Origin of the sequence: Eubacterium sp. BIOML-A2 (genome assembly GCF_009680135.1) — a bacterium.
Taxonomy (GTDB): domain Bacteria; phylum Bacillota; class Clostridia; order Lachnospirales; family Lachnospiraceae; genus Faecalicatena; species Faecalicatena contortus_B.
The window spans coordinates 1-50,107 of the sequence record NZ_WKZK01000034.1; the positions used below are offsets into that span (position 1 = coordinate 1).

Consider the following 50,107-nt stretch of genomic DNA (forward strand, 5'->3'; position numbering starts at 1 on the left):
TCTTTCATACTGATTTTAGTATATCAGATTCATTAAAATCTGTCCGAAAAAGTGTCTTAATTTATGAGACCATTATAACAAAGGCCCTGCAGTACTTTTATCCAGCTGGCACAGTGCTGCAAAAGTACTGCAGGATCTCTGTTGCATGATCCTATACATCATCATTCAAAGTGTAATCTTAAACCGGTTTTTCCCCTCCTCATAAGCATACTCGATCGTTCCGCTCAGCTTGCCCACAATCTTCCTGGCTATGGCAAGCCCCAGCCCGGTTCCGCCTTTGGATATTCTTGCTTTATCCCCGCGCACAAACGGATCAAACAGAATCGGGCGGATATCTTCTGCAACCGCCTCCCCGTCATCCTGTACAATAATCTCCGCTCTTCCCCCTGATTCCCTGACGGTGATCCAGGCTCCCTGCCCGGTCCGGTTGTATTTTCCAATATTACTTAGAAGATTTTCAATGACTCTGGTAAACTCTTTTCTGTCAACAGCCGCCGTAATTGGAGTCTCCGGGATCTCAATATGCATCTCAATTCCCTTGTCTTCCAGCTCTTCATAGTATTCGGCGCATGCTGAGCGCACCAGCTCGCAGAGGTCTGTCTGTTCCGGCTCCAGCTCATATTCCGGGTTGTCCAGCTTCAGCAGCAGGAACATTTCATTGACAAGCACATCCACCCTGGCCGCCTTTTTGTCTATAATCCGATAGCATTCCTTCAAGTCTTCCGCCTTTACCAGCCCTTCCTCCAGCGCATTTGCATAACTTTTAATCGTAGAGACAGGGGTTTTGATGTCATGGGACAATTCCAGCAGCATACGGTTTTTCTTTTCTTCGCTGATCCGTTTTTCCCGCTTCTCCTCTTCCAGGCGTTCCGTCATGATGTTAAAACTATCACGTATCTCCTCGAACTCACGCTGTGCACGAAAATCCAGCCGCACCTGATCCACACCGTTTTTAATCACCTGCTCCATTCCACCGGTGATCTCCCTCAATGGCCTGCGTATCTTTCTGGATAGATAACGGCTCATCAGAAAGCAATTGCCGGCAAAGAACAGTACAAACAATAAAAGAAACCCGACGGTCAGCTTCCTGCCCTGTTGGCTGCTCCCTGCATTATAATTATAAGTCATTGACAGCGCCTTCCGGTCTATTTTAATTAAATAATAGAAAGTTTGTCCCCCTTTTTTCACCGTCTTTATAAATCCTCTGTAATCCTTTGCTGAGGCAGTCGTTTCTAGATAATTATCGGTCACCAGATATTCGTAGATCTCTTCCTGGGTATACGACTTTGGTTCATCCAGTTTATCTCCGTATACCTCCAGAACGCGATAGTCTTCATCCAGCTTTTCAATCCAGCCGCCATTTTTTTCAAGTACACTCAGATTCTGGATTTTGCCGCTGCCGTCCACCATATCATAGGGCGCCAGAGTCTCGATACTGCCGCCCCCGATGCCAATCAGTATCCCGAACATGCATACGTTCAGTCCTATTACCAGAAAGACAGCAAAGAGAACATAACTGCCCACCAGCTGCCTGAATACGCTGCCTGACTTTTTTCTCTTTCTCATCACGTCTCCCTCTCCATCTTGTAACCCAGGCCCTTTACTGTCTTAATCTGAGGCGGCTGCCCGCCCGACTGCTCCAGCTTGCCCCTCAGGTTGCTGATATGTACCATAACAGTATTGTCGTCCCCCGCGTAGGAATCCTCCCACACGCTTTCAAAAATCTGCTGTTTTGTAAAGATCCTTCCCGGCTGTCCCATGAACAGCTTTAAAATCTTAAACTCCGTGGATGTCAGCTCTACTGCCCTGCCGTCCAGCTCCACTGTCCCTTCCTCTTCGCTGAGCAGCAGTCCCCTGAGACGGAGCACTTCCCTGGCCTGCTTTGTTTCTTCACGGTAGTCATAATTTCTTCTGAGCTGCGCTTTGATACGTGCCACAACCTCCAGAGGATTAAAAGGTTTTGTGATGTAATCATCCGCCCCCAGTTCCAGTCCCAGGATCTTATCATAATCCTCACTCTTCGCAGTCAGCATTATCGCCGGAATCCGGCTGGTCTCCCTGATCTTTCTGAGAACCGCATATCCGTCCAGCCCTGGCATCATAATATCCAGAAGTACAAGGTGTACTTCCTCCCTCCGGAAGATTTCCATTGCCTCGATCCCGTCCTTCGCCTTTCTGATCCCGATATGTTCTCTGTCCAGATATAGTTCCAGTACATCCAGAAGCTCTGCCTCATCGTCCGCCGCCAGAATTGTATACATTATCCATTCCTCCCATTTCGCTGTGAATCCGGTATTCCTATGTAAAATAGCATACCCAAAGGGCACCCCGTAACTCATGCCCTTTGGGTATAACATATTACTCCGATTTTACGTGACCGCGCTATTCCCGGATTATACTGCCGTTCCTGTTTTTGGAACAAAACATGTCGACATATCTGCTTTTTCCAGTGTCAGCAACTGCACCTTTTTCTCGATCCCGCCTGCATAACCCGTCAAACTTCCGTTGGTTCCGACTACTCTGTGGCAGGGTATTATCAAAGAAATGGCATTGTGCCCAACGGCGCCTCCGACTGCCTGTGCCGACATTTTATCGAGGCCTTTTTGCTTTGCAATCCTGTCCGCGATCCCGCCGTAGGTCATCGTCTGCCCGTAGGGAATGGTAAGCAGAATTTCCCATACTGCTTTGCGGAAGGGCGTGGTTTGCATCAATAACGGCGGTGTAAAATCCGGCTCTTTTCCGCTGAAATAAATGTCCAGCCAGCGTTTTGCTTCATCAAAAACAGCCAGCTCCTTTTCTTCACAGTTTTCTGGAAGTGTAACACCAAAATATTTCTGCCCGTCAAACCAAAGACCTGTTATCGCTGTTCCGCTGCTTGAAATCGTAATGCCCCCCAATGGGGAATTATAATGATATACGTAAATCATTGCATTACACCTCCAAATAAGTTCTTCTGCTTTTTTCTGAACCATATAAAACAACATGCAAAAAATGCAATTCCCCAAACCGTTGCGATCGGCGTGGCTAATCCTACATATGTCAGTGATGAACCCGGCAGCCTTGACATAAAAAGAGAGACAGGAATCCGAATGCACAGAGCTGAGATGATTCCCTGGAACATGACAGGCTTTGACACCCCATTTCCATTAAAGTATCCGATGCTGCTGAACAATACACAGGTCAGGATACATTCAGGGCAGTATCCTTTCAGATAAGCGGCGCTCTGCGCAATAACTTCCTGATCACCGGAAAATATGGAAGAAATAAGCTCTCCGCCAAAAAAGCTGAATAAAAACATAAAAACTCCCACTATACCGCCGCCAAGCATAGCCGTATAGAATCCCTTGAATGCGCGTTTATGTTTGCCTGCACCAACATTTTGTGCAACGAATGCGGACACACTTTGCATAACAGAAACAGGAACCAGCAGCATAAAGGAAACCAACTTCTGTGCAACTCCATAGCCTGCTGATGGCATCAGCCCCATACCATTAATAATAGAATTAATCACCAGAAACGAAATCTGTACCGTTGTCTCCTGCAAAGCAATGGGGACTCCAACCCGCAGAATTTTCCTCAGCTCCGTTTCGGATACCCTCAGCTGCTGTTTTGAAAAAATAATGCCCAGATTCTTCCGTCTTAAAACCGCTAATGATATGATTACCGATACCAACTGTGCAAGAACCGTTGCCAGTGCGGCTCCGACAACATCCATATGTAAGACTCCCACAAAAAATAAATCTCCGATAATATTTACCACGCATGCTATCCCAACAAATAGAAACGGCAGATTCGCATTTCCAACACCTCTGAGGATACTGCTAATGACATTATAAGCAATAATAACAATAATACCACCCGAACAAATCTGAATATATTGAATTGTCTTCTCCACTGATTCTGCCGGCACCTGAAGGATATGCACGATATTTTCCGCAAATACTTCCAGCAGTATGGTCACTATGATACCGAGTGCCCCAAACATAATAATGGTTGTGCCGACCGTATCCCCCGCCGCCTTTGGGTTCCTCTCCCCAATATGCTGACCGATAATGACCGTGGAACCCATAGCCAGACTTGTAATGATAAATGTAATCATATTCATAAATACACTGCCTGTGCCTACTGCTGAGATACTTGCCGCATCGCCAAATATTCCGACGATCAGCAAGTCAACCGCTCCATATGCCGCCTGCAGAACCAATGCGCCCAAAACGGGAACCGCAAATTTTATAAGCGCAATTCCCACAGAACCTTCCGTAAATGAAATTTCTTTTTTCCCTTTTGCTTCCATAATTTTAATTCTCCAATCCCGGCATCGTTTTCTGCAGTCTTGTGATAGTCTGGACTGTCTGCTCTACTTGATCTGTTGAAATATCAGCGAGGTTATCTGCCCATTTACCATGAAACTCCAGAACATACTTTTTTACATATTCATCTCCCTTATCGGTCAGTTTCAGTAATATAGTGCGCTTATCCTGTGACTTTGTGAGTTTTCTTATCAGCTCCCTTTCTTCCAGTTCTTTTACCAGCTTGGTAACGCTTGGCAAAGTAATGTTTAATATCCTGCTTATATCACTCACGCAGCATTCTTCCTGCTGAACCTCCAGTTTATAAATCACGTGTAATACGTGGATATGGCGGGGTTTGATCCCCTTTGGGAGTTCAGGAAGAGTTTCAATAATTTTCTTGGCGACGAAACAGCTGTCTAATAGTTTTTCCAACTCTTTTGCAATCATAGGGTTCTCCTCTCCCTAAAATGTTTATTAAAAGTAATTACTAATAGTAATAGTATAGATGTCGTAGAAGTTTGTCAAGTATATCTGTTCTTCTCTATAAGAATTTAAGTCTATTCATAGTCCACCGGTTTTTCTTTGCTTAACAGTATTTGTATTAATAGCATCGCTTCCCTCCTCTCCCCATATTCATTAAACAAAAAAGACACCCTGTATCGCTACAAGGCATCCATGTTCGCTGTTATACCGTTTCATTTCCCGAAGTATTTTTTGATATCTTCCATACGCTCCATCTGCATCACCTGAAAGGGGCATCTTTTATTGCAGTGTCCACAGCCTATGCAGTCTGACGCCGTCTTTTCCAAGGTGAGATAATGTTCTCTTGCCAGAGTGTCTCCCAGCAGCGCCAGGTCATAATATTTATTGATCAACCCGATATCGAGGCCGGCCGGGCAAGGATGGCAATGCCTGCAGTACACACATTTTCCAACCGATTCATCCGGCGCAAGGGAACTGATCACCGAATAATCCCGTTCCTCTTCTGTTGTATTAAAATAAGCCAGTATTTCCTTCAGCTCCCGTTTGTCAGCGGGACCTCCAAGGACTGTCAGGACACCTGGTTTATCAAGTGCATACTGAATACACTGAGCAGTGGTCAGCGCCCGGTGGAAGGGGGATTTTTTTGCATCAAGGAGCTGCCCGGCATTAAATGGTTTCATAACTGAAATGCCAACGCCCTCCTTCTCGCAGCGGCGGTACAGCTTCTGTCTTTCGTCATCGCTTCCAATTGCATAGTCTCCCTGCCCATAGTCATACATTGGATTGATGGAAAACATCAGCATATCAAGAATATTTTTGTCCAACACCCTGTTTGCCAGTTCCGGAGCATGGGTGGAAAGGCCGATATGCTTTACCACTCCCTGCGCCTTTAAATCCGTGATAAACCTAAGCACGCCGTTCCTTTCATAAGTGATCAGGTCCGTCTCTTCATCAATGCAATGGATAAAACCAAAATCAATATGACCTGTTCTCAGATTATCAAGCTGCCAGTCAATGGATTTTTTGACTGTATTCAGATTGGTTGTCCATCCATATTCGCCGGTCACATAATCTGCCCCAAAATGAACTTGCAGCATTGCCTCTTTTCTTCGCCCCTCTAAGGCTTTCCCATACGCAGGAAAGATACTTGCGTGTCCACCGGCCATATCAAAATAATTGATTCCCGCATCCAATGCATACTGCACGGTTTCAATTATATCCTTTTCCGCCTGCTCACCTATCACAGACGCCCCCATACCGATGACACTGATTGGTTCACCGCCATGAGGCAGTTTACGATATTCCATTTATCATCCTCCACCTTTCATTCTTCCCAAGTACGTTCATCATCTTATTAAATAATGGTATATCCGCCATCAACTGCGATGGACTGCCCAATCACAAATGTGGATGCAGAACTGCAAAGCCACAAAACGACATCTGCAACTTCCTCTGCACGACCCAGGCGGCCGATAGGCGCAAGCGCTGCTCCTTCTTCCCTTGAGAAATCACCAGTTTTGACCATCGTTTCAACCATTGGTGTCTCGATAACCCCTGGACAGACCGCATTAATCCGGATGCCCTTTGGCGCATATTCAATAGCAGCACTCTTCGTCATACCCAGAACACCATGTTTCGCTGCATGATATGCCGCACGTCCCGGATTACCAACCAGCCCTCCTAAAGAAGAACAGTTCACAATTGCTCCGCTGCCTTGAATTCTCATTTGCTTCAATTCATATTTCATACAAAGCCAGACTGAGCGAAGGTCAATATTCATGATACGGTCATATTCTTCCTCTTCAAGATCAGCAATATCAGTCATGGGACTGTTTACACCCGCATTATTATAAGCGGCATCTAAGCGGCCGAATGTTTCAACCGCCTTATCTACCATTGCTTTTACCTGCGCTTCATTGCTAACATCACAGGCAACGGCAATTGCCCTGTAATTACGGTCTGCCAAATCCTTTGCCGCTTTCATAACCAGTTCCTCATTCTTATCTGCAAGTACTACAGATGCCCCTGCTTCTGCAAATTTCATTGCGGCCGCAAGACCCATGCCGCCCGCCGCGCCTGTTACTAATGCCGCTTTACCTTCAAATGTAATTTCCACGTTAATAATCTCCTTCTCTGATTACTATATTTCATTTATAGCCAGAACATATTGGCTAACTGTATTAGCGTTTAAAATAAATGTTCTTGACTTTTGGTTATATGCAATATAACATTAAAGTTGAGTTTAAGGTCAAGGTCTATTTTAAAATTTTATTATTTTATTGAAAGCAGGGATACGTTATGAAGAATTATACGATCAAAGACGCCGCTAAAAAGATGAATGTTCCGGCAAGTACCATTCGATACTATGATAAATCCGGTCTTCTTCCATTTATGGAGCGCTCCGAATCAGGGTATCGGCTTTTCACGGAAAAGGATATTGCAACTCTCCGAATCATAGATTGTCTCAAAAAAACAGGAATGCCAATAAAGGAAATCCGGCAGTTTTCTGAATGGCTGCAGGAGGGGGACGCATCATTGCAGCAAAGATATGAAATGTTCCTGGAACGGAAAAGAGCGGTTGAATCACAAATGGCAGAACTGCAGGAAATCATGGATACCATTAAACACAAATGCTGGTACTATGAAACCGCAATTGCCGCAGGAACTGAAAAAATACATTCCATAGATATTCCAAATGACCAACTGGCTTGCGAGACAAAATAAAAATCTCTTGGGAGTATAAAATAAAGTGTGTAAGTTACCGGTAAATTACACACTTTATTTTATACTCCCTATCCGCTCCTGGAAATTCTCATCTGCTTTCCACAGCCCGATCTATCAGTTCATCCAGGCTCAATGTAAAGTCCAACTCCGCCTTCCAGTCCGGATTCAATCTATCCAGGATAAGGCATTTAGCCATCCCGGTGCGGTAGTATTTTCCTCTGCCGCCCTCAAAAGCATCCAGTGTATCCAGATAGCGTTTCTGGTATTCTTTCTCTCCCTTAAGGGCTTTCAGGACATTCCCTTCTACATAGTATGCCGTTCCCTCCGTCAGCTCACACCGCTGTTCTGCAGTAATTGCTTCCGGAGACATATTTTCCCGCCGCTGCCTTTGCAGCTCCTTATATTGCAATATAACTGCTTTCATCTTATCAGTGTCCTTCTCTTCAGCTGCTGCGTTCAAAAGCTGCATTTCCTTTTCCAAGCGCTGCTTCTGCACTTTATTCTGATCCACTTCTTTTACAAAAAGGGCTTCGTCCGAATCACCGGTTTCCTTCCCGCTTTGCTCCAGTTCTTTCTCCATTTCGGCGGGTGACAGGTCCTCCCCCAGAATCTTGTAATGACTGAGCTGCCATGCATGGAATGCCTCGTGCCAGATTGTAGCAATCTGCTCTTTCTCTCCATATCCGCTTCCTGACACCATACCTTCTACGCCTCCCGCCAGGGACAGCAGGCCATTGAACCGCTCCAGCGTGGGAATGATTACTTCATAGTGGTCTCCCACCGGATATGCCGTCCCCGCAAATGTTTCGAGTACCGGGGAACGCTTTTCTATGCTGCCCTTGTAAAATACGTAGTCTGCTTTTCCATCGTACATGGCAACCGGATAATCCTCCAGCCTGAAATTAGAAAAGCCCAGTTTATCTGCCTGTTCCTGTTCTTCCAGTGCTTTGCTGTAAATCTGCTTCTCCTGGATTCCGATTCCCCGGTCTGCCGTAAAAATCCAGCCTGCCAACAGTGCTGTTCCGGCTGCGGCTGCGATCACCTTCTGTACACTGATCCGTTTTTTGCTGATCCTCTTTATGCTATCCTTCTTTGTACTGGTCTTCTCTGTGCTGTCTTTTTTTATACCAGGCATCTCTGTGCCTGCCTTTTTCATATTTTTCTTCATCTCTACGCCTCCTTTCTGCGGAACAGATACAGCAGCAACCCACATACGTAGAGAACCAGAAGACCGCCCAGTATGCTGTGGATCTGAATACTTTTGCCGGAAAGAAACCTTCCCGCCTGTGACTCCACTGCGTACAGATCCGGTATTAGAAACAGGATACCGCGCAGTACCTGCCGTGCCAGGCCGGATACAATTCCTGACAGAGTTTCCAAAACGGGATGCATTGTTCCCGCCAGCATGAACGCTGCGGCAAGCACTCCTGCTGCCATTGAGGGCAAAATCAGGCTGACCGCGCTTGCAAACAGGCTCACGGCCGCCGTGCTGACTGAAAAGAGCAAAAATGCAGGGACACATTTTGCAAGAACCGCATATTCCCCTTTGACTACCGCAAATATCATGACTCCGGCATACAGGATGAATAAAGCGCCCAAGGAACTGATAATGCCTGCAAGGGCAAGCTGCCCGTGATATTTCCACTGGCTGATGCCGCGGATCCAGACCAGATGGCTGGTTTTTCTCTCATATTCATTCGGTATCGTCCGCAGACTAAGCGCAATGGCGATCCCACCGCCGATTACGGAGACCACATTCAGCACTAAGGGCATCATCATACTGAATTCGGTCACCGGCACGCCGTTTATGGACAGTGTCGCCGCTCCGCTCATACACATCATGACTATCAGAATACCGATTACAAGTACAACATAAATATCTTTTCTTCTTATCCGCTCTCTTAAAGCATTTTTCATGATTCCCATCTCTCTGCTCCTCCGATCTTCTCTACAAATATCTCTTCCAGGCTTCTCCTGTCTTTTCCCTTTTCCCATTCATGGAGCAGGCAGCCTTTTTTCATAATAATTCCTCTGTCGCACACACGCTCAATGTCATTGAGGATATGGGAATTGATGATAATTGTTTTCCCCTCTATCTTTAAGCATTGAATCGTATGCATCATCTCAACACGCCCCAGCGCGTCCAGGCCGGCAGAGGGCTCATCCAGGATCAGAAGCTCCGGATCCCCCAGCAGGGCCTGTGCCAGAGCCAGCCGCTGCAGCATCCCTTTGGAATAATCTTTCACCCTCGTCTTGCTTTCTTCCAGCCCCGCCCGCTTGAGCAATTCGGGAATCTGTTTATTCAACTCTGCCTTCGGTATCTTTTGAAGGCCTCCGTAGAATTCCAGCACCTCCCGGCCGTTCAGGAACGGATGAAAATACGGAGTCTCCGGGGAATACCCGATCCGGATCCCCTCCTCTATCTCCACCTTTCCCGCATCCTTTGGGATCAGGTTCAGAATCATTTTTATGGTGGTCGTCTTGCCCGCGCCGTTGCTTCCGAGCAGGGCAAAGACTTCGCCTCTGCGGACAGAAAAACTCAGATTGTTGACTGCACACTGCTTTTGGTATATTTTTTTCAGATTGCTGCATGATAACATGTTCATATGTAACCTCCCTTGTTAAGATACATTCATCTTACGGCGGCACCTTAAAGAGAAGATAAATGCAACCTAAAGTTAACCTTAATGTTGAAGAGGAGAAGCGAATTCAAAGGGAAACCATACTCCCAACTAAACCGTGTTTCATATGTCACAGTCCGGCTATTTTCAGAAAATCCGTACACAAAAAAGAGAACATGCTGATACATACCGCTTTTGGCCCGAATACTGCTTGTTGTATTCGAACCGCATACGGCATCGGAATTTGTTTGGTAAAATAAATTCCGCCCAGCATGTTCTCTTTTTTACTCCAATGGGTTCCCACCCGCACACCCGATTTGCCTTCCGTTTCTTGCACACCCGGAAGATCTGGCCGGTCAGCTGTGCTCTAATAATAGATATCCTTTGATGATTTTGTACGTTTCCTCTTTCAACTTATCATAGTTTACAGAGTCATGGTTATTGAATGCTTTTTCCTGCGCTAATGCCTCAATCAGTATATAAACGAGATAATATTTTTCAGACAAGTTATCTGTTTTAATCTTATGTGCTGCTAATGCTTCCACAACCGCAGCCATAAAAGTATCTTCAAAGTGGCTGAACTTTTCCATGATTTCCTTATCTTCTAACTGCATGTTAGCCAGTTCTATTAAGGCTGTATAGGAACCTTGATAGATTTCAATTAAGACATCAATGCACCGGTCTAAAAATGAGTCAATGCTGAAAGGTTCCACGGAACTGCCAAGTGATTCGAGGAGCTCATTAAAATACTCTCCCTCAAGAAAATCCTTAAAAGCCGCAATAAATATATCTTTTTTATCCTTAAAATAGCTGTATAGAGCGCCGGTAGATATCCCCGCCCTCTGGCAGATATGTGTCGTCGTGGTAGCATAGTAGCCTTGTTCGCAAAACAGTTCAAATCCGGCCTTAATAATCTTGTTCTTTTTCTCTATGGAACGGGTCTGCTGAGGTTTTCTAATATCTGGCATATAATGATTCACCTGCTTTCCGGAATATTATACTATATAAAAAAATCTGCCGCAACTAAAATACGAAGTTTAATTCGTATTTTATTGACACGGTGGCGCCCGATCTGTATAATAAGAATATGAATTATAATTCGCATTTAAAAGGAGCTAACACATGAATGAAAAAGTAAAAGAAAAATTAGCCGAATCTCTTACATCTGACGAAACAGGAATCATCCCATTCCTGCCCTATCTGTTACAGGATTTTTGGGAATTAGGCAGCTCCCCCGAAGAGATGCTGCTTACATTTAAAAATCATATACCCATGAACAGAGACACAAAGGTATTGGATTTGGCCTGCGGTAAGGGCGCGGTCTCCGTCCGGCTCGCAAAAGAGTTAAATATCCACTTTAAAGGAGTCGATATACTGCCGGAGTTTATTGACTATGCAAAATGTAAGGCGCAGGAATATGGTGTCTCTGACTTGTGTAAATTTGAGGTGCAGGATGTTAATATTTCAGTAGAGACTGAAAAAAATTATGACTGTGTAATCTTTGGTGCAGTAGGCAGCATTTTAGGCAGTTTTAAGGAAACGATATCCAAATTGATGTCCACCATTAAAAACGAGGGATTTCTCCTGATTGACGATGCGTATGTTACAGACCAGGCGGCAAACGGGCAGCTGCAGTTTGAAAAGCCGTATCCTACATATGATGAATGGTGTGAGTGTTTTCATGAATTGGGACTGCATATGATTGAATGCAAATCCTGTACAGATCCTGTTTCTGATACTGCGGAAAAAGAAATGAGTTGGATTACATCCCGGGCAAATGATCTCATGATCCATTATCCTGAACATAAGTCCATGTTTGAACGGTATGTCATAAGCCAGAGGAGCGAGTACAATGATTTGGAGGAAAACCTGATAGGTGCGGCATGGCTTCTGCAGAAGAACTAGTACATCGTAAAATAAGTAACTGACTCATAAGCTGAAATAAATTTTTGAGAGTGCTGCTCCACAAACGCAGGCGTAGTGAGCTACGCTGAGGCTCGTGGAGCGGTGCTATCGGAAATTTAGGTCTGCTTATGTGGCAGTTACTTATTTTACGATGTACTAGGCGCTTAGTTCAGCTTCACCGTATTACTTTCGCCGGTGCCGCCGTATGCTTTGTTTTTAAAAATAAAATAGTAAATACTAACGTTCCCACCAGGCATAGAACATTAGAGACCATGCCCCAAGTCAGCCCGAATGTCCCGCAGATCATTCCCATAATCCATGGAAAAACAGTATGCCCCATACTGATACTGACAAAGAAAACAACCGAGACAGTACTTTGGCAGTCCGCGCATTCCTTGTACCCTATGGTCAAAATTAACGGAATGGCCGCTCCTGCGAACAGTCCTGCCGCCGCATATCCAATCATTGCAAAAGCCATCACCGGTATCAATACGCCCGCCAGATGCAGCACAATGGCCAGCGCCAGCCCCACTGCCAGTATATACTCTTCCTTAAACCGGATCGTCAGCCTGGCACAGACCAGTCTTCCTATAACAAGGCAGACCCAGAACAATGAAGAACCCATACTTGCAGAAAATGTCCCGGCATCATATTGATACTGCAGATACAGCGGCACCCATGTGCTGATGCCGCCCTGATGCCCACAGTAAAAGAACATGGCAAATAATAAATATATAATAACCGGCTTTTTTAATATTCCAAAGTCCATACGGTTTTGATTTTGTGTCCCGATTGCCGCCGTTCTCACCGGGGCTTTCCCTTTGAGCAAAAAAACCACCAGCAAGACCACACTCCCGGCTCCGATATATCCATAGATCATCTGCCACTGGGGTAAGACTGTCAGAAGTTTCGCCGCCAGAAGCGGTCCGGCAAAGGATCCCGCGCCGAAGCAACCATGCAGCAGATTTATATAGAATCCTTTCTCTTCATCATGATATGCTGATATCTCCGTGTTTACCGTCAAATCCAGAAATTTGGTTGCTATTCCAATCAGAAGCAGCAATATAAGAAAAACCGTAAGGGTATCTGCCCTGCTTACAGCGAGCATCCCCAGCGCAAATACCGCGTATGTAATTAAAATCCATGTCCTGTTTTGAAAGTATTTCAATACAAAAGCGGATACAATTACCCCGGCTAAACAGCCAGTATTGTATAGAACTGTGAAAATACCGCCTTCCGAGACATCCATTCCAAAATCATTCAGGAAATCTACCATGAACGTGCCCAGAATAGATGTCCCTACCGCATAGGTAAAAAACAATGCATATATCAGTATAAAATATGTCGTATTTTTGTTCTTCATTTCGTTTCCTCCAATATTACTTTCTTAACATAACCGTGACGGTTCAGACAGGTCTGAACTGTTACACAGAATCCTCAAAAGGCTTTTCCAGTCTCTGTGAAAAGCCTTTTGTTTTCAAAATAATAATATCAAAGGTAAAATTACGACTCTATAATAATATTACTAAATTTTGTCAATATATTACTTATTTACTATACAGCACAAATTTTGTTATTTCTTCACTCCGGTGCACAAGCTGTCCGCGTCTGGGGCCGGGGGCCCTGCCTTCCTGGCGGAGGAGAGTTTATCTAACACAAAATAGACATATCCCCGTAAGAATCAGGGCTTGTACGTCCTGATTCTTACGGGGATATTTAACTGTAATGAAAGGGTGGTTTCAAATTTCCTTTAAATAGCAATGTGTCAATTCTATAACCAGATTTTTCATCTTATCCAGTTCTTTACGATTAGCCAAATTAATAACCCCCAGATTAAGACAATAGGAAAAGCATAGTACCACTTCTTCGGTCTGCCATTTTTCCATAGATCCCTGGCTGATTTACGATGATTTTCCATGATATTTTCTGGTATAAAGCTTATAGTAACTGCAACAAGGACAGGTAGTAAAATAATATCATCCAGATATCCTAAAACAGGTATGAAATCCGGAATTAAATCAATTGGTGAAAGAGCATAGGCAACTGTAATTGCAGAAAAAATCTTTGCTGCAATTGGAGTATTCTCGTCTTTTAAGGCCAAGTAAACAGCCGGTATATCCGTCTTAATTTTTTTCGCCCGTTCTTTTAGATTCATCATAATCTCCCTACCTGTATTAGTAATGCTTGTTTTAGGATCACCCGTTGCGATAACCAACTCCGGCTTTCTACTGTTATTACATCGCATGATAGGTCAATATAGGAACGGATAGTACAGATATACCAATAATTCTCCTGACATTTACTGTTATTATACGGCTTTAATTTACAATAAACCTTTTCAGAAACAGATATAGTTCCTTATTTGTCCTGCTGTTTATCCGTTCATCCTCAAGGTACTTTGGAAGTGCCTCCCCCGCAGGGCATTCCCCACAGATGTCTGCACCAATAACACCTCTGTTCACAAGCAGGAGTTCCAGAATCTCTTCCAGCATCCTGACAGACATTCCTCCCTGGCTCCAGTTTGTTCTTGCATAATTTTTCCCCAGTACATCCTTATCAATAGAAATGTACAGGGGGATATGCTCCGGTATCTTTTTCAAAGCCTGTCTTGCTTTATGCTGTTCCAGTTCCTGGAGACTGACACAGAGCAGCCGGCGCCTTCTGGCATCCGGTATTTCTTCGATCGTCCGGCTGTCCGGTCCGATCAGCACAAGCTGCTCCAGATATGGATGCGTGAAAAGCACCTCTCCCGCCCAGCTCCCGCAGCTTGTCAGGTCATGGACCAGAGGAATCTGCATGTCATTGTGATAATCAAACAATATCAGAGAGAACGGAAACTTGATTTTTTCCAGGAAAAGTTTCGTAACATAATGATAATTTCCCGAATCCAGAAAATGAATTCCCGAGGGGCCCCAGGACTTGAGTCTGCACCGGATCTCATCTTCGGCTTCGGGTGTACAGTACATGCTGCATTGCGGGATATCAGAACAGTCTATGTATTGGATGTCCTGCAGTTCTTTCCATGTCATTTCGGAATAGCAATGCGTAAAATCCATAATCAGATTTCTCAACTATCTGTTCTCCTTTCCTCTTGCTTCACCATTTTCCATGTCCCAGGATTTCCATTACAGGCATTTATCATATACTCCTGTTTCATGTTCTCCTCCATAAATCCTAACTTTTCTATATCTGCTGAGTGTTAACTGTTTAATGCTATTTCTACTGCCCGTTTTGCATGGATCACAGTTGTATCAAAAACAGGCAGTGAAGAATCTGCCTGATGTATAAGAAGTCCGATTTCCGTACAACCAAGGATAACGCCATCTGCCCCTTTATCTTTTAAACTATCAATGATCTTTTGGAATTTTTTACGGGATTCCTCCTTGATTTTGCCTATACATAGTTCTTGGAAGATAATATCATTCACAACATCAATATCTTCTACATCCGGAATCACCACATCTATGCCTCTGTCAATCAGCCTTTGCTTGTAAAATTCTTGTGTCATAGTGTATTTTGTTCCCAGCAATCCCACGCTCCGGATTTGACATTTTTCAAGCTCTTCTGCCGTGGCATCCGCTATATGTATGATAGGAATATGTATCATTGATTGGATTTGAGGGGCTACTTTGTGCATCGTATTCGTGCAAATCAGAATGAAGTCTGCCCCGGCAGCCTCTAATCCTTTCGCTGCATTGCCCAGAATATCTCCACTCTTTTCCCAATCACCGTTTGACTGACATTTCTCAATTTCATCAAATTCTACACTATAAAGAATAACCTTTGCAGAATGAAGTCCGCCAAGTCTGTTTTTAACCTCTTTATTTATGATTTGATAATATGGAACTGTACTCTCCCAACTCATTCCGCCAATCAGCCCAATTGTTTTCATTTCCAGACCTCCTCGAATTCTGATTTCCTTCCCGGCAAGCGAGAATTTACTATACTGTCTTACTGTAAACAAAACATTTTAATGGAACTCTGCCTTTCGGCATTTTCAAGATGATTTCTTTCTCTTCCGCTCTTTCAAATCCTCTATGCTCATAAAACTGATATGTGCAGGCATCATCCGTGTAAAGATAAAGCGTTTTCCCCTTTTCCTTTTCTTCCAAAGCATTGAGCAGAGCCGTACCTATACCCTTAATTTTGCAATCCGGGTCTGCAGCAAGAAATAGAATTTCACCATCAGGCGTATTGGATTTCAAATAATGTGCTAACAGTTCTTTTGTGGTATCCTCATAAAGATCAGCACCACCCTTAAAAAAAGTCCTCTGTATCACATCAACAATTTTAATGTAGCTTTTTTGCAGAAAACTCTGGTATTTCTTTTCTTCGCTTTTCATTTCTGCCAATAAAACACCTGCAAATTCACCATCTGCATATGCCGCCAAAATCTGTGTTGCACGATTTATTTCGAGATACCAAAAATATCTGCCATAAGCATTAAGCAGAAATTTATTGTCCAGATACCAATCAAAGTGCATACCCTTAATTGCAAATTGAATTGCTTTTTTATGATCTTTTTTTCGTATATCTTTAATTTCTATTTTCAAAACCATACCTCACTAAATTCTAATTGAATAGAATTGATGAACTAAATCGCAAATTAGCGGTAACGAAAAACGACATTCCCGTTAAAGTTTAAAATAGTAACCTATAATTACAGCCCGGAATCCTGATTATGGATTCCGGGCTTGATTTCTCTGTTTGTGATTGTTATAAGTTATTTGATACGGAGCGGTGGCAAGCCCGCTCAACCTCATCAAAAATAATTTCATCCATTGCTTTTAGTTCTGCGGTATCTTTCATTTGCTGGCGTTTCAGTTCTTTCATCCTTTTTTCAAGATCCCCCATTTTTTCAAACAACAAATCTAATTTTTCACTGTCTGTCATATGAATACCTCCAATAATTTTTTGTAAGAAACTTGCCTTCCTTAACTATCTTTATCGCACATCATTCATACGAATATTTCAAGCTTTTTTAATAACTATTGTATCACTTTTCTCTTTATATTTCCCAAAGATAATTCTCCTGGTATATATTAATATACGATATTCAGACGAATAAAACAATAGTATTCTGGGCGCACCAGAAATATTGGGGTTGATATTGGGCTTCATGGGTTTTCAGAGCCTATTGGCGGTTTTTGTCAACACAACTGTAAATTCGGGAGATTACTAACAGGCATATGATGTGTTTGGCAATTTTTATTTTAAGGAGCTGAAATTCCACCTTTTTTCCATTCCGCTCCTATGTTAAGATAAAGATAACTCAGCCGGCCGGCCCAAAAAGCCTATAAGTATTTCCCGGTATGTCCGTGTCACCACAATACGAGATTAACAGGAGGTTTCAATGTCAACGAAAAAAGTACTTATTATAGGAATCGTTTCCGTGATCTGTGTATGCATCGGAATCTTTTTCATAACCCGCCCACGCAGAGACAAAGATGTGGAGCCGGCCGAAAATGCAGAAAGCCTTCCGGGCGTATACACAGCACAGGAGATTGAAGACGCCAAGCAGATTGTCCGTGACCAATTTACAGAAACGTTCACCGGCTGTACTCTGACCGACCTGTGGTATGACGAAGAAATCAGCCGCAAACAGGCCGATGAATGGGCCGAACAGTATGAAGCCAAAGATGCGCTCGTCCTGCTGTCCAATTTCGATGTGGACGCTTCCGGAGGAGACGGAAGCCTGAATCCCAATTCCACCTACACTGACTGGAACTGGATTCTCGTCCGCAACTCCGATAGCGAAGCATGGACCCTAAAGACATGGGGCTATTGATGTGCCGGCTCATTCTCTGGAAGGTATATTTCCCGGCATTTTGCAATATAGTATATTAATTTTATTTTTTCGAGGCCGCCATGCAGACAGTTTCCCAAAAAACATTGGAAAGTACAATGTACTACCACAATATCCCTGTTTTTATCTACAAGATCCGTTATCCCTTTTTTACAACCACATGCAGCTTGGCTGCCGCCAGGAAGATTAACCAATACTATATCTGTAATTCCCGGGCGGCAGAAAATTACTGCCAAACAGTTCTTTTCCCCCAGGCCGTTGAGAGTGCCCGGTACATTCAAGATGATCATATTCCCTTTAATTCTTACGAGATGGATACCCAGTTCAAAATTACACTGAATCATGATTCTATCGCCAGCCTTTATAACGACCAGTATACCTACATGGGCGGGGCCCACGGCATGACCCGCCGGAACTCAGATACATGGGACTTTACTACCGGTTACCGTATCTGCCTCCGGACGATATATTCCGAAGATTCTTCTTATCCGGAAAACATATTGGAAGAGATTGAGAGGCAGACCGCAGAGCGTTTGGCGTCCTCCCCCTCTTCTTATTTTGATAATTATCCGACTCTTATACGGGAGCATTTTAATCCTCAAAGTTATTTTCTTGAACCGCGCAGTATTGTCATATACTATCAGCAGTATGACATTGCCCCCTATGCCACGGGAATCCCCGAATTCAGGCTTCCTTACCCGGAAAATATTACCTCTTGTATATAGAACATATGTTCTGATACAATTGTTTTAAAGGAGGTAGTATCCATGAATACTGTTATCTACCATATTGATGTAAACAGTGCGTTTCTCTCCTGGGAAGCCGCATACCGTCTTCATCATCTGGGCGGCACCCTGGATCTGCGCACCATTCCTTCCGCGGTTTCCGGGGATGTGGCCGCAAGGCACGGCATTATTCTGGCCAAAAGCACTCCTGCAAAACGCTTCGGCATCCATACCGGGCAGACGGTCCTGGAGGCCCGTCAGAAATGTCCCTCCCTTTATATGGTCCCCCCCAATTATGGACTTTACCAGAAATGTTCCGATGCCTTTATCAAAGTCCTGAACGAATATACGCCCATGGTGGAGCAGTACAGTATTGACGAGGCCTTTATGGATATGAGCAGCACCCTGCACCTCTTTGGAAGTCCTGCCGGAACCGCCATGAGGATCAGAGACCGTATCCGTGAAGAGCTTGGCTTTACCGTAAATATAGGGATTTCCAGCAACAAGCTGCTGGCAAAGATGGCCAGCGGATTTCGTAAGCCTGACCGGGTCCACACCCTTTTTCCGGAGGAAATCCAGGAAAAAATGTGGCCTCTGCCCGTCTCGGATTTATTTTTTGTGGGCAGGGCCACGGCCTCCAAGCTCCTGAAGCTTGGTATCCGAACGATTGGCGAACTTGCGGCAAGCGATCCCGAGCTTCTCTCCTCTCATTTAAAAAAACACGGCAAGGTTATCTGGGCTTTTGCCAATGGAATTGATTTTTCCTCTGTGGAGCCTGACCCTCCGCCGCAGAAGGGTTTCGGCAATTCTACCACCATTGCCTTTGATGTGACGGATGCCGGGATCGCCCACCTGGTACTTCTGGGGCTTGCCGAGACGGTGGGCTCCAGGCTCAGGGAGAATCAGGTACAGGCAGAACTGATGTCTGTGGGAATCAAAAGTTTTGATCTGAGCTATGCCAGCCATCAGATGATTCTGGACAACCCCACTAACATTACCACGGAGCTGTACCGTTCTGCGTGCCGCCTGTTTGACCAGCTCTGGGATGGCAGAACAGCAATCCGGCATCTGGGCATCCATACAGGCAGGCTGCAGGATGGGACGGCCCTTCGGCAAATGAGCCTTTTTGATACGGCGGACTACGCAAAGCTGGAAACATGGGACAGCACCATCGATTCTATCCGGAAGAGATATGGCATGGATACGGTCCGGCGGGCCGCTTTTCTGGACACGCCGATCGACCATCTGGAAGGAGGCATTTCCCGGGAAAAGCGGGATGTAGACTATTCGTGCCTTACTATTTTTTAATACAGGGATCTGTTAAGAGATGAAAAAGCTGATGTGTATCTTACGCTATAAGACAGGAGGTATATAAGTTATGGGTATGGGAATCGGAATTAATGTTCATACACCGGATGCCGGTAAGATCCGGGGACGCCAGGAACCAGTGGCCTGCGGTGTCTGGTATACAAGCACCGGAACCGCCATCCCAAAACTGATCAAATTCCAGGGGGAGGACGGCGAGATCCGCACACTGACAAATCTGCATGTGCTTTCCTTTGAAAAAAAGAATTACTGCGGCATTCCCACCGTAGAATACGAATGTGATGCAGTGGTAGATGCCCGCCGCTATCTCTTCCATCTGCTCTACTATGTAGAGCATCAGAAATGGACGGTGCTCTGGAAGTCCTCCCAGAGCATATGACCCGCCGGGGCCTTTTTTACTATTTCAGTTTTCCACTTGATAAATGCGTGCAAACTCTCTCACATGCCGCTCAAGAACCATAAGCGCTTCCTTTTCTTGCTCCGGCTCCTGGTCGTATTTATTAAGGAGGAAAAAAATGGGGGCATAAAAGTGAAGAGCCATCACTTCCGGATCTGCCTCTCTGAAGATTTTCCTCCTGCACATTTCTTCAAACAGGGCGCTCTGATAGGAGATGCTGGCTTCCATAAAGATCTGGCGGTATACTTTATATATGTCTTTGCTGCGGTACTGCTCTATCGTCAGCATCCTTCTGAACCTGGCAGCGAATTCGTCCTTCAGATAAAACAGAAAGATGCCCCTGCTAAGTGCCTGCAATGCCTCAAGCGACAGACCGCCATACAGTGCAGCGGCTTCTCCCATATCCGATTCACCCGGAAGGCCGAAATCCAGAGAGATCCGCTCCATCCTAAGGGACATCTCCTGTACAATCGTATCAAAAATCTCCTGTTTGCTTTTGTAGTGTTTATACAGAGAACTGTCTTTGATCCCCACTGCATCCGCAATATTCTTCACACTGGTTCCCTGATATCCCTTTTCCGCAAAGAGTGTCAACGCTTCCTCCATAATCCGTTCTTTCGTTGTCATACGTGTCTCCTCTAAATGTGCATGATTTATTCGCATTGCAGCAGCGCCTGTACTTCACTCTCCCGTCCAAACAGTACACAGCCGCCGCTGTGCTCTGCATTCAGCAGCCCACCGGCCTGAAGCCTCGCAAACAGGGGGGAACGAAGTACTTCCCGCAGACTTTTCCCCCGGATATTTGTATCTGAATATGGGGAAAACGGGCACGGTTCTGCCCCTCCGTCCGCGTTGATGTGGAAAAATCCCCTGCCCGCCGCCAGACAGCCGCCCGATGATTTCTCGTCTCCCGGGAAGGATATGTACAGCATGGACGTATTCCGGCTTCGAAGTTCTGCAAGTCTTTTATCCATAAAGGCCCGGTCTGCATCATCCGGCGCCAGCTCCTGCGTCTTCCCGTCAGCGGGAACATATTCCACATAAATCACAGCTTTACACCCGGCCTTTTCGAGTTCTTCTGTGAAATCGCAGGAAGTCACTTCTGCTATATTTTCTTTTGTCACAGTAATGGATGTGCCAAACAGAATTCCCGCTTTTTTCATCCGTTCCATGGAATCTGACAATATTTTATAAACGCCGTCTCCACGCCTCGCATCTGTTCTTCCCCGCTCTCCTTCAATACTGAAGACCGGCACCAGGTTCCTGTGATCGGAAAATAACTGTTCATAGGATGCATCCAGCATGGTCCCGTTTGTAAACACAGGGAATAAAATCCGCTTATGTACTGCCGCCTCTTCCAGAACATCCCGCCTTAATAGAGGTTCCCCTCCTGCCAGCAAAATAAAGCCGATTCCAGTCTCCTCGGCCTGTGAAAAAAGGTTGCCCCACTCTTCCCGGGTCATCTGCCTCTTTGTAATCTCTTCCTCACACAGATGGTTTGCCCGTGCATAACAGCCTTTGCAGTGGAGATTGCACAGACTGGTAATACTTGCTATCAAAAACGGAGGAATATGTTCCCCTCCCGCTTCCGCTCTTTGGCGCAGTTTCCGCGCTGCCCGCGAAGCTGCTGCATACTGCACCATAAATGCACTTTCCTTCGGATTGTCCAGGGAAGCTTTCAGTATCCCCTTTATAATATTTTCTACACCACCGCTTAAATATTCTTCTAATTCAAATGTCTGCATCCTTTCCCTCTTTTCTTTCTGCAAATATCAACCTGCCTTGCACAGTAAACGGACAGGCTAATGACCACTCGCTTTACATTTCCAGTATAGCTAGCGAACATTAGCCTGTCAAGAGCAGATAAAAATTTTTCTTTATTTGCAATACTTAAGGGGGTGTTTGGAAATGAAATTCACAAACTACATATTGAGGCAGATTATAAAGCCGGGCAGCAATATAGCGTATGAATCATTCATTTTCCAGCGCCCCCACAACTAGTTCTTTTTCTGTATCATACTTTCAAACTTCTTTTCCGACAATATCTCGTTTGTTACAAATTCTCCGTCATAGAAAAGACTGAAAGAGGTAAAGGGCGCCGGCGCACTTTGAGCCTGTTCTGCTGTTTCTATTTTTACCGAGCGCCACGGCACCTGATTTTTGAGTGCTGCCGCCTCCAGAATCGGAATATATTTTGCCGTAAACGGACATTGATTTGTATAGTATGCTACATATCCTTTCTCGTCCACATGGGGATTTTTCACATGTTCCATAAATGCCGGTTTGTCCACATTTTCAGTGAATGGCAGATACATCAGTTCATAAAAGGGCTCTGCCGTGTCCACCGTTTCGAATCCCTTATACTTCAAATATCCTGGATCCATCAGAAATGGCCGTTTCTTTGCGGAAGACAGTACAACAAGCCCTTTCTTCCCTTTTTTACGGCTGTCCAGGATACATTCTTCCAGCAGCTGACTGGAATATCCCTGTTCCTTAAACTTACCGGATACCCAGAAGCAGTCAATATACATATATCCCGGCGCTTTGACCGGCACCCAGGCCGACTCCGCAGGAATATATTCTATAAAGCATTTCCCCCGCACATCCCCCTTCAAAAATACCAGACCTTCGTCCAGTCTGTCCCCCAGCCATGCCTTCTTGGAGGCAACCTGGCAGTCCTTATTGTTGGAAATTGCACAGCAGATGTGTTCCTTCTCCAGATTTTCCTTTGTCAATACAATCAATTCCATATATGTTTTCTCTCTTTTCTCCGCCGCATAACCTGCGCAGCGATTATTTTCTTTATTCAGGTTAACATATAAAACATGACATCTGTATGTCATATATAACCCCTGAGAGGTAAAATAACGAAGACATTTCAATATTTTAATTTCAGTGAATTCAGTACTTCAAAATATCTATTGTTCTCTGATCCTTTTCCCCACAGAAGAATTTATCAAGCACTTGCTGAAACACTTCGCACTCCGGTTTTGCCAAAGCAAATAGTGTCATAGATGACTTCAGTTTCAGATGATCCGGCCAGCCCATCACATTAAGCGCATCGTTAGAATCTAAATCCAGCAGAGCCTGTGATATTCCTATCAAATTTCTTCCAAGGATCAAGTCTTCCATATATTCCTTCGCTTCATTCAGGTCTTTGATTGCATAATACTGAGACGCTGTACTATGACCAAGTCCTGCAATCTGCGGGAAAATAAACCACATCCAATGGCTTTTCTTCTGCCCGGCCTGTATCTCCTGCAGAGCAATCTTATAATAGTTCCGCTGTGCGGATAGAAAACGCTCTAATTCATCCTTCATTCTCATTCTCCATTATTGCATCCATATCCCCAAATCTCATAAGCACTATAGGCATGGTCAAAACGATACCCCAGCTTTTCTGCCAATGCGGCAGACCCTTTATTCTGAGCATCCCAGCTGGGATACCAGTCCCGTTCCAGGCATTCTAAAATCAGCTTTGCACCGGCAGCATAAGCGAGACCTTGTCTGCGATATTCCTCCTTTGTATCAATCTCTATTTCGATTCCGCCTATATAGCCTGCATAAGAAGAAGCACCGGAAACAATCTCATCTTCTTTCAAAATCACCACTCCCAGCCCATGGTCCCGGTACTCTGAATATTCTTTATATTGAGATACCAGATCCCGGCTCCATTCGAAAAGACTGCACTGCCTGAAAATGGATTCATCTATCATCTCTATCCGATAATCCGCCGACAGCCCGGCAACTGCTGCTTCTAATGCAGCTTTGTCGAAGATCTCTTTTTCCTTTTTAAAGGCATAGCGCACAACCTTTTTCGCCTTTTCCCCGTAATACTTTTCAATCACTTTGCTCCACTGATCAGTCTGCGGAATCATAATCATAAAGTCTTGTTTGCAGCAATCGGGCTTATATGCGGCTAATTCTTCATCCGGTTTTCCCGCCAGAAAACAAAAATCTCCTAACATAGCCATAACAGAGTTGGGGGCCTCTATATCATCCACATATATGTGCCCCATCACATTCTGCAGGCATGACCAGATAAGCGTCTCATCCCAGCCTGCAAAGAGCGGTTCTGCTTTGTGACGCTGCTGCAACATATATACCTTATTCTGCCGCTCTGCTGCAAACCCGCCCGCAGGACATGCACTAAGGGGTACCCCTGGGGATACCTTTTTACTGGCGTTACATAAATAATCATCTGCTTCTTTTCTTGATGTAAAAATGATGATCTCTTTTTCCTTCCGATATTTATTCAGCAGTTCATATATCTGCGGCAATTGCTTATCCGGGAAATCAATCATCCATTGTTTAAATTCTTCATCAAATTCCGATTCGACCCATGGCATATCCTCACGTTTTTTTCCTATGCGGGATTCTGCACCTGAAAGGCAGATTTCCAGCGGATAATCCATTAGAAAAACGGTGTCGCATGCTTTCAGACGGGCTTCAAGTGTTCTCTGATAATTACCGTCAATAATCCAGCTATCCTTTTTTATAATGTCATTCAACAGCGTATCAAACTCTTCTCTTGTGATATTTGTTTGATCCGGCTTATGCCACAGCATATCCAGGTAATATAGCGGTAATCCTGTCAAATTTCTAAGCCTCCGGGCAAATGTACTTTTTCCTGCACCAGGACTTCCAATAATAATTGCTTTTAACATAATTTTGTCCTTAATAATTGCTATTTTCTTTAAATTTTAAACCATACTTAGTACATCGAAAATTTAGGTTAGTTTAACAGCAAATTAATTATTATTCGAGGTACTAGGATGGTGACTATGGCTTTTCCCGGTGGGTTAGCTGGTAATCTTATTTATTTCAATCTACGCCGCATACGCAAGCGGTGACAAACTCTCTATCATTTAGGTAATCAATGCTACTTTATTTCAATCCACACCGCATACGCAAGCGGTGACGATTTCCGGACAGGAGACGTGTGGATCAAACGAGAATTTCAATCCACACCGCATACGCAAGCGGTGACCAATGATTTCAAAATACGGGATTCCAGGATTGCTATTTCAATCCACACCGCATACGCAAGCGGTGACCGTATCAGGAAGCATCCATCCTGTACGACAATAATTTCAATCCACACCGCATACGCAAGCGGTGACATGACCTGAAAGCAAAAGATGATGAGTATGCGAGATTTCAATCCACACCGCATACGCAAGCGGTGACAAAAGTTTCATTATCATTAAGATAAACATTTTGAATTTCAATCCACACCGCATACGCAAGCGGTGACTTCCCGTAAGCGATGGAGTTTCGATTTTATTCTATTTCAATCCACACCGCATACGCAAGCGGTGACTTGTCAAAACCACGTACCAATGCCTCTGCATTCTATTTCAATCCACACCGCATACGCAAGCGGTGACCCATTTACTTACGCTTCTGCTTGTCTTTTTCTTATTTCAATCCACACCGCATACGCAAGCGGTGACGAGTGGTCATGTTTTTGTTGCGGAAAAGAAGAATATTTCAATCCACACCGCATACGCAAGCGGTGACGATCGCAGATACAATATAAATTAACATTTAGGAGATTTCAATCCACACCGCATACGCAAGCGGTGACGCGATAATGATTTTACCAACGATGAGAGGTTACGAATTTCAATCCACACCGCATACGCAAGCGGTGACTGCATCTGGGCTAGTACCTAACATGTATTTTTGCGATTTCAATCCACACCGCATACGCAAGCGGTGACAGGATACAGGGACTGAGAGCTTTACAGAAAAAGAATTTCAATCCACACCGCATACGCAAGCGGTGGCAAATAGTGGGTTAAACTGACATTTAGTAAAGGAGATTTCAATCCACACCGCATACGCAAGCGGTGACGTGCGAGGGTTTCCCAGAAACGGCAGAACGGATAGATTTCAATCCACACCGCATACGCAAGCGGTGACGCATTCCCACATCGTATTCACAATGAGGGCATGTATTTCAATCCACACCGCATACGCAAGCGGTGACGTCCAGAGATATGACAGTATCAATGTTTGCGCTGATTTCAATCCACACCGCATACGCAAGCGGTGACGGACGCACAGCACCCTGAGTCCGTAAGTCTGGTAATTTCAATCCACACCGCATACGCAAGCGGTGACCAATTGCATCACCTTCTGGCACAATCGCTTATGATTTCAATCCACACCGCATACGCAAGCGGTGACGGCAGTGCATTCTTATCGGGACTACAAATTCTGAGATTTCAATCCACACCGCATACGCAAGCGGTGACAATCTCTTCCATTTTTACGTTCAGATATCGTTTATTTCAATCCACACCGCATACGCAAGCGGTGACAAGATTTGTTCCGTTAACTTCAGCAAAAGTAATTATTTCAATCCACACCGCATACGCAAGCGGTGACAGCAAAAATAAACAAATTTGATTTACTTCAAGATCATAATAATATACATTTCCCACAAAATCAATTGATTCATCTCATTAAATTTCTATTTTTTCCGTCTATATCTCCTTCCCCTCCTTATTTTTAAGGTGCGAATCTCCCGGGAAATTCCTGTCCGCTACCGATTCGCACTTTATTGTTTTTACACTTACTGCATTTCTCCTACGCCATACCCCAATGCTGTTTTAGCCCCTAATCCATATATTTCCACCATACATTTTACTGCTTCATCTATCCGTGTTTTTTCCTGTTTCCACAATTTTGTATTCTGACAGGCGATATGCAATTTAAATGTAACATCTTTTATACATATAAATGTAATGGGCACTACCTTTTGATTATCAGTCGGTGCAGCCTGCCGCTCGTAATAGTCTTTATAATGCGGACTTTGTGCATCTAAAGATATAGAAAAACTCTGGGGATAGGCATCAAAGAAAATCAATTTTTCGCCTTCTTCAAACAGCTGATACTCCACGCTCCCTGTATTATTTTCATCTTTCCTTTCAAAAAGTTCATTCCAACAGCTCCGTAACGCCCCCTTTATTGTACTGGCAGGTAAATATGGCACGCCATACAGTGGGTGCAGTTTCATCAATACATGGTCAGAATAAGCCGAATTCCCGCCTTCACCTAAAATCATTTTACTCGGGATGTGAAAACAATACTCCTCTTTTTCACTAAAAGCCCCTGCCATCTCCTTATTTCGCTCTAAAAGCTGCTTTAAGAATATTTCCATTTTCCTTCCGTAAAGTATTTCTGAAGAAAGCGTATGTTCATATTGGTTTTTTATGATTTCCGCTAAAAATGGGCTTTCCTTATACGAAGGCTTTCCTTTAATATATTTTTTTGTTTGGATACGAAATCGATTCTGTAAAAGATAAAGATTTACTTGGGTTACTTCCTTTTTATTCATCTGACATATGAAATCTACAGAGTCATTGGGCAGATAGCCCAAACGTTGTGTCACTTTTTCATTCTGACTATTTTGCCCCAGCCTGGCTGGCTGATAAATCTCTTTCATCTCAATCATTTTTCCCCTTCCTCCGGCTGTGCATGGCTTACTTCTCTGCTTTAATCATACCTTCTGCAAACCGCTTGATCCATAAGCACAGATGCATAATCTCGTCTGTATAGATCCGATATCCAGTGCTATCGAGTTTTGTAATCCGCTCCATCAAATCGAGGGGAAGCTTTGGATTTTCTGACTTTTGGGCTTGCTCCTCCTGCTGGTGCTCTAACGTTCTCCATGTCCAGCATTCTATTTCCTTATAAAGTATGTCATGAACATTCTTGACATCTTTTTCATTTTTCTTATCTTTCTTGTTTTGATCATTCTTTTTTGCATATAAAAACGCGATTGCATTACCCAAACCATTTACCTGGAGCATTGATGGAAAAGCTCTTGCCAAACTTCGAAATTCAGAATTATTAATGCCTGCTTTCCGCACCATTTCATAAGCCTCTTTGGACATTTCGTCATGGATTGCTCCCATCATTCCTCCTCCTTCCAAAAGCATTTTTTCACAAAACCTTTTCCTAATGAACTGTCTCCTCCGACTTGAAATATATCCTGGTTAAACTGATTTAGAAATTCTTCTCTAACCTCTTTTGGGGTCAGCTGTTTATTGAATTCACCGTCCGTATTCGCTCTTTTCTGAGGCTGGTTCGATTTTCCAAAAAAGAAGAGGCTGTACATTATAGTTTCCGGCGGCAGATATTCCTCCGTAAAAAGCGCATTACTTTGGGTAGTGCCTGTATCCGAATCTATTTTTATTCTGGTTGCCACCTCTGTGGAATGCTTGACAAAGTGGACAAAATCATTATCCTGCACCAGCACAGTATGACTGATAAATTGTTTCCAGTCCATTCCCATATCCTTCAGATGCGAGGATATCATCTCCAGCAGTTTTCCAAACGTCTTATTCTCTTCAGCTCTGTAAGTATAATCTTCCAGCATAATCTGCAGCTCAGCTGTATCTTTTTTCACTTCGTAAAAATTGCCTTTCCTCTTAGCTATTTCCAAGTTCTTTCGATCAGCATAATAGACGCTTCCTTCTTCCGGCTCCCACTTTTGATCCGTTCCGCCATAACCCACATGTATGCCGTTCTTTAATACACATTTCGAAACAATCTCATAATCTTTCAAAAAACGCTTCATTGCATAAGGGCAGGTTATCCATGCAAAAATTCCAAGAGCAGACTTGACCGGAAAGAATAAGAGCCTTGCATCGGTGATAGACACGGCGGATGCATAGTCCCCTTTGTCAGGATCTCCTAAAAGCATGTTTACGCCTGCATACACAGTGCCTTTCTTATTTAAGCCTTCTGAAGAACTCACGGCATTTCGAATACTGCCTTTTAAAGTAGACGCTTCTATTTTGGGAAATCCTGTATGTATCTCCCGCTGAAGCGGCAAATCTACATAACTTAATTCTGTCCCGCTTCCAACATGAGTTGGCGTAAGTGTCTGCATCATCATTAACGTAGATGTCTCTTTATCCATGAATTATTTCCTCCTGTTCTTTCCGCAGTTTTCCCACCAGGGCATATCCAAACCCTCTGTCACAATAACGGTATTTTTTATATTTCGGATATTCAAACCCTTTGCTTTCTCTATAATCGCTCATACATTTTCCATGGAACAGTTTTACTGCATCTGCAAAGGTGCCGGACAGCAATTCAAAATAATAGACACTTCCCGCCGGTACTGCAAATCGCATTTCCCTCGGATGATATCTGTCCTCTTCTTTATCAAACCCAAAACCGCCGCAGGGAATGTACCTTCCAACACAGGCCGCTAACAGCCTGACTTTTACCTGACGTTCCTTAAAGGTAAACATCCCCTCTAACCGATTCTCATCCACCCAGCCGGGAAGCCATCCCTTTTCAAAAATTGCAGGTGTTGCAAGATATATCTTAAAATACTTTGCATCCTCCTGCTTTACCTTTATCTGCAGGCTGCATGGACCTTCCTTGACAAAAGCCAGCTTACCTTCTCCGCCAAATCTCACCACGCCTGTCGTTTTGGAATCATGAATTCCCCCCGTTTCTTTGTTCTTATCTTTACAACCGGGCATGTCCCGTTTCCGAATCCTCACGTCTGCCGCCAGCTTTAACTCCTGATCCTTCGCAGGTCTGACCATGCTTATCTGATACAGTTGATGTTCTTTTGATGTTCCGCTTCCGGCATCAACTGCGATTCCGACCTTCTCTTCTTTTACCAGATATCTGTCATCCAAATCTATGCCGCTAAATTCCGCTTTCTCCGCATTTAAGTATGCCTCGATTTCCTGATCCGGCATGAATAAATTTTTTGGTTCCTTTTTCTTTTTAGAATGCCCCCCTCTTTGGCACAGACAATATTTTAAAGGAAAGTTAGAGACAGGTTTCGGTGTAAGCTCCATCGTACCAAGTCTTTCCAAGTCTCCTTTTGGAGAATCTCCACAATCACTTTCCGTCCCCTCCTGCCAGCTTAGATCTGCCGGTACAGGAAGCAGGAATTCATTTTCCAAAAGCAGTCCGTTAAAGCCGATTTGAATCTTTCCATCCACACCTGAGTTCATCCCCAGTAAATTTTTAAATGCTCCTGCATACACGGAGGGTAATGGCATATCCAGGCTCTCAATAGCCGTCGTTTCTCCCCCAGCCTCAAACGGTACGGACGTACGGAAGAAAAAATTATCCAGTGGTTCTATTAAATAATACATGATCCCGCCTCCCTTGCAAGAAATAATACCGCATTCAATGTGTCCAGAAAAGCATCCAGGCTTTCTTCTCTTTCATAAAAAAGTACCAGACAGTCCGCCAGTTCATCTGCATTCTGTGCATTAGAAACACTGACAGACTCTCTCAATAAAATCTCTGCCCTTGCTTTCTCCGGTCGGACGTCTTCCTTTAGAAAACAACGGAACAAAGTGATAATATTGTTCAGCAGGGCCCTGGGGCATTCATTCTTACAGATCGTCTCCAGCAGCCGCCTTAAATCCGTCATCTTCGGATAGGCGCATCCTGAATAATCATCGAATTTGTACGGTGGGGATGCCACTCTTTCTCCGCTCCGTTTCAAGATGCCCAGCACAAATGCGTCCTTTCCTTCTGCCTGTTTTGCTTTCATTTCCATCTCTTCAGCAGCAAGTGCAACCATTTTCAAAGGCTGCATTAGATGCGCTATCACTATTCCCGCCGAAAAAGTCAGCTTTACCCTCTCCTGAAATAATTTTTGCAGCTTATCCAGACACGCCAACAGTGTATCCAATGGTAAAAAACCGAGGAAATCCTCCCCTCCTGCATAAACCAGAAGTCCATTAAATTCCTTTAGGACATTGGGTATCTCTGACGCAAAATCGCTGATACTCCTGCTCAGTTCCTGCTGCTCTTTCACTGTATGCTTATTCAGAAATATTTCTCCCATATTATCGCCGTCAAATTTCAGCATTGCATAATAATCGCTGAGGGATATATCCTCTTCCTGTATGGTGTGATAAAGCTGCACCGCGTATTCCCACGCATCCTTATCATACTCTTCATAATCAGGCGGGTTGCCATGGCCGTAATCATACACAGCGTTAGCAATCTGATCTCCTGTCGGACTTACTGTTTTTCCTCCTGCCCTGTTCTCCAGATCTACTAAGATCTGCTTCCCGTTTTTTATTTTACCGATTTGATGCCTGAGCAGCATCTGACGCAATGAATACATTCCTAATATTCTGCCATAACTACGTTTCACCATGGCAATCGCTGAAAGTGCTTCTTTCGGCTTTACTGCGTACGTCAATTTGGGAACTTCGGAAATATCATAAACGTCTGTAGGATTTATATTTGCCGGATACTGCCTGACACCTGCACTTTTCCCGCATTTTGCATAGATGGCATTATATTGAGGAAATAGAGCACATTTTCGATTCCAGGGTTCTTGATTTTGAGAAAACGTTCGTATGCTTTTTACCAGATTCATCTTTCTGAAAAGCTTTTGGTACACTTCTGAATAGGGCTGGCTCTCATATTCCTCGGCAATCCAAAAAACCTCTAAAAAATCCCGGAGCTGCCGCGCCGCCGATCCCTCCTCTGTTTCCATAATTCCTACATCATTCAAATAACCCATGCAGACTGTAAAAAACTGTTTTTTAATATACAGTTCCAAAAATGTGGCAATCTCCTCCGGCGATTTTCCTTCTGTGAGGTTCAATTCTGCAATCAGCTTGTTCGGTATATTGGGGCAATTCCCCTCCCCTTTCTCTATAAAGGGGAATAAAATCCGAACTTCCTGCTGATGCTCCAAAATCTGAAGCGCATCCTGCATCAGACTTGATAAAAGGCGGCTTCCCGCAAACATGTCGCTTACCTTCCGCGAATTTACAATCAATGGCTGTACCGGCCCTATTGTAAATAACAGCAAATATCTCACACCTTCATCTCCCTTCTCGTTTTTGTACTATATCCTGTACTTTTCAACCATTTCGATAAATTGTTCACGCAGGGAGCAGTCTGCATCCAGTTCCTCTTTTAGATTTGGAAATGCTTTTACAAAGGTGTAAACCGGATATATCCCTTCATCTGTCTGTATGAACCCAATGATGAGTGAAGATGCAAAGCGTTCCTTTCCATCGATTTGTCCAATGGCTTTGCTCAACTTAAGTATCTGCCCATCTTTAAGGAATTCATATTTTTGTTTTCCCCTCAAATAATGGCATTCCGTATCAACCGCCTTCAAAAAAACATCCAGGCTTTTTTTGCCCCCGCTGCGTGAAGCAGATTCTTTCCATTCTGACAGACACTCTCCCAAAACAATTTTCTTTATGGCGGGCCGTTTCAGATCCCTATTACCAGAATTCCGCCCTTTCTTCTGTACGTACGGATATATTGTGCCGTCTCTTATTTCATATTTCTTTTCTTCTGGTTTTAGCTCTTCACTCGTTGCTTTCGCGATCTTGTTCAAACCATCGCAAATCCAGGCCAATGCCTGAGCCTTATCCTTCTGCTGATATTCGTCCGGCATGACTCTTCCCCTACCTTTTCTGCTGCGTTTTCCCATGCCGCAGAGAAGAAGCGCCAAAGCCGCCTCTTTCTTATACCAATCTATATCTGCTATTTTTGAAAGCAATTCGTTTTGAATGGATATCCGTTTGTCCATACTGATTCTTAGTTTAAACTCATCTTGAAGTATACAATTAAATATGGATCTCTGTCTTTTTTCATCATGCAGCAATAAACTCTCAGCCTCAAACCTTTCCTGTCTTGCCTGCATCAAAAACAATTGTACAGGAGATGCATGTCCTGCCTGTTCCTTTCTGTCTCCGGTACTTCCTCCGAAAAGTTCCGCCTCATCTTGCTTAAGCACACTAAGCTTAGCAGGACATGCAATCCGATATAAATAGCGCATCATGCCCTTCAGCTCCGTGGCTCTGAATTCAGGAAATTTTTGATTCTCACCATAACTGAACATAGGCGTCAGCAAATGGCCTGTTAGTGTTCTACTCTCCATGCTTTCCCTTCTTTCTATCCTTCTTTATGTATATAATTCTCAATGATGTTGTCTACAATTATTTGTTTTAATTCTTCTGTTTCTTTGTTTTTTTCTCTCTCTGTTTTTTCTGCCATAGCGGCTCCTTTCTGACCAACACAATCGTTTATGCTGCTTATTTCACTTAGAGGATTTTCTATATGCAATAATTCAGATGCGTCTGAACTGTTACTTCTAAATTATTTATAAGTTCCTCAAACTTCTATGTAAAATAAAAAGGCAATAAAATCCCCTTGAAATTTTCCAAGAAAACTTTATCACCACTTTTATATTTTATCATGTATTAAAAAAACCAACAATAGAATATGTCCTTTTTCGTACTATATTCTATAATAAAGCGTTTTTTCTTAAACACCATAGTAAACCATAAAACCACATGACAATTGTCATGAATATATTTTATTTCCATATATACATTGACAGGCGAGGTATACTATGCTTAAATGTAAGTACAGAAAAGGAGGTATGAATATATGTCAATAGCATCCGATTTGATTCGCGGACATACGGACACAATCATTCTGGCCCATTTGACCGAAGAAGACAGTTATGGATATAAGATCAACAAAGACATTCAGATAAAGACAGACAATCAGTATGAGCTCAAAGAAGCCACCCTGTATACGGCATTCCGTAGGCTGGAAAGCGCGGGATATATCTGTTCTTACTGGGGGGACGAGAACACAGGCGCCCGAAGGCGTTACTATTCCATCACGCCGGAGGGGGATCTGGCTTACCAGCGGATGAAAGCGGAGTGGGAGGAAGCCAAAGGGCTCATTGATATTTTAATCAGGAGTGGTGAGAAGAAGGAGGATACACATGGAAAATAAATTAAGAGCATATATGGATCATCTGTTCCGGGATGTCAAACCGACCAGGAAGTCCGTAGAGTTAAAGGAAGAGATTCTGCAGAATCTGGTCGATAAGTACCACGACATGATCGCAGAAGGCAGAACCCCCGAGGCGGCATACAACATAGCGGTTGCAAGCATCGGCGATATGGATGAGCTCCTGGCAGGGCTTCACGGGGCGCCATCCTCCGAAAGCCTGCCTGTAACGAAAGAAGCGCTGGATAAGGGACGCAGGAAGTCGGCAGTCCTGATTTCTGTTGCGGTAATGATGTACATTATGAGTGTTCTCCCTCCTATCCTGCTCTCCGATACTGTTTTCGAGAACAAACTAGCACCGGCTCTCATGTTTATTATGATTGCAGTCGCAACGGCACTGCTTATTTACAACAACCTGACCAAACCGCGCTACCAGAGAACCGATGACTCTATCGTGGAAGAGTTCAAGGAATGGCAGGAGCAGACGGATTCCAGCCGAAGAGCAATGAGAGCGCTCAGCAGCGCACTGTGGGCTGTCATTGTGGTTATTTACATCGTAGTCAGCTTCTGGACAATGGCATGGCATATCACCTGGGTCATATTCCTGATCGGTGTTGCAGTGGAAGGAATCCTGAAGGCTATATTTGAACTGAAAAAATAGGAGGCAATCATGAATAGAAGGCAATCGGCAGTCATCAGGATCATAGCCTGGACAATCGCGGCTGTGGCCCTAACTGTAATACTTATTCTCGGTCTGTTCGGAAAGATCAACGTCATTTCCATTGGAATCAACAACGGTTACAACTATGCTGATTCCGGAAAATATAAAACAGGAAGTGCCAAGATCGACGGAAATGAGATAAAAGACCTGGAACTCAACTGGCTTGACGGGCGGATCCATGTGGCAACATACGACGGCAAGACCGTACAGTTTTATGAAAAAGCATCACAGGATCTGAGCGAAAAACAACAGCTTCAATATTATGTTAAAAACGGCAAACTGATCATTCAATATCAAAAGGCACAGAAAAGGGGGTTTTTTAACAACTCCACTCTTCACAAGGAACTTTTTGTTAAAATTCCGGAAAAGACAGCAGAATCCATGGGTTCGTTCCGGATTGATACGATCTCCTCAGATGCAGAGATAAGCGGAATAACGGCAGACCAGTTCCGCCTGGATTCCACGTCCGGTGATTTTGATCTGACCGGCTGCAAAACCAGTGGGCTCTCCATGGACAGTACCAGTGGAAGTCTGACCGGAAACACACTGTATGTAGACGGCAAACTGGAGACGAATACAACCAGCGGCGATATACAAGTAGAAGGAAGCTTCCGGAATATTGATTCCGATACGGTATCCGGACTCATCTCCGTAACCTCAAAAGTCTGCCCGGATAAGATAAGAACCGACAGCGTCAGTGGTAATGCGTCCTTTACCATACAGGAGAACGACGGATTCACTTACAAACTGGACACCGTCAGCGGTTATTTTAACTGCGACTTCGAGATGTCACAGAAAGAAGGACGGGGTACTTATAAGGGCGGAGGAGCTTCCTTCAGTTTTGAGAGTGTCAGCGGAGGGGCTGAAGTGAAGAGACTGTAATGGACTTGACAGAAACGCAAAGGGGTCTGCCCCCTTTGCCCTTTGCATAAAGGTCTGCCCCCTTACACTAAGCAGGACACAGGAACAGTATAACTCATACATGTTATACTGTTCCTGTGGATTTATAAAATAACTGCTTCTTATTAGTATCTACTAACATACTGCCGCTCACGATTCCCCTGCTATAACCGGCAGGCTCCGCAGCACGGGATCTGTAATATATTCCATAATCTGTTTTGCCTGAAACTGCAACGGTCCCGCCGATCCTGCAGCTATCACCTGGGTATAGTCACTGAACTCCTTTTGAAGCATTAACATAGATTGTGACGACAGAAGAGGTCTTGGTTTTATCCCGAAGCTATTTTGGTATGTTGAGGAAAATTGATTTCTGTCTGCATTGTTTTATAACTCAAAACGTGATATGCTACTTTTATAATGCATGGTAGGAGGATTTTATTAGTTACAAGACAACAGATGGATTGATGCGCCATCTTAGGGATAATGGAATAACAATATCGGGAACTGCGCAAAAAAGGCAGTTGATTAATACCGGCTATTTCCATGGGTATAAAGGATACCGCTTTTTCAAAAATGCTGGTACAAGATTACCATTCACTACATATAACGAAATATATGCAACGATACAATACGACTCAGCATTAAAAGCACTTTTGTACGGAAAAATGATGTTTATTGAGACTGCAATTAAGAATATTGCATTAGAGGGGATTTTGATTGGTGCAAATTCTGAAAGCATTCAGGCAATGTATGACAAGGTCGTAAGCGGGTACCACAATGCACCAGCTTCATATACACCTGAGCAAAAGAAAAAGCTACAACAGAATAAGTTAAATTTGCAAAATTCGATTCAAGCTAACCTTGCAAGAGCATATCGTGGCAATAATCCCAAAATAACACATTTTTATAATAACGTTGGATATTCAGATGTCCCAATATGGGCTTTATTTGAGATAATGACGATGGGTGATTTAGGTTATCTGCTTTCCTGTCTGACCTACGATGTGAGAGATAATATTTCAAAGAGGCTTGGGCTCAATCTTGCAAGTGATACAGATAGACAATTACTGTATAAGTATATTTACACCTTGAAAGATTTGCGGAATGCAATAGCACACAACGCTGTTGTTTTCGATACGAGGTTTAGAAACATTGATCCTACTCCAGCTATGAAACAATGCCTGAAAAATGAAGTCGGCGTCCCATATATTAATTTCAAGACCATCGGAGATTACATACTTCTCATGTGTTACTATTTAAAGCTGTTACATATGCCTAAAACGGAAATCAAGGCATTCATTCGCGAATTTGAGAAAATTACAGACGATTACAGAGCAGCAGTCAATTCCTCAGTTGCTTCGCTTGTCATTCACCCGGACTTGTCAGTACGCATGCAAGCTTTGAAAAATTTCGTTTAAGTCTTGCATATTCTGGCGAGAAGCAGTATACTATAAATAATAATTGGGGTATGTGTTCGCGGACACATACTTGAGAGAGTCGGAGAAATTCGACTCTCTTTGCATTTATTTAGGTGAAAACCATGGTCGAGAGGACGGAAATCTCTCTAAATATTTAAAGAAAAAATGATACAAATATGTATTTACATAAAATGGGAACCAAGATGATTCTTGACGCTCTAAGGCATCCGCCAGGGGTACCCCCTTAGGTCAAAGCCCGCCCCACTTCGTGGTGGATGTTAAGCACAGAATAAACCGAATACAGTAATTAAGTGCAAAGAGGAGAATGGGTATGGATATAAAATCTTTATTTAACACAAAGCAAACAATACTGGAGAGTAAACTGAGTGTTTTATTAGAACATCCGGTAACAAAGGGAGAGCATTGTGAAAGTGCATGGATAGATTTTTTCAGAAGCTTTTTACCAAATAAGTATGCGGTGGACAAAGGTTTTGTTTTCGATTCTAAGGGGAATGTAAGTGACCAGATAGATATTATCATTTATGATGCTTTATATGCTCCTTTGATATTTGGAACGGATGCTGGTGAAAAGTTTATAACAGCAGAAAGCGTGTATGCTGTTTTTGAATCTAAACCGAAAATTAATAAAAAAACTTTAGCGTATGCAAATAATAAAATAGAGAGTGTAAATGTTCTTGAACGTTCAGCCAGGGGAGTGATTAATGCTGGTAAATATTATCCGCCACGTAACTTGACCAAGATTATTGGAGGTATTTTATCAATTGATTCCATTAATATTGATAAAATTGAAAAGCATCTGAATTTATTTAAATATATTGATCTTGGATGTGCAATTAAAAATCATTCATTTTTAGTTAATAGAGAGTCAAAACTCTCTCTATTGCATGCTTCTGGTGAGGAAACAGTTTTAGCGTTTTTCTATATGATTTTAGATGAATTGTATAAGTTAGGGACGGTTGCCGGTATTGATATTAGAAACTATGCAAACGCAAATTTAGATAACTTTAAATTTGATTTAGATAAAAAATAGTTGAGAATTTTTGTCGTGGGCTTGATATAAGGGTGACGGAGATAGTGGCGACAAAATGCAATAATGTTAGACTAAATATGCTAAGAACGCATGTGAATATTCGATTTTATCTATGAAGCGATTACAATAAGGAAATTATTGTGATATATTTTAATACAATTTTTCTATTTCACCAAGCTAACAAATAGGGGAACGATCCAAACGGCTAAAATGCTGATAGAGGCTCAAAACGAAGAAGAATTTGCTGCTATCTGGATCGCCGCCACTGCGAAAGAGCTGTCCGAGTACGGAAGCGAATCTGATGTTCAGTACTATTCCGACATACTTTACATGGCAGCGTGCAAATTTTTACAAGATCGCTATTGTTTGTGGCACCATGCAATGAAAAGACTGGTGCCACAAATAATAGTTCCAAAATCGGTTATTAAAAGTGTCGTCTGCAAAGATGCGAAACCGGTCATAGGACTTATACAAATGAACACATTGTTGCTAAAAAGCTCTTGGAGCATTTTACGATATTCATCCTTAGAAGACGACGATTTGCCGGAGTCCTGTTGACATAAAAGCATCTAAACGATTCAAAAAACAATCACATAAAGTATTCCTTTAGCGTCGCTTCCGTTCACGTCTATTCAGAGCCCCGCAGATTCTCGAAAGCCCCTCGCTAAGCAGAGCCCTTGGGCAGGCCACATTGAGGCGGATGTACGTGTCTGAATTCCGTACAAACATATTGCCTCCCTCCAGCAGTACTCCCGCATTTTCCGCAAAGAACAATGGCAGGTTCATACCGTCTTCTACATATGCCCCAATATCCACCCATCCAAGATAGGTTGCCTCCGGAATCCGAAATACGGCTTTCGGCAGATGCTTCTCCAGATAAGCCCTCACAAATTCGAAATTCGCATCCAGATACAGCCTCAGTTCCATCATCCAGTCGTATCCTCCTTCATAAGCCGCCTGCGCACCCGCCAGCGAAAGGGGATTAAGGTCAAAGTTATGCCGTGCCAGCCAGAGCTTGCGTACGTCTTCATTCGGAATGATAATATTGGAAAACTGCAGGCCAGCGGTATTAAATGTCTTACTCGGAGCCATGCAGGTGATAATCCTGTCACTATTGGGATACAGCTTTGCAAGGGGAGTGTGTGAAAGCCCGCTGCGGATCAGGTCACAATGGATTTCATCCGAGATAATCAGCAGTCCGTTCTCCATGCAGATATCTGCAAATGTACGCAGTTCCTCCTCTGTCCAGATGCGCCCGGAAGGATTGTGTGGACTGCAGAATATACATAATTTCACATCCGGGTTCGCCGCCTTATTCCTGATATCCTCAAAATCCATTTCATAATAGCCGTCCCCCTTCCGGTTCAACAGGTCTGAGCAGACATATTCCACATTGTTATATTCTGCGGCATACTTGAAGTATGCATAGGACGGGGTCAGAATCAGTACCTTATCGCCCGGCTTACATATATAACCGGTCAGTTCATATAACGCAGGGATAACTCCATGGGATATGTAGAGATCTGACTGAGGAAATGTCCAGCCATACAGCTTTCTGGTCCATGCCTGAAATGCCTGGAAATACGCATCCCCAAAGAGTCTGGTATATCCAAAAATCTTCCGGTCAAGTCTTTTTTGTATCCCATCGATAATGCAGTCCGGTGTGGCAAACTCCATGTCCGCGATCCACATACGGATAAACTCCTCATCCGCATAGGGGAATTTCATGTTTTCGTCCGCATGGAAAATGTACTGTCTGAACCCGTCAGTATTCATGCAGCTTGTATGGCGCCGGTCAATAATTTCATCAAAATTGTACTTCATGTCTTTTTCTCCTTACCTGATGCAGTTGTCCATTTATAGGGCGGTCTGTAGACCATGAGATGATGTGTAACAGTTCACGCCCGCCTTGAGTATTCCGAGTATTCCTCCGGAACAGGGGTACATTTTCAACGTAATATTCACGCCTGAACTGTTAAGATTATTCAATATAGGCAATTGCCTCAATCTCCACCAGTGCATCCTTGGGCAGCCTTGCCACTTCTACCGCACTGCGTGAGGGATATGCGCCTGTTGTGAAGAATTTCTCGTATATACGGTTCATGGCGGCAAAATGGTTCATGTCGCTAAGGAATACTGTTGTCTTTACAACGTGATCCATCGTACCTCCTTTGGCCTCAAGAATGGAACGGATATTGGTCAGCGATTTCTCCGTCTGTTCTTCCACGCTTTCCGGAAAAGCGCCGGTCCCCATATCAACCGGAAGCTGCCCCGACAAAAAGAGCAGTTTCCCGATCTGATTTCCCTGTGAATAAGGTCCTATAGCCGCTGGGGCTGATAAAGTTGATATAATTTCTCGCATAAGCTCTCTCCTTAACTTAAAATATAATATGCTCTTTCGAGCAGCCGATCCCGTATCCTGGCAGTGTATCTGAAAATTCATTGCTGCAAGAGCGGGTATCAAAAGTCTTGTGAAGACAGGTACTCTTCTATATTCTGCAATACCTTCTTCCTAAGCAGGACGCCTGACAAAACAGACTGCCCCGCTATGACATCCGGACAAATCACATTCGGCATCTGATAGATTTCTCCATCCTTCCCTCCGATCGAAACCGCACTGTCCACTATATAATAGTTACCCGGCTGCTGCAGCCAGCCCTTTAGCGCATCCAGCGGGTAAGGCGGTGTAAAAGTCGTATTGATCAGCACTTTCCCATTTCCAAAGCGCTTAAAATCATTCTCCGCCATGATGACCGTATTCTTATGAAGATGTGTCGTGAGCACATCCACCGTTTCCAACAGCCTGTGAAATGGCAGATACCTTGCGCCCTTGTCTTCTATACCGGGCTTGCGGGTCCGGCTGAAATAATAAACATCCATCTGAAATGCAAGCATTAATTCTGCAACTGCTGTGCCCACATCTCCCATGCCCACGATACCGAGCTTTACTCCTGTAAGCTCCATTTCCTCTTCCCGCCAGCGCCTCGGTCCAAATCCGTGGAACAGGCGCACCAGTTCACTCGAGATGAACTCCGGTACGCCCTGGTCACCATACTTCCGGATTCCGGTCACAGTGATTCCTTTCCCCCGGGCATAACTAATATCCACATTCGCGCTTGCCGGCGTATAAAGGCTGCAGCACATTCCGATGTACCGGAGATCCTTGCAGGCCTCAATCACCTGTGCACCGATTTGACTCGTATAGAACACAAGCACCGCTTCTGCATCCTTCATACGTCTGATTTTTTCCGCGTCATCAGGAGGAATGTCGCGGTAGATCCGTACATTTTCCGCATATTCAAACAGTGCTTCTTCTGCCGCTTTATCAAACCGGACAGGTTCCAGCACTACAAGCTTTTTAAATTTTCTCATCTTTCTTGAGCTCCATAACTTTCCTGTACAGGCGGATAAAATCATCCTTTGTCGTCATCCTTGCATTGTTGGGACGGTCGCCCCCCAGCATTGCATCGTCGGCCAGGCGTTCCAGGCTCTCTTCTGTCACCCCGTAGGAGGCAAGCGGCGGAACCGGCATATCCTCCAGAAGTTCATAGACACACGCAACGCCCTTTTTCGCGGCCTCCCTCACGGACAACCCCGCAGTATTGACCCCAAAAAAACCGGCAATATCTGCATAACGCTCCGGCCAGGCCCCCATGTTGAATTCCATCACCACCGGAAGGCACAGGGCATTCGCGACGCCGTGCGGAACATGGTACTGTGCTCCCAAAGGATGTGCCATGCAGTGGGAAATCCCAAGGCTGGCCGTAGTAAATGCATAGCCTGCCAGCATCGCGCCCATCATCATATCATAGCGGGCGTCCTTGTCGCTGTCACCGCGGTAGACTGCCGGACGCAGGGCGTGTGCAATCAATTTTACAGCCTGGCATGCCAGCGCATCAGAAATCGGTTCCGTACAGCGGGATGTGTAAGCCTCAATTGCATGGGTCAGTGCATCCATCCCCGTTGCCGCAGTAATACCTGCCGGAAGGGAGTAGGTCAGTTCCGGGTCACAGATCGCAAGCGCCGGCATGATCCCGGTACCGCCGATCGGCATCTTCCATTCTCTCTGCCGGTCTGCAATCACCGCAAACGGCGTACACTCGCTTCCAGTCCCCGCCGCAGTCGGAATGGCTACAATGGGCAGCGGTGCGGTCTTGAATTTGTCACACCCCTGATAATCCCTGATACTGCCGCCATTCGTAACAACAATTGCGGCTGCCTTGGCGGGATCCATAGAACTCCCGCCGCCAAGGCCAATTATGACATCTGCTTCTTTGCTTAAATCTGCTATTTTTTCTACAGTCTCTACAGACGAATCCGGTTCACACTGGTCGTATACGTTCAGCTCGATGCCCGCATTCTTTACAGATTCAATAATCTTTGCAGCAATCCCGAACTTCACCAGCCCCTGATCCGTTACGAGCGTCGCCTTCTTTACGCCCAGTTTTTTCAATTCTTCCCCTGTCTTTGCGGCAGCACCGTTTCCGAAAAGAATTGCTCCGGACGGCGCCCAGGAGAAAATGGACTTTTTATCTTTAAATACGCTGTAATCCAAAGGCAGCTGTGCAACTGGTCTAAACATGTTAAAACCTCCTAAGCCAGTACATCATATAATAATTAACCGCCACTTAAGCAGACCTAATGATGTACTCGGTAAATTTTTTTCATTCCATCACATTGCCGGATGGATTAAGCTTTGATTCCTTCTTTGTCGTCCTTGGATTTTACCATAAAGTACCGGATCACAATCACAAAGAATACGATAAATCCTGTGTAGCCGCAATAGGTCATGATAACACCGAGCAGCTTCTGATATGGCACGAAGAGGCACAGTACATAAGTAAGCACGCCAAATCCTACAATCGCAATCTTGTACTTCGGGCTTTTATCATCTTTAATGAAAAAGTTAATGGTATTCCACAGTGACGGACAGATCGTGGAATATATGGCCAATATGATGACAACCGCAAACAGCGTGCCCACGGAACCCATGATATGGGAAGCCAGTGCCAGGTTAGGAATCGCAACTGTTGCTGCCTCTTCAATATTTCCCAAATGGTTCAGCCCCATCAGGACAGAAACTGTGGAAATGAAGAATGCACCTGTAAAAAGAATCATTTTGAAACGGCCAAATTTATATTCACGCTGGTCATATGCCAGAGTAGAAACAAAGTTGGAAACCAGAAGAAGGGAACAGCCTCCGAAAGAAAATCCTGCTGTCAGCCAATGATTGGTTCCCCGGGTAATCGTAACAGCCCCGCTGTCGAGAAGGGCTATGCCTTCCGAAATCCGTGGGAAGAATGTGAAAGCCGATATCAGCCCGACGATCAACGTAAAGCAGACGATAACCGGCCCAAGCCATCCGATTACGTCAACCGTGCGCTTCAACCCGAAGATTGCGGTTGCTACAGCAGCCACTACCATGATAGCAGTAGCGATCGGCATCGGTACGCCCCACTGCTGGTTAAATGTGGATGCGCCGCCTGAACACATGAAGATAAAACAGCAGGCTACAAACAGCCACGCAAAGATCTCAAATAATTTTCCTGCATATTTCCCGGCGTAAAATGTGGCAACTTCGTTCAGGTTGGCCAGGCCGCGGGTCCTCCCCGCGTATGCATATGCTACATAAGTCAGATACATCATCAGGAAGTTGATGATGCCCACCGCAATCCCCATATAACCATAGCCTGAAAAGTACTGGATGGTCTCCTGCCCGGATGCAAAACCGGAGCCAATCAGGAATGCAAGCAGCGCACCGGCTAATTTAAAAAATGTGAACCAGCTCATATTTTTCTTATCCATATATTTGTATCCCTCTCTCTCTTGTTCTTTTACTCTCTTGTTCTTTTGTTACGCCTCTTTCTATGCCGCCCGGAGAAACACCACTCTCCCGGGCGGCTTCCTGCATGATTTATAATATTGATTCACCGGGGCATTCTATATCCGCCTGGAGAGACTGCCGCCATGTATGTATACTAAAGCGTTCCCATAATGTATACCCAAAGGGCACTCCGTAATACATGCCCTGTGGGCGGGTCTGCAGCAAGCTGCAGAATAATGTATACCCAAAGGGCACCCCGTAACTCATGCCCTGCGGGCGGATCTGCAGCATAGCTGCAGAATAATGTATACCCCGACGGGGCGGGTTCGCTGCAAGCTGCAAAATAAGCTATGATACGGCCCCATGAATTAACAGCAGTTGGTATGTTCTGTACGCCCGATGATATTTTCCTGTACACGCGGGTCAAGCTCTACGAAGAATGCGGAGTAGCCTGCCACACGCACCATCAGGTTCTTATGGTTCTCCGGATGTGCCTGGGCATCACGCAGGGTCTCCGAATCCACTACATTGATCTGCACATGCTGCCCGCCTGCTTCGCAGTAACCTTTCACAAATGATTCCAGCATTTCCAGCCCTTTCTCGCCCTTTGCAACGGCAGGGTCAAACTTGTGATTTACCAGAACTCCCTTTGGAACCATAATCGTATCCATCTTTCCGATGGAGTTGCCTACTGCGGTCGGGCCATTGCGATCCATACCGTTGGAAGGTGAAGCATTGTTCGCAAGCGGCTCCCCGTCCATACGTCCGTCCGGCGTAGCGCCTACGACACGTCCCTGCCAGATATTATAAGTCTGGTTCAGAAGGATCAGTTCATACTGGCCAAAGCGGGAATCTTTATGTGCACGGTTTTCTTCTGCACAGTAGGTTACAACCTGGCGGCAGTAATCATCTACTAAATCTTCATCATTGCCGAAGTGTACATATTTATTCAGGAGCATCTGATGCCATTCCTCATGCCCCTCATAATTATTGGCAAGTATCTCAACCAGTTCCGGCAGGGTCAGCAGTTTCTGGCGGAAAACAACCTGGTCAATCGCGGCCAGCGAATCGGCTGCATTAGCCACGCCGCTGATGAAGGTGCCGGTACTGCTGTATTTTGCGCCATCTTTCTGCAGGATGCGGCCCTTTTCAATACAGCCGTCCACTAGGGTAGATGCGAATACCGTCGGACAGATCTGTGAATGAAGTGCGGAACAGATTCCATATGCCTTCAGGTGGTAATCGATGATATAAGACAGCTGTGCCTTATAGGCGTCCATGAATTTTTCCATGGTATCCATCTCTTCCATTGTGCCTGTCTTCGGCCCAAACTGGCGGCCCGTCTTCGGATCCACTCCATTGAACATCGTCAGTTCCAGTACTTTCAGGATATTGATAAATCCGGCAACAGGGCGGAAATCCGTTTTGCCCGGAACCTGTGCCTCTACACATCCCTCAATCGCGTAGTCACGGGCTTCGCGGATATCATTGCATCCATTTGCCAGTACACGCGGAATATTAATATCATCATTGAAGAATGCCGGCTGTCCGAGACCCTTCTGGGTAAGCTTAAGAGCTCTTCTGAAGGTTTCCCTGTCGATCTTCTTGTTATAACGGAAGGAGATCGCAGGCTGTGTCGTCTGTGCCCCGTCCGCAGCCTCTAAGAACAGGTAAGTCAGGCGGTTGCACGCATTCTTACCGTCCGCATCAATCCCGCCGATGGTAAGGTTCGTCCACATTGGGAATCCGGCATAGGCTTCTGCTTCAATATGGTCACGCAGCTCGAATATTTCGGTCCACTTGATCAGCATACATTCGATCATCTCAACGATATCGTCTTCCGTAGCGATTCCCGCCTCAATGTCATGCTGGAAATAGGGATACATAAACTGGTCAAAACGTCCGACCGAATGGTTGTGTCCCGCATTCTCTATCTGATAGATCAAATGAATGAACCAGAAGAACTGCATGGCCTCATAGAAGGTCTCCGGCGGGTATTCCGGAACACGTTCGCAGGTGACGGCAATACGTAAAAGCTCTTCTCTGCGTTTTTCATCTTCCTCTGTCTGTGCCATCTCACGGGCAAGATCCGCGTAACGGTGTGCAAACATAATCGCTGCATTTAATGTGACCAGCATCCCCTCCCATGTATCTTTCTGCTCCTGGGTAATAAAGTCATAATGTTCTATATGATCCAGCTTTTCCTGAATCTCTTCGATCAATTTACGGAAGCCCTTCTGGAAAATCACATCATACTGCGGCATATGGCTTGCTGTGGAAACGATACGTGAACCGATTGTAATTAAACCGTCCAGGGCGGCCTGCTTCATATCGTCCGGAATCTTACTGTCTACAATCTCTCTGAAACCATGTCCCTTCCATTCCGTACAGATCCGGATCAGTTCCTCTTTGTCTCCGGGGTTCACCCATTCCATATTGTCGGTGGAGCGGGTATCAAAGGTATCGATATCCTCCAGTATCCAGTTTGAGCCCCATTCCGGATATGCGGGAACAGATCTGTATCTCTCACCATGGTCTCCCACAAAAATGGACTGTGGATTGATGAAAATTTTCATGTTTTTCAACAGATATTCCAGCAAATGTGCCTTCCTGGAAATCGGAGATTCAACGGAAGGGGTCCGGTAAAATTCGGTTACCAGTCTGGCTCTGTCCAGGGAAATAGACGGATTGGTGTCGCGCAGCCGCGCCTTTAGGAATTCAACTTTGTTACTGCTCATTGTGTTTCCTCCTTTTTGAAAATTTGTTAAGTTGTTTATCTTATTGAACTTTGGAGCATACTGCTGTACTTCCAAAGTTAGCAATCGCTCACAGGCTTTATTCTGATGCCGTTCCCGATCTATCAGCATAGTGATGTGCCTGGCCCGCCTTACTCATCTGCACTGTTGTCAATGTTATAAAAACATTTCTTTCCTGCAGGAATCAGTATTTCATTAGCCGCTTCCACCAGATGAAGCATATGGCCGGTATCCGGCTCCTCGATATCCGGCAGCGGATATTCGATGTCCAGTATTTTATATTTGTTAATGCCAAGCCTGTGGTATGCAAGCAGTTCGTACCGCCGTACGGCAGGCAGAGTACTGATAAACTGTGCCGTGGTCCGGATATTTTCATCCGAATCATTCCACCCTGGAACAACCGGGGTGCGCACACAGATTTCATTGCCATGGGCGCAGATTTTTTTTAAGTTCTCCAGAATTTCTTCGTTTGGCCTGCCTGTAATCTTCTGGTGCATCCCGCTGTCCATATGCTTGATGTCAAAATAAATAAAATCTATGTAGTCCAGACAGGGGGCAAAAGCTTCATAGTCCCCGCATCCGCAGGTCTCTATCGCAACATTGATGTGATATTCCCTGCATTTCTTTGCAATCGCATACAGGAACCGGGGCTGCATCAAGGTCTCTCCTCCGGAAAATGTTACTCCGCCTCCGGAATGCTCGAAATAAAAGCGATCCTGATAAATGCGCCTGAACAATTCATCTACCGTGTAATCTTGCCCAAACTGCTTTCTCGCCTCAGTGGGACAAAGCTGTACACAAAGTCCGCAGGCAGTGCACTTTGCCCGGTCGTACTGCATCGCACCCTCTTCGTCCAGAAAGACGGCGCCATTGGGGCATTTCTTCAGGCAGAAACCACATCCCATACAATTGACAGGATTCAGTGTGATTTCCGGCTTAAAGGAGATGCCTTCCGGATTCGCACACCAGAGACAGCGGAGCCCGCAGCCCTTAAAAAAGACCGTGGTCCGCATCCCGCGCCCATCCCTGTTACAACATTTTTGAATATTAAAAATCCTGCCTGTCAACTCTTCCATAATCGTCTCTCCCTCGCACGTTTTTTAATAATTAATTATCACTTTGTTCTTCTGCTCTGCTGTTCACTTTTCATTGCATCCTCAAAAAAGTAGTTGTAATTTCAAAACTTTTGCTTTATAATTACTCAATAATTCAAGACTTTCATTTGTTTTTATTTGATTTCGTCGAAATAATCAATCAATTTTTATAAAATTATCGTACCAATAAAATCGTTAAAAATCCAACAAGTAATTTTCATTCTGCTGTTCACTTTTTTTCATAGGGTAAATTTTAATAAAAAAATATTATCATTTTGTTCATAGTGCACGAAACACCAGATCACCTTCCGCGGGGTTATCAGAAATGAAATCGCATGCATGTTCATAAACATATATATCCAGTAAACTTATATGGCTCTTTAGCCATTTGTAAGTGGCTTATAAAAGTTGCCGTTATATTGCACAATTTAGGAGGAATTTATGGATACTGTAAAATACGAAATTTTTCTCAAAGTCCTGGAGCACCGCAGTTTTTCAAAAGCTGCCAATGAACTCGGCTATACGCAGTCCGCGGTCAGCCATTCCATCTCTACCCTTGAAAAATCCTTTGGATTTAAACTTTTAAACCGTGAAAATAATGACATCAGCCTCACACGGGCAGGGATTGATGTGCTCCCTCACATACGCAATATAGTAGACGCACAGAACACGCTGGACTTTACCCTTACCTCTTACCACGAATTTGAATCAGGCACACTATGCATTGCCACAATCCCGAGCCTGGCAATCCAATGCTTCCCGGACCTTCTGCGCCAGTTTAATCTGCAGTATCCAAAAATTCATATTGTAATCATTGACGGCAATTATGAAGAAGTCGAAGAAATGCTTGCCGGCGGCAGGGTGGATTTTGGATTTTCGTCCGTATCTGCAGAGCTTCCTTTTAAGACGATTCCTCTGTTCCGTGAGAGCCTGCAGGCAATCCTTCCCTGCGGCCATCCCCTCACCGAAAAGGAGGCGCTATCCCTGCACGATCTGGAGTCGGAGGTATTCATCATGCCGGGTGAAGGACCAAACCATCAGGTTGGGCAGCTGATCCGCAAATATCAGTTAAAACTTAACGTCGTCTACTCCGTTTCCGATGACAACCTGACTGTCTCCATGATCGCCCAGAACCTTGGCGTCAGCATTCTCCCGGAGATGTCCTTTAAAAAATACCTGAACCTTCCTTTTACTGCAAAGCCGCTGATCGAAGAGCCTTTCAGGGAAATACGGATTATATACAATGATCTCAATTCCATCTCTCCGATCAGCCGGGCATTTATCACGTTTGCACAGAACTATTTCCGCCAGTTTCCTGATTCACGGCCGGTATAGAGTAACGTTACACTAACATTTGACATTTTGGGATTATGAGATGCCTTGACCTTGCGTCAAATTCATGATAGGCTGAATTTACCATATGTTGGTAAATGAATATACCAATCAACTATATATGGTTTTCAGTAAGATAGTTAAAAGACAAATTTTATTAAGGTGATGCATATGGATGATCTTATGAATTATTACATGAATCTTGTTCCTTTTTTGGGGGAGGCTCTTGGAAAGAGCTTTGAGGTGGCAGTTCTGGATTGCAGAACAGAAAGTATTGTCGCCATTACAAACAACCATATCAGCGGACGCAGCGTAGGCGCCCCTATGACAGACTTTGCCAAAAAAATGGTCAGCAGCGGAGAATGGAGGAACCGGGATTACATAGCAAGCTATTCAGGTCATACAGAAAATAACAAGCTTCTCCGCTCTTCCACATATTTTATAAAATCTGGTGATACCCTTCTGGGAATGCTCTGTATCAACATGGATACAACAGACTACCAGCTGCTCAGCAACATCGCGCTAATGCTTGGTGGTCTTGAGACAGGAAAAGCAAAGGTTGCCAACAGCGATAATTCAGACAGTGAGACCTTTCAGGACAGTGTCTCTAATGCGATTGCCCAGACACTGCACGGCCTGTACCATGAGGACGTCCCTACAGAGTTTTCAAGAAATGACAGGATAGCAATCCTTTCTAAACTCCAGGAAAAAAAGGTCTTCCTGGTCAAAGGATCGGTTCCGCGGATTGCACGCATTCTGGGATGCAGCATACCTACTGTGTATAGGGAACTTGCACATCTGAAAAACTTACCGGACCAATAAATCGGGATTTAGTTGACAGGCTTCAGTCCTGTCGACGGACGGGGACGCTTCATGACAGGGAGGCCGGGGAGGTGCTGGGGCTGTATATGCCGTTGCGATATGCACCCATGCTGCTAAGTGATTCTAGA

Annotated in this window: 48 protein-coding genes and 1 CRISPR repeat array; of the genes, 13 read left to right on the top strand and 35 right to left on the bottom strand. The window is 44.4% G+C overall.

Annotation, left to right across the window (positions count from 1 at the left end):
• Positions 1 to 165: 165 nt before the first annotated feature.
• The 7 genes from GKG43_RS12865 to GKG43_RS12895 form a co-directional block, all read right to left on the bottom strand.
• Positions 166 to 1,566 (bottom strand): HAMP domain-containing sensor histidine kinase, encoded by a 1,401-nt coding sequence (locus tag GKG43_RS12865; protein ID WP_050639709.1) that lies wholly within the window; start codon positions 1,564 to 1,566, stop codon positions 166 to 168.
• Complete coding sequence (locus tag GKG43_RS12870; protein WP_050639708.1) at positions 1,566 to 2,261, bottom strand: response regulator transcription factor; 696 nt, start codon at positions 2,259 to 2,261, stop codon at positions 1,566 to 1,568. The genes GKG43_RS12865 and GKG43_RS12870 overlap by 1 nt, the downstream gene beginning before the upstream one ends.
• A gap of 132 nt (positions 2,262 to 2,393) precedes the next feature.
• Complete coding sequence (locus tag GKG43_RS12875; protein ID WP_055150448.1) at positions 2,394 to 2,927, bottom strand: methylated-DNA--[protein]-cysteine S-methyltransferase; 534 nt, start codon at positions 2,925 to 2,927, stop codon at positions 2,394 to 2,396.
• Positions 2,924 to 4,294: an MATE family efflux transporter gene (locus GKG43_RS12880; protein ID WP_055150451.1), complete on the bottom strand. Its 1,371-nt coding sequence runs from the start codon at positions 4,292 to 4,294 to the stop codon at positions 2,924 to 2,926. The genes GKG43_RS12875 and GKG43_RS12880 overlap by 4 nt, the downstream gene beginning before the upstream one ends.
• 4 nt (positions 4,295 to 4,298) lie before the next feature.
• The gene (locus GKG43_RS12885) at positions 4,299 to 4,739 is read right to left on the bottom strand and encodes a MarR family transcriptional regulator (protein WP_055150454.1); all 441 of its coding nucleotides are present in this window, start codon (positions 4,737 to 4,739) and stop codon (positions 4,299 to 4,301) included.
• Positions 4,740 to 4,987: 248 nt separating this feature from the next.
• Positions 4,988 to 6,082 carry an aldo/keto reductase gene (locus tag GKG43_RS12890; protein WP_055150457.1) on the bottom strand — a complete coding sequence of 365 codons (1,095 nt, stop codon included), beginning with the start codon at positions 6,080 to 6,082 and terminating at the stop codon, positions 4,988 to 4,990.
• Between the two features lie 47 nt (positions 6,083 to 6,129).
• Positions 6,130 to 6,891, bottom strand: coding sequence for a glucose 1-dehydrogenase (locus GKG43_RS12895; RefSeq protein ID WP_055150460.1), 762 nt, complete (start codon positions 6,889 to 6,891; stop codon positions 6,130 to 6,132).
• A gap of 182 nt (positions 6,892 to 7,073) precedes the next feature.
• Here GKG43_RS12895 and GKG43_RS12900 point away from each other — a divergent pair, with 182 nt between their 5' ends.
• Positions 7,074 to 7,499, top strand: a complete 426-nt coding sequence (locus GKG43_RS12900; protein ID WP_055150463.1) for a MerR family transcriptional regulator — start codon at positions 7,074 to 7,076, stop codon at positions 7,497 to 7,499.
• Positions 7,500 to 7,587: 88 nt separating this feature from the next.
• Here GKG43_RS12900 and GKG43_RS12905 read toward each other — a convergent pair whose 3' ends face one another.
• The 4 genes from GKG43_RS12905 to GKG43_RS12920 all read right to left on the bottom strand — a co-directional run bounded on the left by GKG43_RS12905 (position 7,588) and on the right by GKG43_RS12920 (position 11,088).
• Positions 7,588 to 8,667, bottom strand: a complete 1,080-nt coding sequence (locus GKG43_RS12905) for a hypothetical protein (RefSeq protein ID WP_055150466.1) — start codon at positions 8,665 to 8,667, stop codon at positions 7,588 to 7,590.
• Between the two features lie 2 nt (positions 8,668 to 8,669).
• Positions 8,670 to 9,425 carry a hypothetical protein gene (locus GKG43_RS12910; RefSeq protein ID WP_050639703.1) on the bottom strand — a complete coding sequence of 252 codons (756 nt, stop codon included), beginning with the start codon at positions 9,423 to 9,425 and terminating at the stop codon, positions 8,670 to 8,672.
• Positions 9,413 to 10,105, bottom strand: a complete 693-nt coding sequence (locus tag GKG43_RS12915; protein WP_055150469.1) for an ABC transporter ATP-binding protein — start codon at positions 10,103 to 10,105, stop codon at positions 9,413 to 9,415. The genes GKG43_RS12910 and GKG43_RS12915 overlap by 13 nt, the downstream gene beginning before the upstream one ends.
• Positions 10,106 to 10,476: 371 nt before the next feature.
• Positions 10,477 to 11,088: a TetR/AcrR family transcriptional regulator gene (locus GKG43_RS12920; RefSeq protein WP_050639701.1), complete on the bottom strand. Its 612-nt coding sequence runs from the start codon at positions 11,086 to 11,088 to the stop codon at positions 10,477 to 10,479.
• A gap of 154 nt (positions 11,089 to 11,242) precedes the next feature.
• On the opposite strand from GKG43_RS12920, the gene GKG43_RS12925 reads away from it, so the two are divergent.
• Positions 11,243 to 12,025 (top strand): class I SAM-dependent methyltransferase, encoded by a 783-nt coding sequence (locus GKG43_RS12925; protein ID WP_055150472.1) that lies wholly within the window; start codon positions 11,243 to 11,245, stop codon positions 12,023 to 12,025.
• Between the two features lie 175 nt (positions 12,026 to 12,200).
• On the opposite strand, the gene GKG43_RS12930 is transcribed toward GKG43_RS12925, so the two are convergent.
• The 6 genes from GKG43_RS12930 to GKG43_RS12955 form a co-directional block, all read right to left on the bottom strand.
• Positions 12,201 to 13,388: an MFS transporter gene (locus tag GKG43_RS12930; protein WP_055150475.1), complete on the bottom strand. Its 1,188-nt coding sequence runs from the start codon at positions 13,386 to 13,388 to the stop codon at positions 12,201 to 12,203.
• Between the two features lie 423 nt (positions 13,389 to 13,811).
• Positions 13,812 to 14,180, bottom strand: coding sequence for a YkvA family protein (locus tag GKG43_RS12935; protein ID WP_055150478.1), 369 nt, complete (start codon positions 14,178 to 14,180; stop codon positions 13,812 to 13,814).
• Positions 14,181 to 14,343: 163 nt separating this feature from the next.
• Positions 14,344 to 15,096 carry an arginase family protein gene (locus GKG43_RS12940; RefSeq protein ID WP_083486988.1) on the bottom strand — a complete coding sequence of 251 codons (753 nt, stop codon included), beginning with the start codon at positions 15,094 to 15,096 and terminating at the stop codon, positions 14,344 to 14,346.
• Positions 15,097 to 15,224: 128 nt separating this feature from the next.
• The gene (locus tag GKG43_RS12945; RefSeq protein WP_050639697.1) at positions 15,225 to 15,917 is read right to left on the bottom strand and encodes an aspartate/glutamate racemase family protein; all 693 of its coding nucleotides are present in this window, start codon (positions 15,915 to 15,917) and stop codon (positions 15,225 to 15,227) included.
• Positions 15,918 to 15,966: 49 nt separating this feature from the next.
• Positions 15,967 to 16,584 (bottom strand): GNAT family N-acetyltransferase, encoded by a 618-nt coding sequence (locus GKG43_RS12950; protein ID WP_278312351.1) that lies wholly within the window; start codon positions 16,582 to 16,584, stop codon positions 15,967 to 15,969.
• A gap of 157 nt (positions 16,585 to 16,741) precedes the next feature.
• Positions 16,742 to 16,918 (bottom strand): hypothetical protein, encoded by a 177-nt coding sequence (locus GKG43_RS12955; protein WP_154253391.1) that lies wholly within the window; start codon positions 16,916 to 16,918, stop codon positions 16,742 to 16,744.
• A 460-nt stretch (positions 16,919 to 17,378) separates the two neighbouring features.
• On the opposite strand from GKG43_RS12955, the gene GKG43_RS23360 reads away from it, so the two are divergent.
• From GKG43_RS23360 to GKG43_RS12975, 4 genes are all read left to right on the top strand, one after another.
• Entirely contained in the window at positions 17,379 to 17,813 is a 435-nt protein-coding gene (locus GKG43_RS23360; RefSeq protein ID WP_055150484.1) for a hypothetical protein, read from the top strand.
• A gap of 80 nt (positions 17,814 to 17,893) precedes the next feature.
• Positions 17,894 to 18,556, top strand: coding sequence for a DUF3298 and DUF4163 domain-containing protein (locus tag GKG43_RS12965; protein WP_055150487.1), 663 nt, complete (start codon positions 17,894 to 17,896; stop codon positions 18,554 to 18,556).
• A gap of 42 nt (positions 18,557 to 18,598) precedes the next feature.
• Positions 18,599 to 19,864: a DNA polymerase IV gene (locus tag GKG43_RS12970; protein WP_055150490.1), complete on the top strand. Its 1,266-nt coding sequence runs from the start codon at positions 18,599 to 18,601 to the stop codon at positions 19,862 to 19,864.
• 70 nt (positions 19,865 to 19,934) lie between these two features.
• Positions 19,935 to 20,261 (top strand): hypothetical protein, encoded by a 327-nt coding sequence (locus GKG43_RS12975; protein ID WP_025656968.1) that lies wholly within the window; start codon positions 19,935 to 19,937, stop codon positions 20,259 to 20,261.
• A 24-nt stretch (positions 20,262 to 20,285) separates the two neighbouring features.
• Here GKG43_RS12975 and GKG43_RS12980 read toward each other — a convergent pair whose 3' ends face one another.
• The 11 genes from GKG43_RS12980 to GKG43_RS13035 form a co-directional block, all read right to left on the bottom strand.
• On the bottom strand, positions 20,286 to 20,906 hold the full coding sequence (locus tag GKG43_RS12980) for a TetR/AcrR family transcriptional regulator (RefSeq protein WP_050639692.1): 621 nt from the start codon (positions 20,904 to 20,906) through the stop codon (positions 20,286 to 20,288).
• A gap of 26 nt (positions 20,907 to 20,932) precedes the next feature.
• Positions 20,933 to 22,024 carry a radical SAM protein gene (locus GKG43_RS12985; protein ID WP_055150494.1) on the bottom strand — a complete coding sequence of 364 codons (1,092 nt, stop codon included), beginning with the start codon at positions 22,022 to 22,024 and terminating at the stop codon, positions 20,933 to 20,935.
• Between the two features lie 252 nt (positions 22,025 to 22,276).
• On the bottom strand, positions 22,277 to 23,029 hold the full coding sequence (locus GKG43_RS12990) for a YoaP domain-containing protein (RefSeq protein ID WP_055150556.1): 753 nt from the start codon (positions 23,027 to 23,029) through the stop codon (positions 22,277 to 22,279).
• Positions 23,030 to 23,180: 151 nt separating this feature from the next.
• On the bottom strand, positions 23,181 to 23,600 hold the full coding sequence (locus GKG43_RS12995) for a DUF1810 domain-containing protein (RefSeq protein WP_083486989.1): 420 nt from the start codon (positions 23,598 to 23,600) through the stop codon (positions 23,181 to 23,183).
• 2 nt (positions 23,601 to 23,602) lie between these two features.
• The gene (locus GKG43_RS23715) at positions 23,603 to 24,946 is read right to left on the bottom strand and encodes a GNAT family N-acetyltransferase (protein WP_330377502.1); all 1,344 of its coding nucleotides are present in this window, start codon (positions 24,944 to 24,946) and stop codon (positions 23,603 to 23,605) included.
• A 154-nt stretch (positions 24,947 to 25,100) separates the two neighbouring features.
• Positions 25,101 to 26,675: direct repeats of the CRISPR family, unit length 33 nt; unit sequence ATTTCAATCCACACCGCATACGCAAGCGGTGAC.
• Between the two features lie 187 nt (positions 26,676 to 26,862).
• Complete coding sequence (cmr6, locus tag GKG43_RS13010) at positions 26,863 to 27,744, bottom strand: type III-B CRISPR module RAMP protein Cmr6 (RefSeq protein WP_055150500.1); 882 nt, start codon at positions 27,742 to 27,744, stop codon at positions 26,863 to 26,865.
• 28 nt (positions 27,745 to 27,772) lie between these two features.
• On the bottom strand, positions 27,773 to 28,210 hold the full coding sequence (cmr5, locus tag GKG43_RS13015) for a type III-B CRISPR module-associated protein Cmr5 (RefSeq protein WP_157355603.1): 438 nt from the start codon (positions 28,208 to 28,210) through the stop codon (positions 27,773 to 27,775).
• Positions 28,207 to 29,217: a type III-B CRISPR module RAMP protein Cmr4 gene (gene cmr4, locus GKG43_RS13020; protein ID WP_055150505.1), complete on the bottom strand. Its 1,011-nt coding sequence runs from the start codon at positions 29,215 to 29,217 to the stop codon at positions 28,207 to 28,209. The genes cmr5 and cmr4 overlap by 4 nt, the downstream gene beginning before the upstream one ends.
• On the bottom strand, positions 29,210 to 30,421 hold the full coding sequence (gene cmr3 / locus GKG43_RS13025; protein WP_055150508.1) for a type III-B CRISPR module-associated protein Cmr3: 1,212 nt from the start codon (positions 30,419 to 30,421) through the stop codon (positions 29,210 to 29,212). Before cmr3 ends, cmr4 begins: the two co-directional genes overlap by 8 nt.
• Positions 30,409 to 32,118 carry a type III-B CRISPR-associated protein Cas10/Cmr2 gene (cas10, locus tag GKG43_RS13030; protein WP_055150511.1) on the bottom strand — a complete coding sequence of 570 codons (1,710 nt, stop codon included), beginning with the start codon at positions 32,116 to 32,118 and terminating at the stop codon, positions 30,409 to 30,411. The genes cmr3 and cas10 overlap by 13 nt, the downstream gene beginning before the upstream one ends.
• Positions 32,119 to 32,145: 27 nt before the next feature.
• A complete protein-coding gene (locus tag GKG43_RS13035; RefSeq protein WP_129879193.1) occupies positions 32,146 to 33,195 on the bottom strand; it encodes an RAMP superfamily CRISPR-associated protein in 1,050 nt (349 codons plus the stop codon).
• Between the two features lie 512 nt (positions 33,196 to 33,707).
• On the opposite strand from GKG43_RS13035, the gene GKG43_RS13040 reads away from it, so the two are divergent.
• The 5 genes from GKG43_RS13040 (at position 33,708) to GKG43_RS13060 (ending at position 38,151) form a co-directional block, all read left to right on the top strand.
• Complete coding sequence (locus GKG43_RS13040; protein ID WP_055150517.1) at positions 33,708 to 34,064, top strand: PadR family transcriptional regulator; 357 nt, start codon at positions 33,708 to 33,710, stop codon at positions 34,062 to 34,064.
• Positions 34,054 to 34,722, top strand: coding sequence for a permease prefix domain 1-containing protein (locus GKG43_RS13045; RefSeq protein ID WP_050639682.1), 669 nt, complete (start codon positions 34,054 to 34,056; stop codon positions 34,720 to 34,722). Before GKG43_RS13040 ends, GKG43_RS13045 begins: the two co-directional genes overlap by 11 nt.
• A gap of 9 nt (positions 34,723 to 34,731) precedes the next feature.
• Entirely contained in the window at positions 34,732 to 35,664 is a 933-nt protein-coding gene (locus tag GKG43_RS13050; protein ID WP_055150520.1) for a DUF4097 family beta strand repeat-containing protein, read from the top strand.
• 482 nt (positions 35,665 to 36,146) lie between these two features.
• Positions 36,147 to 37,100, top strand: coding sequence for an Abi family protein (locus GKG43_RS13055; protein WP_154253390.1), 954 nt, complete (start codon positions 36,147 to 36,149; stop codon positions 37,098 to 37,100).
• A 331-nt stretch (positions 37,101 to 37,431) separates the two neighbouring features.
• Entirely contained in the window at positions 37,432 to 38,151 is a 720-nt protein-coding gene (locus GKG43_RS13060) for a DUF6602 domain-containing protein (RefSeq protein WP_055150526.1), read from the top strand.
• Positions 38,152 to 38,757: 606 nt separating this feature from the next.
• Here GKG43_RS13060 and GKG43_RS13065 read toward each other — a convergent pair.
• From GKG43_RS13065 to GKG43_RS13095, 7 genes are all read right to left on the bottom strand, one after another.
• The gene (locus tag GKG43_RS13065; RefSeq protein WP_129879194.1) at positions 38,758 to 39,975 is read right to left on the bottom strand and encodes an aminotransferase class I/II-fold pyridoxal phosphate-dependent enzyme; all 1,218 of its coding nucleotides are present in this window, start codon (positions 39,973 to 39,975) and stop codon (positions 38,758 to 38,760) included.
• Positions 39,976 to 40,132: 157 nt separating this feature from the next.
• The gene (locus GKG43_RS13070) at positions 40,133 to 40,513 is read right to left on the bottom strand and encodes a RidA family protein (protein WP_055150535.1); all 381 of its coding nucleotides are present in this window, start codon (positions 40,511 to 40,513) and stop codon (positions 40,133 to 40,135) included.
• A 98-nt stretch (positions 40,514 to 40,611) separates the two neighbouring features.
• Positions 40,612 to 41,523: an NAD(P)-dependent oxidoreductase gene (locus tag GKG43_RS13075; RefSeq protein ID WP_055150538.1), complete on the bottom strand. Its 912-nt coding sequence runs from the start codon at positions 41,521 to 41,523 to the stop codon at positions 40,612 to 40,614.
• Complete coding sequence (locus tag GKG43_RS13080; protein ID WP_055150541.1) at positions 41,510 to 42,733, bottom strand: iron-containing alcohol dehydrogenase; 1,224 nt, start codon at positions 42,731 to 42,733, stop codon at positions 41,510 to 41,512. Before GKG43_RS13080 ends, GKG43_RS13075 begins: the two co-directional genes overlap by 14 nt.
• A 107-nt stretch (positions 42,734 to 42,840) precedes the next feature.
• Complete coding sequence (locus GKG43_RS13085) at positions 42,841 to 43,956, bottom strand: hypothetical protein (protein WP_055150544.1); 1,116 nt, start codon at positions 43,954 to 43,956, stop codon at positions 42,841 to 42,843.
• A gap of 387 nt (positions 43,957 to 44,343) precedes the next feature.
• On the bottom strand, positions 44,344 to 46,713 hold the full coding sequence (locus tag GKG43_RS13090) for a formate C-acetyltransferase/glycerol dehydratase family glycyl radical enzyme (RefSeq protein WP_055150547.1): 2,370 nt from the start codon (positions 46,711 to 46,713) through the stop codon (positions 44,344 to 44,346).
• Between the two features lie 149 nt (positions 46,714 to 46,862).
• Positions 46,863 to 47,807: a glycyl-radical enzyme activating protein gene (locus GKG43_RS13095; protein ID WP_055150550.1), complete on the bottom strand. Its 945-nt coding sequence runs from the start codon at positions 47,805 to 47,807 to the stop codon at positions 46,863 to 46,865.
• 459 nt (positions 47,808 to 48,266) lie between these two features.
• Between GKG43_RS13095 and GKG43_RS13100 the strand changes: the two genes are divergently transcribed.
• Both GKG43_RS13100 and GKG43_RS13105 read left to right on the top strand, forming a co-directional pair.
• A complete protein-coding gene (locus GKG43_RS13100; RefSeq protein ID WP_050639668.1) occupies positions 48,267 to 49,160 on the top strand; it encodes a LysR family transcriptional regulator in 894 nt (297 codons plus the stop codon).
• Between the two features lie 168 nt (positions 49,161 to 49,328).
• Positions 49,329 to 49,979, top strand: a complete 651-nt coding sequence (locus GKG43_RS13105; protein WP_050639667.1) for a PAS domain-containing protein — start codon at positions 49,329 to 49,331, stop codon at positions 49,977 to 49,979.
• Positions 49,980 to 50,107 lie beyond the last annotated feature (128 nt).

Bases quoted from the DNA above. Each gene is read 5' to 3' on its own strand.
- GKG43_RS12865 (WP_050639709.1), bottom strand. From the start codon at position 1,566: ATGAGAAAGAGAAAAAAGTCAGGCAGCGTATTCAGGCAGCTGGTGGGC.
- GKG43_RS12870 (WP_050639708.1), bottom strand. From the start codon at position 2,261: ATGTATACAATTCTGGCGGCGGACGATGAGGCAGAGCTTCTGGATGTA.
- GKG43_RS12875 (WP_055150448.1), bottom strand. From the start codon at position 2,927: ATGATTTACGTATATCATTATAATTCCCCATTGGGGGGCATTACGATT.
- GKG43_RS12880 (WP_055150451.1), bottom strand. From the start codon at position 4,294: ATGGAAGCAAAAGGGAAAAAAGAAATTTCATTTACGGAAGGTTCTGTG.
- GKG43_RS12885 (WP_055150454.1), bottom strand. From the start codon at position 4,739: ATGATTGCAAAAGAGTTGGAAAAACTATTAGACAGCTGTTTCGTCGCC.
- GKG43_RS12890 (WP_055150457.1), bottom strand. From the start codon at position 6,082: ATGGAATATCGTAAACTGCCTCATGGCGGTGAACCAATCAGTGTCATC.
- GKG43_RS12900 (WP_055150463.1), top strand. From the start codon at position 7,074: ATGAAGAATTATACGATCAAAGACGCCGCTAAAAAGATGAATGTTCCG.
- GKG43_RS12905 (WP_055150466.1), bottom strand. From the start codon at position 8,667: ATGAAGAAAAATATGAAAAAGGCAGGCACAGAGATGCCTGGTATAAAA.
- GKG43_RS12910 (WP_050639703.1), bottom strand. From the start codon at position 9,425: ATGGGAATCATGAAAAATGCTTTAAGAGAGCGGATAAGAAGAAAAGAT.
- GKG43_RS12915 (WP_055150469.1), bottom strand. From the start codon at position 10,105: ATGAACATGTTATCATGCAGCAATCTGAAAAAAATATACCAAAAGCAG.
- GKG43_RS12920 (WP_050639701.1), bottom strand. From the start codon at position 11,088: ATGCCAGATATTAGAAAACCTCAGCAGACCCGTTCCATAGAGAAAAAG.
- GKG43_RS12925 (WP_055150472.1), top strand. From the start codon at position 11,243: ATGAATGAAAAAGTAAAAGAAAAATTAGCCGAATCTCTTACATCTGAC.
- GKG43_RS12930 (WP_055150475.1), bottom strand. From the start codon at position 13,388: ATGAAGAACAAAAATACGACATATTTTATACTGATATATGCATTGTTT.
- GKG43_RS12935 (WP_055150478.1), bottom strand. From the start codon at position 14,180: ATGAATCTAAAAGAACGGGCGAAAAAAATTAAGACGGATATACCGGCT.
- GKG43_RS12945 (WP_050639697.1), bottom strand. From the start codon at position 15,917: ATGAAAACAATTGGGCTGATTGGCGGAATGAGTTGGGAGAGTACAGTT.
- GKG43_RS12950 (WP_278312351.1), bottom strand. From the start codon at position 16,584: ATGGTTTTGAAAATAGAAATTAAAGATATACGAAAAAAAGATCATAAA.
- GKG43_RS12955 (WP_154253391.1), bottom strand. From the start codon at position 16,918: ATGACAGACAGTGAAAAATTAGATTTGTTGTTTGAAAAAATGGGGGAT.
- GKG43_RS23360 (WP_055150484.1), top strand. From the start codon at position 17,379: ATGTCAACGAAAAAAGTACTTATTATAGGAATCGTTTCCGTGATCTGT.
- GKG43_RS12965 (WP_055150487.1), top strand. From the start codon at position 17,894: ATGCAGACAGTTTCCCAAAAAACATTGGAAAGTACAATGTACTACCAC.
- GKG43_RS12970 (WP_055150490.1), top strand. From the start codon at position 18,599: ATGAATACTGTTATCTACCATATTGATGTAAACAGTGCGTTTCTCTCC.
- GKG43_RS12975 (WP_025656968.1), top strand. From the start codon at position 19,935: ATGGGTATGGGAATCGGAATTAATGTTCATACACCGGATGCCGGTAAG.
- GKG43_RS12980 (WP_050639692.1), bottom strand. From the start codon at position 20,906: ATGACAACGAAAGAACGGATTATGGAGGAAGCGTTGACACTCTTTGCG.
- GKG43_RS12985 (WP_055150494.1), bottom strand. From the start codon at position 22,024: ATGCAGACATTTGAATTAGAAGAATATTTAAGCGGTGGTGTAGAAAAT.
- GKG43_RS12990 (WP_055150556.1), bottom strand. From the start codon at position 23,029: ATGGAATTGATTGTATTGACAAAGGAAAATCTGGAGAAGGAACACATC.
- GKG43_RS12995 (WP_083486989.1), bottom strand. From the start codon at position 23,600: ATGAAGGATGAATTAGAGCGTTTTCTATCCGCACAGCGGAACTATTAT.
- GKG43_RS23715 (WP_330377502.1), bottom strand. From the start codon at position 24,946: ATGTTAAAAGCAATTATTATTGGAAGTCCTGGTGCAGGAAAAAGTACA.
- cmr6 (WP_055150500.1), bottom strand. From the start codon at position 27,744: ATGATTGAGATGAAAGAGATTTATCAGCCAGCCAGGCTGGGGCAAAAT.
- cmr5 (WP_157355603.1), bottom strand. From the start codon at position 28,210: ATGATGGGAGCAATCCATGACGAAATGTCCAAAGAGGCTTATGAAATG.
- cmr4 (WP_055150505.1), bottom strand. From the start codon at position 29,217: ATGGATAAAGAGACATCTACGTTAATGATGATGCAGACACTTACGCCA.
- cmr3 (WP_055150508.1), bottom strand. From the start codon at position 30,421: ATGTATTATTTAATAGAACCACTGGATAATTTTTTCTTCCGTACGTCC.
- GKG43_RS13035 (WP_129879193.1), bottom strand. From the start codon at position 33,195: ATGGAGAGTAGAACACTAACAGGCCATTTGCTGACGCCTATGTTCAGT.
- GKG43_RS13040 (WP_055150517.1), top strand. From the start codon at position 33,708: ATGTCAATAGCATCCGATTTGATTCGCGGACATACGGACACAATCATT.
- GKG43_RS13045 (WP_050639682.1), top strand. From the start codon at position 34,054: ATGGAAAATAAATTAAGAGCATATATGGATCATCTGTTCCGGGATGTC.
- GKG43_RS13050 (WP_055150520.1), top strand. From the start codon at position 34,732: ATGAATAGAAGGCAATCGGCAGTCATCAGGATCATAGCCTGGACAATC.
- GKG43_RS13055 (WP_154253390.1), top strand. From the start codon at position 36,147: ATGCGCCATCTTAGGGATAATGGAATAACAATATCGGGAACTGCGCAA.
- GKG43_RS13060 (WP_055150526.1), top strand. From the start codon at position 37,432: ATGGATATAAAATCTTTATTTAACACAAAGCAAACAATACTGGAGAGT.
- GKG43_RS13065 (WP_129879194.1), bottom strand. From the start codon at position 39,975: ATGAAGTACAATTTTGATGAAATTATTGACCGGCGCCATACAAGCTGC.
- GKG43_RS13070 (WP_055150535.1), bottom strand. From the start codon at position 40,513: ATGCGAGAAATTATATCAACTTTATCAGCCCCAGCGGCTATAGGACCT.
- GKG43_RS13075 (WP_055150538.1), bottom strand. From the start codon at position 41,523: ATGAGAAAATTTAAAAAGCTTGTAGTGCTGGAACCTGTCCGGTTTGAT.
- GKG43_RS13080 (WP_055150541.1), bottom strand. From the start codon at position 42,733: ATGTTTAGACCAGTTGCACAGCTGCCTTTGGATTACAGCGTATTTAAA.
- GKG43_RS13085 (WP_055150544.1), bottom strand. From the start codon at position 43,956: ATGGATAAGAAAAATATGAGCTGGTTCACATTTTTTAAATTAGCCGGT.
- GKG43_RS13090 (WP_055150547.1), bottom strand. From the start codon at position 46,713: ATGAGCAGTAACAAAGTTGAATTCCTAAAGGCGCGGCTGCGCGACACC.
- GKG43_RS13095 (WP_055150550.1), bottom strand. From the start codon at position 47,807: ATGGAAGAGTTGACAGGCAGGATTTTTAATATTCAAAAATGTTGTAAC.
- GKG43_RS13100 (WP_050639668.1), top strand. From the start codon at position 48,267: ATGGATACTGTAAAATACGAAATTTTTCTCAAAGTCCTGGAGCACCGC.
- GKG43_RS13105 (WP_050639667.1), top strand. From the start codon at position 49,329: ATGGATGATCTTATGAATTATTACATGAATCTTGTTCCTTTTTTGGGG.